The 56883-nt window shown below is 46.0% G+C and carries 54 protein-coding genes, 4 tRNA genes, 2 rRNA genes, 1 pseudogene and 1 riboswitch (1 of these 62 cut by a window edge); of the genes and pseudogenes, 30 read left to right on the top strand and 31 right to left on the bottom strand.

Annotated elements, in window-relative coordinates; all coding sequences use genetic code 11:
• Positions 1–477: 477 nt before the first annotated feature.
• Both ppnP and L9Q40_RS08375 read left to right on the top strand, forming a co-directional pair.
• Positions 478–762, top strand: coding sequence for a pyrimidine/purine nucleoside phosphorylase (gene ppnP, locus L9Q40_RS08380; protein WP_014233458.1), 285 nt, complete (start codon positions 478–480; stop codon positions 760–762).
• Positions 763–1132: 370 nt separating this feature from the next.
• Positions 1133–1417 (top strand): hypothetical protein, encoded by a 285-nt coding sequence (locus L9Q40_RS08375; protein ID WP_498793031.1) that lies wholly within the window; start codon positions 1133–1135, stop codon positions 1415–1417.
• Between the two features lie 9 nt (positions 1418–1426).
• Here the strand turns inward: L9Q40_RS08375 and L9Q40_RS08370 are convergent, their stop codons facing one another.
• Positions 1427–2584, bottom strand: coding sequence for a GGDEF domain-containing protein (locus tag L9Q40_RS08370; RefSeq protein WP_498793030.1), 1158 nt, complete (start codon positions 2582–2584; stop codon positions 1427–1429).
• Between the two features lie 407 nt (positions 2585–2991).
• On the opposite strand from L9Q40_RS08370, the gene L9Q40_RS08365 reads away from it, so the two are divergent.
• Complete coding sequence (locus L9Q40_RS08365) at positions 2992–4332, top strand: MATE family efflux transporter (protein ID WP_498793029.1); 1341 nt, start codon at positions 2992–2994, stop codon at positions 4330–4332.
• Positions 4333–4444: 112 nt separating this feature from the next.
• Here L9Q40_RS08365 and L9Q40_RS08360 read toward each other — a convergent pair whose 3' ends face one another.
• Positions 4445–6124 carry an RluA family pseudouridine synthase gene (locus tag L9Q40_RS08360; RefSeq protein ID WP_498793028.1) on the bottom strand — a complete coding sequence of 560 codons (1680 nt, stop codon included), beginning with the start codon at positions 6122–6124 and terminating at the stop codon, positions 4445–4447.
• A 149-nt stretch (positions 6125–6273) separates the two neighbouring features.
• Between L9Q40_RS08360 and L9Q40_RS08355 the strand changes: the two genes are divergently transcribed.
• Positions 6274–7077, top strand: coding sequence for an HAD family hydrolase (locus L9Q40_RS08355; RefSeq protein ID WP_498793027.1), 804 nt, complete (start codon positions 6274–6276; stop codon positions 7075–7077).
• Positions 7078–7161: 84 nt separating this feature from the next.
• Here the strand turns inward: L9Q40_RS08355 and L9Q40_RS08350 are convergent, their stop codons facing one another.
• The 6 genes from L9Q40_RS08350 to L9Q40_RS08325 all read right to left on the bottom strand — a co-directional run bounded on the left by L9Q40_RS08350 (position 7162) and on the right by L9Q40_RS08325 (position 12838).
• Positions 7162–8259 carry a GGDEF domain-containing protein gene (locus L9Q40_RS08350; protein WP_498793026.1) on the bottom strand — a complete coding sequence of 366 codons (1098 nt, stop codon included), beginning with the start codon at positions 8257–8259 and terminating at the stop codon, positions 7162–7164.
• Positions 8259–8723, bottom strand: a complete 465-nt coding sequence (locus tag L9Q40_RS08345) for a putative pterin-binding protein (RefSeq protein ID WP_014233467.1) — start codon at positions 8721–8723, stop codon at positions 8259–8261. Before L9Q40_RS08345 ends, L9Q40_RS08350 begins: the two co-directional genes overlap by 1 nt.
• Before the next feature lie 401 nt (positions 8724–9124).
• Positions 9125–9964 (bottom strand): S-formylglutathione hydrolase, encoded by an 840-nt coding sequence (gene fghA, locus L9Q40_RS08340; protein WP_020335085.1) that lies wholly within the window; start codon positions 9962–9964, stop codon positions 9125–9127.
• Between the two features lie 89 nt (positions 9965–10053).
• Complete coding sequence (locus L9Q40_RS08335; RefSeq protein ID WP_020335086.1) at positions 10054–11202, bottom strand: S-(hydroxymethyl)glutathione dehydrogenase/class III alcohol dehydrogenase; 1149 nt, start codon at positions 11200–11202, stop codon at positions 10054–10056.
• Between the two features lie 271 nt (positions 11203–11473).
• A complete protein-coding gene (locus L9Q40_RS08330) occupies positions 11474–12223 on the bottom strand; it encodes a class II aldolase/adducin family protein (RefSeq protein ID WP_065300640.1) in 750 nt (249 codons plus the stop codon).
• 12 nt (positions 12224–12235) lie between these two features.
• Positions 12236–12838 (bottom strand): HD domain-containing protein, encoded by a 603-nt coding sequence (locus L9Q40_RS08325; RefSeq protein WP_014233471.1) that lies wholly within the window; start codon positions 12836–12838, stop codon positions 12236–12238.
• Positions 12839–13015: 177 nt separating this feature from the next.
• On the opposite strand from L9Q40_RS08325, the gene L9Q40_RS08320 reads away from it, so the two are divergent.
• Positions 13016–13885 carry a LysR family transcriptional regulator gene (locus L9Q40_RS08320; protein ID WP_014233472.1) on the top strand — a complete coding sequence of 290 codons (870 nt, stop codon included), beginning with the start codon at positions 13016–13018 and terminating at the stop codon, positions 13883–13885.
• A gap of 108 nt (positions 13886–13993) precedes the next feature.
• Here L9Q40_RS08320 and kdgR read toward each other — a convergent pair whose 3' ends face one another.
• Entirely contained in the window at positions 13994–14776 is a 783-nt protein-coding gene (gene kdgR / locus L9Q40_RS08315) for a DNA-binding transcriptional regulator KdgR (protein WP_498793025.1), read from the bottom strand.
• A 254-nt stretch (positions 14777–15030) separates the two neighbouring features.
• On the opposite strand from kdgR, the gene kduD reads away from it, so the two are divergent.
• The 6 genes from kduD (at position 15031) to L9Q40_RS08285 (ending at position 18977) form a co-directional block, all read left to right on the top strand.
• A complete protein-coding gene (gene kduD, locus L9Q40_RS08310; RefSeq protein WP_498793024.1) occupies positions 15031–15792 on the top strand; it encodes a 2-dehydro-3-deoxy-D-gluconate 5-dehydrogenase KduD in 762 nt (253 codons plus the stop codon).
• A gap of 18 nt (positions 15793–15810) precedes the next feature.
• The gene (locus L9Q40_RS08305; protein WP_498793038.1) at positions 15811–16335 is read left to right on the top strand and encodes a YgjV family protein; all 525 of its coding nucleotides are present in this window, start codon (positions 15811–15813) and stop codon (positions 16333–16335) included.
• A gap of 3 nt (positions 16336–16338) precedes the next feature.
• Positions 16339–16659 carry a cupin domain-containing protein gene (locus L9Q40_RS08300; protein ID WP_498793023.1) on the top strand — a complete coding sequence of 107 codons (321 nt, stop codon included), beginning with the start codon at positions 16339–16341 and terminating at the stop codon, positions 16657–16659.
• 41 nt (positions 16660–16700) lie between these two features.
• Positions 16701–17336, top strand: coding sequence for an RpiB/LacA/LacB family sugar-phosphate isomerase (locus L9Q40_RS08295; RefSeq protein WP_014233476.1), 636 nt, complete (start codon positions 16701–16703; stop codon positions 17334–17336).
• A 76-nt stretch (positions 17337–17412) separates the two neighbouring features.
• Positions 17413–18342 carry a 2-dehydro-3-deoxygluconokinase gene (kdgK, locus tag L9Q40_RS08290; protein WP_118120785.1) on the top strand — a complete coding sequence of 310 codons (930 nt, stop codon included), beginning with the start codon at positions 17413–17415 and terminating at the stop codon, positions 18340–18342.
• 11 nt (positions 18343–18353) lie between these two features.
• Entirely contained in the window at positions 18354–18977 is a 624-nt protein-coding gene (locus tag L9Q40_RS08285) for a bifunctional 4-hydroxy-2-oxoglutarate aldolase/2-dehydro-3-deoxy-phosphogluconate aldolase (RefSeq protein WP_020335092.1), read from the top strand.
• A gap of 103 nt (positions 18978–19080) precedes the next feature.
• Here the strand turns inward: L9Q40_RS08285 and L9Q40_RS08280 are convergent, their stop codons facing one another.
• Both L9Q40_RS08280 and L9Q40_RS08275 read right to left on the bottom strand, forming a co-directional pair.
• Positions 19081–19854: a siderophore-interacting protein gene (locus L9Q40_RS08280; protein WP_420660017.1), complete on the bottom strand. Its 774-nt coding sequence runs from the start codon at positions 19852–19854 to the stop codon at positions 19081–19083.
• Between the two features lie 199 nt (positions 19855–20053).
• Complete coding sequence (locus tag L9Q40_RS08275; RefSeq protein ID WP_498793022.1) at positions 20054–20638, bottom strand: LysE family translocator; 585 nt, start codon at positions 20636–20638, stop codon at positions 20054–20056.
• A gap of 126 nt (positions 20639–20764) precedes the next feature.
• Here L9Q40_RS08275 and L9Q40_RS08270 point away from each other — a divergent pair, with 126 nt between their 5' ends.
• Complete coding sequence (locus L9Q40_RS08270) at positions 20765–21205, top strand: Lrp/AsnC family transcriptional regulator (RefSeq protein WP_014233481.1); 441 nt, start codon at positions 20765–20767, stop codon at positions 21203–21205.
• Between the two features lie 30 nt (positions 21206–21235).
• On the opposite strand, the gene L9Q40_RS08265 is transcribed toward L9Q40_RS08270, so the two are convergent.
• Together L9Q40_RS08265 and L9Q40_RS08260 are read right to left on the bottom strand one after the other, a co-directional pair.
• On the bottom strand, positions 21236–21853 hold the full coding sequence (locus L9Q40_RS08265) for an HAD family hydrolase (RefSeq protein WP_498793021.1): 618 nt from the start codon (positions 21851–21853) through the stop codon (positions 21236–21238).
• A 49-nt stretch (positions 21854–21902) separates the two neighbouring features.
• On the bottom strand, positions 21903–22214 hold the full coding sequence (locus L9Q40_RS08260; RefSeq protein WP_498793020.1) for a cupin domain-containing protein: 312 nt from the start codon (positions 22212–22214) through the stop codon (positions 21903–21905).
• A 361-nt stretch (positions 22215–22575) separates the two neighbouring features.
• Here L9Q40_RS08260 and ompW point away from each other — a divergent pair, with 361 nt between their 5' ends.
• Complete coding sequence (ompW, locus tag L9Q40_RS08255) at positions 22576–23220, top strand: outer membrane protein OmpW (protein ID WP_014233484.1); 645 nt, start codon at positions 22576–22578, stop codon at positions 23218–23220.
• 153 nt (positions 23221–23373) lie between these two features.
• Here ompW and L9Q40_RS08250 read toward each other — a convergent pair whose 3' ends face one another.
• On the bottom strand, positions 23374–23619 hold the full coding sequence (locus L9Q40_RS08250) for a Rho-binding antiterminator (RefSeq protein ID WP_020335096.1): 246 nt from the start codon (positions 23617–23619) through the stop codon (positions 23374–23376).
• A 190-nt stretch (positions 23620–23809) separates the two neighbouring features.
• Between L9Q40_RS08250 and L9Q40_RS08245 the strand changes: the two genes are divergently transcribed.
• On the top strand, positions 23810–24943 hold the full coding sequence (locus L9Q40_RS08245; protein WP_498793019.1) for an MBL fold metallo-hydrolase: 1134 nt from the start codon (positions 23810–23812) through the stop codon (positions 24941–24943).
• A gap of 85 nt (positions 24944–25028) precedes the next feature.
• On the opposite strand, the gene L9Q40_RS08240 is transcribed toward L9Q40_RS08245, so the two are convergent.
• Positions 25029–25544 carry a macro domain-containing protein gene (locus L9Q40_RS08240; protein WP_498793018.1) on the bottom strand — a complete coding sequence of 172 codons (516 nt, stop codon included), beginning with the start codon at positions 25542–25544 and terminating at the stop codon, positions 25029–25031.
• Between the two features lie 40 nt (positions 25545–25584).
• On the bottom strand, positions 25585–26010 hold the full coding sequence (locus tag L9Q40_RS08235; RefSeq protein ID WP_498793017.1) for a VOC family protein: 426 nt from the start codon (positions 26008–26010) through the stop codon (positions 25585–25587).
• A 196-nt stretch (positions 26011–26206) separates the two neighbouring features.
• On the opposite strand from L9Q40_RS08235, the gene L9Q40_RS08230 reads away from it, so the two are divergent.
• Positions 26207–27301: a methyl-accepting chemotaxis protein gene (locus L9Q40_RS08230; RefSeq protein ID WP_498793016.1), complete on the top strand. Its 1095-nt coding sequence runs from the start codon at positions 26207–26209 to the stop codon at positions 27299–27301.
• A gap of 170 nt (positions 27302–27471) precedes the next feature.
• Here the strand turns inward: L9Q40_RS08230 and L9Q40_RS08225 are convergent, their stop codons facing one another.
• The 3 genes from L9Q40_RS08225 to L9Q40_RS08215 form a co-directional block, all read right to left on the bottom strand.
• Positions 27472–27801 (bottom strand): DUF4144 family protein, encoded by a 330-nt coding sequence (locus L9Q40_RS08225; RefSeq protein ID WP_498793015.1) that lies wholly within the window; start codon positions 27799–27801, stop codon positions 27472–27474.
• Between the two features lie 25 nt (positions 27802–27826).
• Positions 27827–28363: a DUF924 family protein gene (locus L9Q40_RS08220; protein ID WP_498793014.1), complete on the bottom strand. Its 537-nt coding sequence runs from the start codon at positions 28361–28363 to the stop codon at positions 27827–27829.
• A gap of 68 nt (positions 28364–28431) precedes the next feature.
• Positions 28432–30279 carry a M3 family metallopeptidase gene (locus L9Q40_RS08215; protein WP_243977419.1) on the bottom strand — a complete coding sequence of 616 codons (1848 nt, stop codon included), beginning with the start codon at positions 30277–30279 and terminating at the stop codon, positions 28432–28434.
• A gap of 310 nt (positions 30280–30589) precedes the next feature.
• Between L9Q40_RS08215 and L9Q40_RS08210 the strand changes: the two genes are divergently transcribed.
• Positions 30590–30952, top strand: coding sequence for a hypothetical protein (locus tag L9Q40_RS08210; protein ID WP_498793013.1), 363 nt, complete (start codon positions 30590–30592; stop codon positions 30950–30952).
• Between the two features lie 70 nt (positions 30953–31022).
• Here the strand turns inward: L9Q40_RS08210 and L9Q40_RS08205 are convergent, their stop codons facing one another.
• Positions 31023–31196 (bottom strand): hypothetical protein, encoded by a 174-nt coding sequence (locus L9Q40_RS08205; protein WP_014233493.1) that lies wholly within the window; start codon positions 31194–31196, stop codon positions 31023–31025.
• Positions 31197–31434: 238 nt separating this feature from the next.
• Here L9Q40_RS08205 and L9Q40_RS08200 point away from each other — a divergent pair, with 238 nt between their 5' ends.
• The 3 genes from L9Q40_RS08200 (at position 31435) to L9Q40_RS08190 (ending at position 35236) form a co-directional block, all read left to right on the top strand.
• Entirely contained in the window at positions 31435–32577 is a 1143-nt protein-coding gene (locus L9Q40_RS08200) for a sugar diacid recognition domain-containing protein (RefSeq protein WP_420660024.1), read from the top strand.
• Between the two features lie 162 nt (positions 32578–32739).
• Complete coding sequence (locus tag L9Q40_RS08195; RefSeq protein WP_014233495.1) at positions 32740–34089, top strand: GntP family permease; 1350 nt, start codon at positions 32740–32742, stop codon at positions 34087–34089.
• 16 nt (positions 34090–34105) lie between these two features.
• On the top strand, positions 34106–35236 hold the full coding sequence (locus tag L9Q40_RS08190) for a glycerate kinase (protein ID WP_498793012.1): 1131 nt from the start codon (positions 34106–34108) through the stop codon (positions 35234–35236).
• A gap of 76 nt (positions 35237–35312) precedes the next feature.
• Here L9Q40_RS08190 and L9Q40_RS08185 read toward each other — a convergent pair whose 3' ends face one another.
• Entirely contained in the window at positions 35313–35783 is a 471-nt protein-coding gene (locus L9Q40_RS08185) for an HAD family hydrolase (RefSeq protein ID WP_118120775.1), read from the bottom strand.
• Between the two features lie 35 nt (positions 35784–35818).
• On the bottom strand, positions 35819–36334 hold the full coding sequence (locus tag L9Q40_RS08180) for a GNAT family N-acetyltransferase (protein WP_498793011.1): 516 nt from the start codon (positions 36332–36334) through the stop codon (positions 35819–35821).
• A gap of 269 nt (positions 36335–36603) precedes the next feature.
• On the opposite strand from L9Q40_RS08180, the gene L9Q40_RS08175 reads away from it, so the two are divergent.
• Together L9Q40_RS08175 and L9Q40_RS08170 are read left to right on the top strand one after the other, a co-directional pair.
• Positions 36604–37698, top strand: coding sequence for a NapC/NirT family cytochrome c (locus L9Q40_RS08175; RefSeq protein WP_024372614.1), 1095 nt, complete (start codon positions 36604–36606; stop codon positions 37696–37698).
• Between the two features lie 22 nt (positions 37699–37720).
• On the top strand, positions 37721–40168 hold the full coding sequence (locus L9Q40_RS08170; protein ID WP_498793010.1) for a molybdopterin guanine dinucleotide-containing S/N-oxide reductase: 2448 nt from the start codon (positions 37721–37723) through the stop codon (positions 40166–40168).
• 70 nt (positions 40169–40238) lie between these two features.
• On the opposite strand, the gene L9Q40_RS08165 is transcribed toward L9Q40_RS08170, so the two are convergent.
• From L9Q40_RS08165 to thiD, 8 genes and pseudogenes are all read right to left on the bottom strand, one after another.
• A complete protein-coding gene (locus L9Q40_RS08165) occupies positions 40239–40964 on the bottom strand; it encodes a phosphatase PAP2 family protein (RefSeq protein WP_498793009.1) in 726 nt (241 codons plus the stop codon).
• 138 nt (positions 40965–41102) lie between these two features.
• Entirely contained in the window at positions 41103–41717 is a 615-nt protein-coding gene (thiE, locus tag L9Q40_RS08160; protein ID WP_330470215.1) for a thiamine phosphate synthase, read from the bottom strand.
• Positions 41718–41776: 59 nt separating this feature from the next.
• The gene (gene thiM / locus L9Q40_RS08155; RefSeq protein ID WP_498793008.1) at positions 41777–42574 is read right to left on the bottom strand and encodes a hydroxyethylthiazole kinase; all 798 of its coding nucleotides are present in this window, start codon (positions 42572–42574) and stop codon (positions 41777–41779) included.
• 12 nt (positions 42575–42586) lie between these two features.
• Positions 42587–43255, bottom strand: a complete 669-nt coding sequence (tenA, locus tag L9Q40_RS08150; protein ID WP_498793007.1) for a thiaminase II — start codon at positions 43253–43255, stop codon at positions 42587–42589.
• Between the two features lie 18 nt (positions 43256–43273).
• Positions 43274–44224 (bottom strand): ABC transporter substrate-binding protein, encoded by a 951-nt coding sequence (locus tag L9Q40_RS08145; RefSeq protein WP_020335111.1) that lies wholly within the window; start codon positions 44222–44224, stop codon positions 43274–43276.
• Positions 44225–44261: 37 nt separating this feature from the next.
• Positions 44262–44996: pseudogene (locus L9Q40_RS08140) on the bottom strand (ABC transporter permease); the annotation flags it as partial.
• Between the two features lie 58 nt (positions 44997–45054).
• Positions 45055–45813 (bottom strand): ABC transporter ATP-binding protein, encoded by a 759-nt coding sequence (locus L9Q40_RS08135; RefSeq protein WP_498793006.1) that lies wholly within the window; start codon positions 45811–45813, stop codon positions 45055–45057.
• Positions 45803–46660 carry a bifunctional hydroxymethylpyrimidine kinase/phosphomethylpyrimidine kinase gene (gene thiD, locus L9Q40_RS08130; RefSeq protein ID WP_020335114.1) on the bottom strand — a complete coding sequence of 286 codons (858 nt, stop codon included), beginning with the start codon at positions 46658–46660 and terminating at the stop codon, positions 45803–45805. Before thiD ends, L9Q40_RS08135 begins: the two co-directional genes overlap by 11 nt.
• Positions 46661–46758: 98 nt before the next feature.
• Positions 46759–46866: riboswitch (TPP riboswitch) on the bottom strand.
• Positions 46867–47161: 295 nt separating this feature from the next.
• Here thiD and L9Q40_RS08125 point away from each other — a divergent pair.
• A complete protein-coding gene (locus L9Q40_RS08125; RefSeq protein ID WP_014233509.1) occupies positions 47162–48547 on the top strand; it encodes a TldD/PmbA family protein in 1386 nt (461 codons plus the stop codon).
• Positions 48547–49890 carry a TldD/PmbA family protein gene (locus L9Q40_RS08120; protein ID WP_498793005.1) on the top strand — a complete coding sequence of 448 codons (1344 nt, stop codon included), beginning with the start codon at positions 48547–48549 and terminating at the stop codon, positions 49888–49890. Before L9Q40_RS08125 ends, L9Q40_RS08120 begins: the two co-directional genes overlap by 1 nt.
• Before the next feature lie 95 nt (positions 49891–49985).
• Here the strand turns inward: L9Q40_RS08120 and trmY are convergent, their stop codons facing one another.
• Complete coding sequence (gene trmY, locus L9Q40_RS08115) at positions 49986–50585, bottom strand: tRNA (pseudouridine(54)-N(1))-methyltransferase TrmY (RefSeq protein ID WP_020335118.1); 600 nt, start codon at positions 50583–50585, stop codon at positions 49986–49988.
• A gap of 148 nt (positions 50586–50733) precedes the next feature.
• Here trmY and L9Q40_RS08110 point away from each other — a divergent pair, with 148 nt between their 5' ends.
• From L9Q40_RS08110 to L9Q40_RS08080, 7 genes are all read left to right on the top strand, one after another.
• On the top strand, positions 50734–51258 hold the full coding sequence (locus tag L9Q40_RS08110) for a DUF3087 domain-containing protein (protein ID WP_409389087.1): 525 nt from the start codon (positions 50734–50736) through the stop codon (positions 51256–51258).
• Between the two features lie 535 nt (positions 51259–51793).
• Positions 51794–53346 (top strand): 16S ribosomal RNA (locus L9Q40_RS08105).
• A 91-nt stretch (positions 53347–53437) separates the two neighbouring features.
• Positions 53438–53513: transfer RNA gene (locus tag L9Q40_RS08100), tRNA-Glu, on the top strand.
• Positions 53514–53515: 2 nt separating this feature from the next.
• Positions 53516–53591 (top strand) — tRNA-Lys (locus L9Q40_RS08095).
• Positions 53592–53605: 14 nt separating this feature from the next.
• Positions 53606–53681 (top strand) — tRNA-Ala (locus tag L9Q40_RS08090).
• A gap of 13 nt (positions 53682–53694) precedes the next feature.
• Positions 53695–53770 (top strand) — tRNA-Val (locus tag L9Q40_RS08085).
• A gap of 314 nt (positions 53771–54084) precedes the next feature.
• Positions 54085–56883 (top strand): 23S ribosomal RNA (locus tag L9Q40_RS08080); it runs 92 nt beyond the window's last position.
• Together the 16S and 23S rRNA genes with 4 tRNA genes alongside form the textbook arrangement of a ribosomal RNA operon.

The raw sequence follows: 56883 nt of genomic DNA, 5'->3' as shown, positions 1-56883 counted from the left end.
ACAATCTGCTCTTACGCCAAAGTCCGGCACCACCTGCAAAAGCATCACGTTTAGCATTTCAGAGGGTTTTTTTTCGTCAAAAAAAATCAAAGCGTTTTTCGAGTCACTTGAGAGAAGTTAAATAAAACTCGTACGCTGTTGCACGTGAAATACAATCTTGAGTCAATAATCTAAAAATATTCTGCAGAAGCAGTACTTATCGTTTACGCACTTAAAGAAAAAACAAAATGAAGCGTATTTATTTGTCTGAATATCTTGGGAATTATTCTATCTAAAGGCGTAAGAGAGTTAGGGTTCAGGTGCTACATTGTTAATTTGTTATGCCTAAATAATCACCGGTTTTGATGTGCTATGCATGATAAGAAAACCTAGTTATGAACCTATTTGTCACTAATGTTTAATTAGAAGGCTTTATGGGCTTGAGTCATAGAGAAAAACAGGGTAAAAAAGGTCAGATTTTTAATGAGGGAACTGATAATGAGTATCAAGGAAAACAGCTATTTTGCAGGCGGTGTGAAGTCACTAGGTTTTAGTCAACACGAGCAAGAAGTGAGTGTCGGAGTGATGCTTCCAGGAGAGTACACGTTTGGTACACAAGCTCCAGAACGCATGACAGTAGTGAAAGGTGCCCTTATTGTTAAACGTGTAGGTGAAACTGACTGGACAACATACAACAGCGGTGAGTCTTTTGACGTTGAAGGCAACTCATCGTTTGAACTACAAGTTAAAGATGCGACAGCGTACTTGTGTGAATATCTATAAAACACCGTCTTGCACCGTGAATTGAAGCCACCTTCGGGTGGTTTTTTTGTGTGTACTTAGGGTCTGTTGACCTTTCGAGCTGATTTTTGCAGCAGTTTGTGGGTTCTTTATACAAGGCAGAGGTTTTGAAATGTAGTTGACCTACCTGATAAGCCGATAACGCAGTAGAAAGGAGCTACAAACGCTGCCCAAAGGGTTCGGCTAAAAGCGCTATACTCTTTGTTGAGAGGTGCTTTACTTAGATTGACTAAGCTACAAACAACTAGCCGTCCGCCTCTCGTCGCGATTAAAGCGCTTTTATCTCGAACAAAAATTAACCACGAAAGATAAACAGACCCTAGAGAGTACTCATCAATCCAAGGAGGAAATGATGTCAGTACAACGCAAACACACTGATTTCCCTCCACGTTACGAGGCTAATGATTTTACTACAGAGCAAAGACGACGCTTCACTGCAGTGGCGAATGCTGCGCAAAAGCGGCGAGATTTGTATAAACGAGTATTAGATAAGGAGCTGGTGGGTAAATTGAGTCAACAAACCTGCAAACCTAACGAGGCTCCACATCAAGGAAAAACCAGACGCGCAAGCCAAGTCATCTGGTTAGTGGTTATCCTTCTTGTTGGTTTATGGGCGACGTATTGGTTCGCTTATTAGTATTCTGAACTAATAAACCTCTCCGATTTCTGGTTGGCGCAATTGATGGGTGCTCACTTCTTCCAACTGCACACAATCTTCATAATAGGCGTACTGATTTTTTCCGGTGTGTTTTGCTACATACATGGCTTTATCTGCACATCGAATCAGTTCCGATAAGTCGTTTGCATCTTGTTTATAAATCGCCGCCCCGACACTCATCGTGATTTCATTAATGAGGTCGTAATCTAGAGAGCGGTTTGAGAACACATTAACAATGCGTTTTAACACTTCGTCCAAACTTTCTTTGTTAGGCACATCGTGTAGTAGCAGGACAAATTCATCACCGGCAAACCGAGCGATAGAATAATCATTCTTCGGGGGAGTGTGGCCAGCTAAGCGAGTGCTCTCTTTCAATCGAGAAGCAAATGTCTTTAGAACGTGATCACCAACGTCATGGCCATAGTTGTCATTAATGAGTTTAAAGTTGTCGAGATCGAGGAAGATAACGGCGGTCAAACCTTTGGTTTGATAGCGATCGATTTCGCTCAGTTTTTGTCGTGCCCAAGTTTCAAAGCTCCAGCGATTGGCCAAACTGGTCAGTTGGTCAAAATAGGCCAGTTCTTCAATGCCTTCTCGATAGAGGACTTGAATGTAATTCAGAACCTTGGCGTAGTAATAAGAAAATGTATGACAAACAAAGCTAATCGCAATCAACGTCAACATAAACCGACGCTCAATCATAGGAGTGGCGGTTGGTAATCTATCCAGAAAAGCGATGCCGAAAAAAATAAAGAGTATATAGGTACAGCTAAAGAGAAGCCCAACTTTAAACTCGTTGATAAGAATGAGTGTCGCGACAATTGGATACAGCCACAAGATCTTCCCTGAAGGCGCGTCATTAAACAGTAGTAACAGCAAACCTTCTAGCATGAGTACTGCGCTTAAAAGTAGATCGGCATACTGGTGATGCTTTTGTACTTTTATCATGTAGCAAATCGCAAAGCAGGCAAGCGCAGATAAAGCATGGAGCAAACACAGCCCCCAGTGCTGCTCAAATGCTTGAACAATCGCACCATAGACTAGACAAGTGGCGGCGATGCTCGAACATATAAAAACAATCTTCTTTTTTCTCGTTGCGCGGATATCCGCCATCTCTTCTAAGCGTGCCCCTGCCAATGTCGACATCTTGTATCCCTAACTTTATAGTTTTAACTCTATTCTAGTTGTTAACTGAGCGATAGATAGAATAAAAGTTCGGCTAACTGTGAAGTAAATCATTTTGAATATGGCGATGAGTAATTGAATTAAAAGTAGATTTTCGAGGCGGCGATGATGTTTAACGTGGGTCATACGCTCTTCAGCTATTGTTTTTTGTATACGTCGAGAAAGTGCCTTTCATATCGTCAATGAGTGACCGTGAGATAAGAAAAATATTACTCATTTCGACGAAATTTTGTTGCTGTTGTGACCGGGATGCGAATAAAATTTGCGCATAGCAACTTTTCGCCCATTTCAAGTATGAATGGCTATTTTCTTAAACTGCTTCACAGTTTCCTGTGAAGCAGTTTTTCATTGTGTGAAGGTTTACAACTATGCCTAAGAGCCAGAACATCAACCAGCGCATGTCCATCGTGACACTCGCTTGGCCGATACTCGTGGAAATTTTGCTAAGGACGGCTTTAGGAACCAGTGATGTATTCATGCTGAGTGGTTACTCAGACAAAGCGGTATCAGCGGTTGGGGTTATTACCCAGTTGACGTTTTTTCTGATCATTGTTTCAACATTTGTGAGCAGTGGGACGGGCATCTTAATTGCACAATACAATGGCGCTGACCGTGAGAAAGACTCGGTTGATGTTGGTGTCGCGAGTGTTGTGCTGTCGGTGATTGTGGGTATTTTCCTCAGCGTGATAGCGGTACTTGGTGCGATATTCTTTTTGCCATATTACGGCCTTGAAGCCCAAGTGGAAGAATACGCGCGCAATTACTTGTTGATCAGTGGCTCGCTGACATTCAATGTCACCATTGGCATCGTGCTAACCACGATTCTGCGTAGTCACGGTTTTTCGCGCTCACCAATGGTGGTTAACCTGCTCAGTGGCGTGCTAAACATTGCAGGTAACTACATCGCGTTGTATCAGCCGTTTGGTTTACCCGTTTATGGCGTAGAGGGCGTTGCCGTTGCGACCGTCGTGAGCCAAGTCGTAGGTACATTGATGTTGTTGGTGGTTGTGGCGCGTTCGAGCATCCAGTTACCCATGTCGACCATGAAAAAAGTGCCGGCGGACATCTATAAAAAGATTTTGAAGATTGGCGGCATGAATGCGGGTGAGGTGTTGTCTTACAACATTGCGCAAATCTGTATTGTGTACTTTGTGGTACAGATGGGCACGGCTTCGTTGGCGGCATTTACCTATGCGCAGAATATTGCGCGTTTTTCTTTTGCTTTTGCACTGGCGATTGGTCAGGCAGCGCAGATTCAAACCGGTTATTACATTGCAAAGGGCTGGGTGACCAGCATCCTGAAGCGTATTCAGATTTATTTCTTGGTGGGCTTTGTTGCTTCTACCGTTGCCACGACCGTGATTTACGTATTCCGAGAAGACATTCTCCGCGTGTTCACTGATCAGCCTGAAATCCTTGCTCTTGCTGGCTCATTGGTTCTGGGGTCGATCCTGTTGGAAGCCGGACGTGTGTTTAACCTGATCTTCATTGCCGGTTTAAAAGGTGCAGGTGACATTAAATTCCCGGTGCAAATGGGTATCGTAAGTATGTGGGGCTTAGGCGTGTTGTTCTCTTACGTGCTTGGTATTCACATGGGCTACGGTGTAGTGGGAGCCTGGATGGCCATTGCTTTGGATGAATGGGTTCGAGGCATCATCATGGCAAGACGATGGCGTTCACAAGTGTGGACGAAATTTAAAGTCAGTTAAATACGTCATAGCCGATAGTGGCAAAGACTGAGTCGGAATATGCTTGGTCTGAATTTAAAAAAGGCACTGAGTTCAGTGCCTTTTTAGTTTCTTCAGATTAACCGTACCGGGGTTAAAACTCACAATCGGCATGGAAGCTCATGCGCTCTTTGCTGTATGGATGATCCAGTTCCAGCATTTCTGCATGCAGGTGTAAGCGATTCGCCTTCTCGCCATACAAGCCATCACCAACCATTGGCATATTTAAGCCCATGTGATGAGCGCTGTGGACACGAAGCTGGTGGGTACGGCCAGTTTTAGGGTACATATACACTTTGCTACGGCCATTTTTAACTTCAATCAACTGCCAGTGTGTCTCCGCTGGTTTTCCATGCTCAAAGCAAACCAATTGGCGCGGGCGATCTTCTGGGTCACCACGCATAGGTAATGAGATATCACCCTCGGCATCACTAAGTTCACCTTCCAGCAGAGCCATGTAGCGTTTTTGTACGCCACGAGCCATGAACTGCTTCTGTAAGCTTTTATTCGCGCGTTTGGTCAGTGCAAACACCAAAATGCCTGATGTCGCCATATCTAAGCGATGGATGACAAAAGGCCCTTCAACGTCAGGGAACATTGCCTGTAGCCTTGTGTACGCCGAGTCTTTGATGGTTTTGCCCGGAACAGACAGCAAACCTGACGGCTTGTTTACTACCACCATGGCTTCGTCCTGATAGAGAATTTCCAGCTCTTTGTCTTCTGCCCAGTTTTCAGCCAGCGGGTTGGGTTCGACGTTCATACCTTGCAGCATGTGGCCTAGTATCGGTTGGCACTTACTGTTGCATGATGGGTAAAATTTCTTGTGCTGGCGCACTTCGGACTTTGGTGATTCCCCCCACCAGAACTCGGCAAGCGCCAGCGGTTTAAAGCCATGTTTAAACGCGTACTGAAGTAGTTTCGGGGCAGCACATTCACCTGCGCCTGCTGGTGGCACCGGATTCGTCGTATTGGCAAAAATATCCACTAAATCGCGTTCTTGTCCCAGTCCGTTAAGAAACCGGTACTGTCTGTGTAGTTTGTGCTGTAACGCGTTAGAGAGTGTTTTTCGACGCTCTTTAAGTTCTGAAAGTTCATGTTTTAAAGTGACTAAACGCTGCTCTTTGACTGCCAGTTTTTCATCCCACGCCATCTTGAGGTATTTGAGCGCATTTTTCTCGGCCACACTTTGCTTACCCAAGTCGTCTAACAACGTCTTTAGTTCATCGGGACCTAGTGTTTGCTCACCCTGTTTTCGCTGTAGTTTTCGATTCGCACGGCCGTCTATCATTATTTGGCGTTGCGCCTGTTCTTCTTGCTGGTATGAAGCGCGATCGGCTTGAATCTCTGCTTTTAGCTCAATTAATTCGGGGTTATCTGCACACTGCTTGTATTCGGCATTGATTGCATTGATGGCGTCGGTTTCAGCGCGGAAAAAACCTTCATCAGTCAGCATGTCATACACTGGTGGTACAAACCCAGGCAACAAGTTTTGATCGGCGATCTTGCCGGAGAAAGCACTGAGATACCCTAGCTCACCTTGTTGATTTTGTACCAAAAGCACGCCGAACATTTTCCCTCGCCCCGCTTGCTCATCCTCTAACCCAAAGTCATGCTCAAAGTCATTTTGCGTGAGTAAGTGCTGTTGCAGTTGTTCAGCGGCTAATACGCATAGAGGATGCGGTGTGTAATAGAACGGAAACGTAAACTGCTCTGGTAACTCATAACCAGAAATATCAGCAGTAAAACGAGTAAAGCAATGTTCAGGCGAGTGCATGATGTGTATCCGCGCGAGTAAAAATTTGAGCGAGGATTGTACCTGTTTGAATCAGGATTACTATATTAACAACTATACTTGAGATTCACTCACGATCCTGTACCTTAAACGCTATCGCTGTTTTCCTTCCCTAATTAGAGTTTTAGTTCATGTCACAAGCTAGCATTAAATTTATCGCCTCCGATATGGATGGCACGCTACTCGATCAGTACGGTCGTTTAGACCCAGAATTCTTCGATGTCTTTTTACGATTAGAGGAACAAGGTATTTTGTTTTCGGCTGCCTCTGGCCGTCAATATTATAGCTTGCGTGACACTTTCGCTCCGATTCAGGATCGCATTCTGTACGTGGCAGAAAATGGCACCTTGGTGATACACAAAGATAAAGAACTCTATAGCTGTACCATTCCGAAACCTGAAGTAGCAGAGATAATCAAAGCGGCGCGCGGCATAGATGGGGCACACATTGTTCTGTGTGGTAAGCGTTCGGCTTATATCGAAATTCAGGATCAAAAAACGTTGGAAGAGTTTCAAAAGTACTACCATCGCTGTGAAAACGTCGACGATTTGCTTGAGGTTGATGATGAGTTCATTAAAGTTGCGATCTGCCATTTTGACGGTTCAGAAGAGTTAGTCTTCCCGACGATGAACGGCCAGTTTGGTGACTCACATAAAGTCGTCGTTAGTGCCAAAATCTGGTTAGACGTGATGAACGAAAAAGCTTCTAAAGGGGCGGCAATTCAGTATCTTCAACAAACCATGAATTTTACACCTGCAGAGACGATGACATTTGGTGATTACCTAAATGATTTGGAAATGCTGCAAGTGAGCGAGCACTCTTATGCTGTGGCCAATGCTCATGAAGAGATTAAGAAAATCGCCCGTTTTTCTGCGCCAAGCAATCAGGAATCTGGTGTGCTCACTGTGCTGAAAGAAAAATTTCTGAACAACTAGTCGCGCAGACTCACCCTCAGTTGTAATGAAAAGCCCCGCTTGTTGAAGAGCGGGGCTTTTGTATGTTTGAGATGTCACTCTGTTCTATCTTTGGAATTTCATCTTGTACATGCGTTTATCTGCGATATTGATAAGGAAGTCGATATTATCGCTATCCATCGGATACCGCGCGATACCAATACTGGTCGAAAGTTGATGATCGTTTTCTGTTTTTAGTACCGGGTCATCAAACACGGCATTAATATGATGCTGTATTTCTTCTTCGCTGATGGCTTTGTCCTGAACGACGATGGCAAACTCATCACCACCCATTCGGTAAGTGGTAAAATTATTGATCTCCATCGACTTTAGCCGGTTAGCAATAGCTCGTAAAACTTTGTCGCCAGCTTGGTGTCCGTGAGTATCATTAATATTTTTAAACCCGTTTAAGTCCAGGATACAGAGATAAAACGTGTTTTTTTGTTGCATGTTTTTTCTAAGCGTCACAAACAGCGCGCTTCTGTTGCCAAGCCTTGTCAGCGGGTCGCTGAGTGCTAGTTTTCGGTGGAAACTTGATTCGCGGTAAAAGAAATAAATAAGAGAAAGTGTCGACAACACAAAAGTCGCAAACAGCATATATTGCGCTTGTACCAGTCGCTGTGTTTCACCTTTTTGTGCTTCATATACTTTGCTGGTGAGTCGGAAGTTTTGATTCACAAAATCCACTAAGTCTAAGTACAAAGTCTGGGTTGAGCGATAAAACTGGGCTGCCGCCTGACGATCTCCGGTGTTCGCCTCGACAAGAAAAGGCTCAAGGTCTTTGAATTGTTCGAAGAGTTCTAAAAAATACTGCTGAATATTGTTGCGAGAAAAGAAAGTGTACGCATCATCGCTGTTGATGAGTAAGTCAAAGCGGCTCCAGGCGAGCTCATACTGTAGCTCTGCGCCATTTATGTCCTGTATGTCTTCATCAAGCCGACGTGCTTCCCCAACCAGTTCTGACAGCTCTTTAGACAGCTGAAACAAAAACCACGTGGCCTGTTTTTGCTCGTTAGTAAAGTTTTGCGCTAATGCACGCGTTTGTTGAAGTAGCACGACATTCGCGAGTAATAAAGAGGTAGCAAAGACGAACAGCAGCAGTTTGCTGAGTGTTGTGTATCGCCACTTTTGGGGCTTGAGTGGATAGGTATCTGATAATTTCATTATTTCTTTATCAATTTAATTTCATTCACCTGCCAGACCATTTGGGCATGATATGCGGATCGATTTAGCTCTGGGTAAAGGTTCAGCGGATATACAACCCAATATGGGCCTTTGTCCCTGATTTTTATGTAATGTTTATCTTTTTGATAGGCCAAAATCGGCTCATATCTAACGATATCTGGTCGCGTTACGGTCGCGTGGTAATTGTTTAAACCACTGATATCGATTTGCGCTGGAATATCACCATATACGTAAGTGAGTAAGTCACTCAGCTTTACTCCAGTAAACTCAGACTCCCCTTTGCTCCAAGGTAACTCGGTGGTGTAAGTGGTTTCTGGCAACGATTGAATGTCTTCTAATTCCAATGCCACACTGGACTTTTGCGGACCGTTACTAAATGAAACGGTATGTGCAGAAATAAAAGGGGCAAAACACAGCAAGCCTAATACGAGTATCTTTTTCATTCTATTCATTTTGGAGTTTTATGCTTTTACTGAGCTAGAGAAAGCGACGCTAGCCGTGATTTATTTAAGGTTTCGATGATTTGAATAAATGGATAAGGTTGCAAAAATATATCTTGTTTGAAAAGTAACCTTACGCTTACTTTACGTCAAGGCTATTACGTGACTTCTTAAATAAATGAACGATGAAATGCAGGGATTAGAGGAATATTAGGACTCTTAGCGTATTTTAAGTACTATTCAATAAAAATCGATATAATTATCAATTAATAATTATTAGAAGAAAATTAACATTTTCAATTCAATTTTAAAATTAATAATATTTCTGAATAACGAATATATATTCAAAAAAGAATAAAGCCACCTTTTTGAGGTGGCTTATTATTATGTTACTTATTAACAACTTACTCGAACAAATACTTAGCATGAAAGTTCAAATGGTCATCAATAAAGCTCGAGATGAAGTAATAACTGTGATCATAACCTGGCTGCATTCGAAGTGTTAGTTCTGAACCATGCTTATTCGCCGCCGCAACGAGAAGTTCAGGTTTAAGTTGTTCACTCAGGAACCCGTCTGCGTCGCCCTGGTCAACCAGAATAGCCAATGGTGATGGACCTTGTTTCAGCAACTCACTCGCATCATATTGTTTCCAGTTTTCGATATCGGTACCTAAATAAGCGGTAAACGCTTTTTGGCCCCAAGGACACTGAATAGGGTTACTGATAGGGCTAAATGCTGAAATTGAGCGATACTGATCGGCATTTTTTAAGCCGATAGTCAGTGCACCATGCCCGCCCATGCTGTGGCCAGAAATAGACTTCACATCAGAAACCGGGAAATTGTTTTCGATGATTGCTGGTAGTTCTTTCGTGATGTAGTCATACATGAAGTAGTGCTGTGACCAAGGTGCCTGAGTTGCATTAAGATAAAAACCAGCACCCTGACCGAGGTCGTAATTTTCATCATCTGCCACACCTTCGCCACGAGGGCTGGTGTCTGGGGCAACAATGGCGATGCCAAGTTCGGCAGCCATACGAAATGCACCAGCTTTCTGCATGAAGTTTTCATCGCTACAAGTGAGACCCGATAGCCAGTAAAGCACTGGTACTGGGTGGGACTTTGTCGCGTTTGGCGGCAGGAAAATAGCGAATCGCATTTGGCAATTCAGTGAACTAGATTCGTGAGTGTATTGTTTGTGCCAGCCACCAAAAACTTTGGCCTGACTTACGTTTTCTATCATCATGAATAAACTCTTAAGAAGCAGAAATTAGATTCAACGGCAGGACACCGTTAATACAATAAGGCTCTCCCTAGGGAGAGCCTGCAGAGACATTATTTGTCCATGTGAATCACGCTACGGATACTCTTACCTTCATGCATCAGGTCGAACGCCTCGTTGACGTCTTCAAGTCCCATAGTGTGAGTAATGAATTCTTGTAGACCGAATTCACCTGCCATGTATTTTTCTACAATTTCTGGAAGCTCAGAGCGGCCTTTCACGCCACCGAACGCACTGCCTCGCCATACGCGGCCAGTTACCAGTTGGAATGGACGGGTAGAGATCTCTTGACCTGCACCAGCTACACCGATGATGACGGATTCGCCCCAGCCTTTGTGACAGCATTCAAGAGCCTGACGCATCACGTTGACGTTACCGATACATTCAAACGAGAAATCAACGCCGCCATCTGTCATTTCAACAATGACTTCTTGAATTGGCTTGTCAAATTTCTGAGGGTTAATCACATCGGTTGCGCCCAGCTGTTTCGCAAGATCGAATTTACTCTCATTGATATCGATACCGATGATGCGGCTAGCGCCAGCCATACGTGCACCAATGATTGCAGACAGACCGATGCCGCCTAGGCCAAAGATGGCTACTGTGTCGCCTTCCTGAACTTTTGCTGTATTCAGTACTGCGCCCATACCTGTAGTCACACCACAGCCAAGTAGACATACTTCTTCCAGAGGTGCTTCTTTGTTTACTTTCGCTAGTGAAATTTCTGGTAGTACAGTGTACTCAGAGAACGTCGAACAGCCCATGTAATGGAAAATTGTTTCGCCATTGATTGAAAAGCGGCTTGTGCCATCTGGCATTAGGCCTTTACCTTGCGTCTCACGCACAGCCTGACAAAGGTTCGTTTTGCCTGATTTACAGAACTTACACTCGCCACATTCTGCTGTGTATAGAGGAATAACGTGATCACCAACTTCAACGCTGGTCACGCCTTCGCCTACCATTTCAACGATACCGCCACCTTCGTGACCAAGGATCGCAGGGAAGATGCCTTCTGGATCGTCACCAGATAGCGTGAATGCATCCGTATGACAAACGCCAGTTGCCACGATACGGACTAAAACTTCACCTTTTTTAGGCAGTTGTACATCCACTTCTTCCATTTTTAATGGCTCGCCTGCCGCCCATGCGACAGCCGCTTTAGATTTGATCGATGTTTGACCTGGTTTGATTTCAAGTGCCATTGGATTTCCCTTATCTAATCAATAGGTAGGCGTAGTAGTTAAGCGTAGCTGAGCTTTCGCTTTTCGCCTGTAGTTTTATTTATGCTCATTTTATCTATTTCATTAAAAATGATAATCCGTCGTTTATGAAAATGATTTTTACATATAAGTAATAATAAGAGTGTTAAACCGGATAGAAGACAAAAGGATTTTTGATGACGACAGGTGTGCTTTGGGGCAAACAAAAAAAGCGCTTATCGTGTTTATGATTCAGCGCCTTTTTCTTTATTAATCAGTCTTTGTAGCGTGGGTCGATTCGGTCCAGTTTGCGCAATAACGCTGGCCATACGATGGAACCATCCACGCCTTGTGTTTTCACCGCTTCAGTTATCGAGCTGACAATCTTAGGTTCAATGTGAATGAGCTCACTGCCTCCCGATTGTGCGGCTAATTGGATTTGGCAGGTGGTTTCCAAGGCATACATAGACAAAAATGCATCCGCGACGGTTTTGCCTACCGTTAATAGCCCGTGATTGCGCAGCACAAGGAAATTTGCCTCTCCCAGATCTTGCTGCAAACGAGGTTGTTCATCTTCTCTTACTGCGACGCCTTCATAGTCGTGATAAGCCAATGACGACAGCACATAAGTTGACTGTTGACTGATTGGCAAGATGCCATTTTTCTGCGCGCTGACCGCGACACCAGCTCGCGTATGTGTATGAATAATACAGCCGACATCATGACGCGCCTCATGAATACAGCTGTGGATGATAAATCCAGCGTGATTGACGGAGTGAGGTGTGTCTTGCAGCTTATTACCGTTTTGGTCGATCTTGATAAGGTCGGAGGCGGTAATTTCATCAAACATCATCCCGTAAGGATTGATCAGAAAATGATGCTCAGGGCCTGGAATTCGTACACTTATATGGGTAAAGATTAAGTCGTCCCAGCCGAATTCTGCGACCAGCCTGTAGCATGCGGCTAATTCCACACGTAACTGCCATTCTTGTTCGCTAACTTGATTTCTCATTGATGAGTTCATGATCGCCTCTCCCTATTCTGCTGCTATTTTGTCTTGAGCTTGTTTGTAAATCGAACGAACGGGACGCTCAAATACCTTGCGGATCATCGGCTCAAAGAATTCTAGCGGTAGGGTGTCTAATTCAGGATCAAAGGCTGGGGCGTCATATTTACGCACAAATTCCTGGGTGCGTTGGTAACAAGGATGATCGATGTACGCTTTGTGCATCTCTCTGTCCATATTCAAGTGATGGAAGAAGTAATATCCCTGAAAAATACCATGATGTTTGATCATCCAGTGATTCTCTTCACTGACGAAAGGTTCGAGGATAGTAGCTGCTATGTCTGGGTGGTTGTACGAACCCAACGTATCGCCAATATCATGCAGTAGCGCGCACACGACGTACTCGTCATCCTTACCATCTCGATAGGCGAGTGTTGCACATTGGAGGCTGTGTGTGAGCCGATCAACCTGAAAGCCACCAAAATCACCATCAAGCAATAAAAGGTGTTTGATGATTCTGTCTGGTAATTCTCCAGCATAATCAACAAATTGTTCCGCGATGATCTTCCAGTCTTGTGCTGTGCCATGTTCCATATGAGTAAAACCAGCTAATGGGGTATTGTGCTTGGTCATTCTTCTGTCCTACTTGTGGATTCAGACGCTATAAAAACACAGCCCATGTTTGTTCAATGTTAAATTATTTACAGTTAATTAACTTTTTGTGTTGGGGGGTATAGATAAAGGGAAGTTTCTCCCGGTCAGAGTTTGTGTGACAATGTTGTCGTTAAATGATTTGACGGGAACAAAGAAATGGCGAATTGGGAAGGTGTTACTGAGTTTGTAGCCGTTGCAGAGACAAACAGTTTCACTGGCGCTGCAAATAAACTTAAAACATCGGTTGCACAGATCAGTCGTCGAGTTTCCGCGCTAGAGCAACGTTTAGCAGTGAAATTGCTGCATCGCACCACGCGTAAAGTTTCTCTTTCTGAGGCAGGTCAGCTTTATTATCAGCAGTGTAAGCACCTGTTAGAAGGACTAGAGTTAGCCGAGCTTGCCGTGACTCAAATGCAGGCAGAGCCAAAAGGCATACTGCGGGTGACGGCTCCGGTTACCTATGGAGAAATGAACCTTGCGCCATTATTGCATCAGTTCTTAGAGAGGCATCCTCAGGTTAATCTCGACTTGATTCTGACCAACCAGCGACTCGACTTGATAGAGAAAGGGGTGGATGTAGCCATACGTCTGGGGCGATTACAAGACTCAAGTATGATTGCTAAGCGCCTTTCTTCACGCCAAATGTATGTCTGTGCGAGCCCTAATTATCTGGAACGATTTGGCGAACCCCATACACTATCAGAGTTAGGGCGTCATCAATGTTTGGTGGGTTCGGTTGATTACTGGCATTTCAAAGAGCAGAACCGAGAGAAGTCGTTGCGAGTGTCTGGACGGATCAAATGCAACAGTGGTTTCGCTTTAGTGGATGCGGCAAAGCGTGGGCTTGGTTTAGTGCAGTTACCTGATTATTACGTTCAAGAGGCGTTAGATTGCGGTGAGCTGGTCGAAGTGCTCAGTGATTACCGGGATGATCGTGAAGGTATTTGGGCGCTGTATCCACCAAGTCATAAACTATCGCCTAAAGTCAGATTACTCATCGACTTTTTAGCGAAAGAGTTGGCGTGATCAGCGCATCAGCTGTCGAAGCGTTACATAAGGTAAATCGCGAAATTTAATCGCCCTCTCAACATTTATAAAGTAGGCAATAAAGCAGCCGTCTAGCTGCTTTCCAGACTATGCGGGGTAGTTATGATATCCCAAGTGCTCGGAAATATTTTTGCCTGCTTGATGCAATAAGCCGACATACTCTTCCATTCGTTCTTCTTCAAAGCGAATAACAGGGAATGAGATAGACAGAGCAGCAATGATTTGACCAAAGCGGTTATAAACCGGCGCTGCGATACAGCGAAGGCCAGGTTCTTGCTCTTCGTTATCTTCTGCAAAGTGTTGAGCGCGCACTTTTGCCAATTCTTCTAGCACTTGTTCCGTGTTTTCTAGCGTTTTTTCAGTGTGTTTAATAAATTCTACACCGTTTAACACCTCACGGACGAAGCTTTCATCGCGCTCAGAAAGTAGAACTTTACCAATAGCAGTACTGTAAAGAGGGTTACGGCGACCAATGCGCGATTGCATGCGTAGGTTGTAGCCAGAATCGATTTTGTGGATGTAAATGATGGCATTGTCATCCAGAGCACCCAGGTGCAAGGCTTCATTGGTTTGTTCTGAAATATGACGCATTTCTTTGTCGGCCAGTTCAATCAGATCAACATACTCGAGCGATTTTGATCCCAACTCAAACAGCTTGAGTGTTAGTGAGTACTTATCGTCTTCACCTTCTTGCGATACGTAGCCTAGTGACTTCATTGTTTGTAGAAAACGATATGTTGTTGCTTTCGACATCATTAGTCGTTGGGAAAGATCGGATACACCGATGGATTTTTGCTCCCCTAGTGCTTGAAGAATGTGAAACACTTTCAGTACTGATGAAACTGCTTCAGGTTGATTTGAGGTTTTCATTGATGTCCTTGTGAATTTTTTGTTTGCTTCATTATATCTTATAAAATCTGTAGCACTAGTATTTATAAAATACCTTTTCAATAATTTGGAATTAAATTGGGGTTCGGTGCAGAAAAATTGGATCGTAATCTATTTTTTGAAACGTCTTTTCAAAAATAATTGAAACTAATTTCTTTTTTATTCAGTATATGTGTGTAGAAAGTGACATGGCCAGTCGCCAAATCACGAATTATCTAATTATTGAGGAAAAAGACATGATTCTTGATTCATTTAACCTTGAAGGCAAAGTAGCCATTGTTACGGGTTGTGACACTGGTCTTGGCCAAGGTATGGCGCTTGGTTTAGCAAAAGCCGGTTGTGATATCGTGGGCGTAAACATCATTGAGCCGACAGAAACTATTGAGAAAATTGAAGCCGAAGGCCGTAAATTTGTTGATGTTCGCGCTAACCTAATGACGCTGGATGACATCCCTTCAATCGTTGATCGTGCAGTCGCAGAGCTGGGCCGCATTGATATTCTGGTAAACAATGCAGGTATCATCCGTCGCGAAGATGCGATCGAGTTTTCTGAGCAAGATTGGGATGACGTAATGAACATTAACATCAAATCGGTGTTCTTTATGTCTCAAGCCGTTGCAAAGCAGTTCATCGCTCAAGGTGAAGGTGGCAAGATCATCAACGTCGCATCTATGCTGTCTTTCCAAGGTGGTATCCGCGTTCCTTCATACACTGCCTCTAAGAGCGGAGTTATGGGTGTTACGCGCCTAATGGCGAACGAATGGGCAAGTCATGACATTAACGTCAACGCAATTGCACCAGGTTACATGGCAACAAACAACACCGCTGCTTTACGTGCTGACGAAGAGCGTAACGCTGCAATCCTTGAACGTATCCCAGCTGAACGCTGGGGCTTGCCTGAAGATTTAGCTGGTCCTTGTGTATTTTTGGCATCAAAAGCGGCTGACTATATCAATGGTTACACGATCGCGGTTGATGGTGGCTGGTTAGCTCGCTAGTCGATTTGTGAGAAGTTGATTGTGGATACTGCAACATTAGCGCAAGTAGTAGGGTTTATCAGTTTTGGTTTGGGGTTCTCCGTCTTTTACCAGAAAAATGATAAGCGTTTAAAAATCTTAATGCTGATTTTCAACCTCAATCATCTTCTCCATTTTTTATTGCTCGGTTCAATGACCTCAGCGCTTGGCGCGTTCCTGTCGACAATCAGAACGACCACGGCAATTTTTGTCTCGTCGAAGCGAATCGCTGCAGCATTTATTGCTATCAGTTTAGTTAGTGGCTATTGGGCTGCTGAGCAGTGGCGCGATGTTTGGCCTATCTTGGGGACGGTGATTGGTACCTACTCGTTATTTTGCTTGTCGGGTATTCGGATGCGCGTAGGCTTTTTACTGGGTGCTTGTTGTTGGCTGACCAACAATATTCTGGTGGGTTCTATTGGGGGGACGCTACTAGAAATAACGGTAATCGTGATGAATTCTATGACGATCTATCGTTTATCTGGGCAGCCATCAGAATCAATAATCAATCAAGTTATTAGGTGAACCATGTTTGTATTGAACCAAGACATTCCAATGGAAAATCTCGGTGCAGGGATTTCACGCAAAATACTGGCTCACAGCGAAAACATGATGTCAGTAGAAGTGCACTTTGAAGAAGGCGCTATCGGCGCGATGCACTCACACCGACATGAGCAGCTAACATACGTGCTTTCAGGTGAGTTTGAATTCACCATTGGAGATGAGAAAAAAATCGTCACAGCAGGCGATACCATGTACAAAGAGCCAGACATTGAGCATGGCTGTGTTTGTCTGAAACCGGGGGTTCTTCTCGATACCTTCACCCCGATGCGTAAAGATTTTGTTTAAGAATTTATTTTTGAATGCGGTTTGTTCCGCAGGAGTAACAGATGAAAATTGCACTAATGATGGAAAACAGCCAAGCCGCGAAAAACGCAATGGTGGCTGGTGAATTAAACACTGTAGCGGGTGGTCTTGGCCACGAAGTATTTAACGTTGGTATGACGGATGAAAATGATCATCACCTAACGTACGTCCACTTAGGTATCATGGCGAATATCCTACTGAACTCAAAAGCAGTAGATTTCGTGGTAACGGGTTGTGGAACCGGCCAAGGTGCGCTGATGTCAAGCAACCTACATCCAGGCGTTGTATGTGGCTACTGCCTGGAGCCATCTGATGCATTCCTGTTCAACCAAATCAACAACGGCAACGCTATCTCTCTAGCTTTCGCTAAAGGTTTTGGTTGGGCTGGTGAACTGAACGTGCGTTACATCTTTGAAAAAGCGTTCACTGGAAATCGTGGTGAAGGTTACCCTATTGAGCGAGCAGCGCCTCAGCAAGCTAACGCTGCGATCTTGAACGACGTAAAAGCCGCAGTTTCTAAAGATGTGGTCGAAGGCTTACGTGCCATCGATCAAGAGCTAGTGAAAACGGCTGTTGGTAGCGCGCAATTCCAAGAGTGCTTCTTCGCACATTGCCAAGTGCCTGAGATCGCAGAATACGTGAAGTCTCTACTGGACTAATTACTTAATTTATCGGGAATTAAGTACAAGCCAGCCATTGTGCTGGCTTATTTTTTGTACCACTAAGGAGGCTCCCATGAACCCAATCAGTCGCGTCGCTATCATCGGTGAATGTATGGTGGAGCTTAGGAAACATCATGGCGTGCTACAGCAAGGTTTTGGTGGTGATACCCTCAATACTGCTGTTTACCTGTCTCGTTTAACCCAACAACATGGCGTCGAAACATCCTATGTGACTGGGCTGGGACTCGATCCGTTTAGCCGCGAAATGCTGACAGCTTGGCAAGACGAAGGCATCAACACCGACATGGTCTACTTCTCTGAAGATAAATTGCCGGGCATTTATGCGATTGAAACCGCGGACGATGGTGAACGAAGTTTCTTTTACTGGCGTGAAGACGCAGCCGCAAAATATTGGCTACGCGAGCAAAACTTTGAATCTTTGGTTAAAGATCTTTGCCAACATCAAATGATTTATCTGAGCGGTATCAGTTTAGCTATTATCGCTGAAGAACATCGTCAAACGCTGATCGACCTGCTGGCTGCCTGCCGTAACGAGGGCGTTACGATAGCGTTTGATAACAATTTCCGGCCAAAACTTTGGCCAAGTATAGAGTTGGCTCGTCGTTTCTACTCGCAAATTCTCAGTGTTACTGACATGGCATTTTTGACTTTTGATGATGAGGTCATGCTATGGGGTGACAAAGAGGAATCTGAAGCCATTAATCGTAGCAAAGGCTTTGGAGTGAAAGAGATCATTGTTAAGCGCGGCGCGGACGACTGTTTTGTTGTGACACAAGACCAACAGCACTCCGTTGCGGCATTGAAAGTAGACGCTGTGGTCGATACGACGGCAGCTGGCGACTCTTTCAGTGCAGGTTACCTTGCAAAACGCATTCTAGGCGGAGACGTTGCTGAGTCTGCGCTGGCTGGGCACAAAGTGGCTGGTTCTGTTATCCAACATCGCGGTGCAATCATTCCAAGCGAATCGATGCCGACTATTTAAGGAACGATGAAATGAAAGACCTAAATCAACAACTTTCTGAAATTAAAGTAGTCCCTGTTATTGCAATTAAAGATGCAAGCAAGGCTGTAAAATTGGCTCAGGTATTGGTTGAAAACGGCCTACCTTGTGCTGAAGTCACGTTTCGTACTGAAGATGCGGCACGCGCGATCAAGAATATGCGCGACGCGTACCCAGAGATGTTAATTGGCGCGGGCACTGTCCTAACCAGTGCTCAGGTGGATGAAGCGATTGAAGCTGGTGTCGATTTTATTGTTAGCCCGGGCTTTAACCCAACCACCGTTAAATACTGTCAGCAGAGAAATATCGCTATCGTACCTGGTGTAAATAATCCAAGCCTGGTTGAACAAGCGATGGAAATGGGCCTTCGTACCCTTAAGTTTTTCCCTGCGGAGCCATCGGGTGGCACCGCAATGCTTAAAGCACTTTCAGCGGTATACCCAGTTAAATTCATGCCAACAGGTGGGGTAAGTCCTAGTAACGTAAAAGATTACTTGGCTATTTCTTCTGTATTAGCGTGTGGTGGAACCTGGATGGTGCCTGGTGATTTGATTGACAACGAGCAATGGGACGAACTGGCGTTGTTGATTCGTGAAGTTGCAACAATTATTGAATGATTTATACCCTGCTAAGCCTGAAAACTATCGTTGATAGTCAAAAAAGCTATTAGGCATTTTGCCGACGCCCGGCTCCACCGGGCGTATTTTTTATCGTGAATTGCTATTGATTGGATTCGGCATCTTCACGCTTAATCACTTTATGCCCATCTTCTGCCACGCCTTGTTTCCAGTAGCTACTGATGTAGATATTTTCACGCTCGACTTCTTTCTCATTGCGGAAATACTGGCGTAATGCGCGCATAGAATCAAACTCACACGCACACCAAACAGCGGCATTCCCTTCCAACCATTCCAATTCGCGAACGGCGTCTGCCAGATTTTGCCCTTCAGTCAGCCAGATCAGTTCCATACCTGCTGGCGCGTGCACTGGTTGAATGTCTGCGGCGGAGATGACGCTAATTACCGCATAGCCCTTTGCTTCTTCAGACAACGTTCTGATTTTGGCGGACAGAGCCGGGAGGGCGGTCATATCGGCTGCCATGAAAAACCAATCTGCGTCGGTATTGAGGTTAGAAATACTACCCGGACCAACGATGTTGATGGTGTCCCCTTTCTGTGCTGACATCGCCCAGCGAGCGGCGAATCCACACTGCAGCTCTTGTGTGATATGACGAACAAAATCGACTTCAATGCTGCATTTCTCTGGATGGTAACGGCGAATGGTATAAGTACGCATCAACGGGCGATTATCTTCAGACATCGCTTCTAAAGTGGTACCACCATCTTGATTAAAAAGCAGCTTAATGTAGCTACCCTCACAGTCTGCCGGGAATTGACTGAGGGCGTCTCCTTGCAAAGTAAGGCGCTGCATGTTTGGGGTAATCGTTTCTGTGTGCGTAACGACAAGTTCTTTAGGTTCAGGTTTCTTTTTCATCTTTACTTTTCTCGATAATTATTCTCTTTCTCATTTAAGAATATCAATATCTCTCTTGAGAGAGTAGTGTCTTTAAACAAATTTACACTGTGAATTGAAACTGAAACTGAAACTGAAACCTAAGCGAGAATGTTCGCTTGTTCGATGATTATCCCTCAAACATACAAAAACCTCCGTAGAGGTTTTGATTGGGATTCAGTTATACCATTGGAATCGTCGATAAAAGCAGTAATGCCGCCATGCCGTAATTAAACCCTTTGACACGTTTAGATGTGGTTAACCAGCGCTGTAGCTGTATCCCGGCAGCGGTCCAAAAAGTGACTGAGGGTAGGTTAGCCAAGCAGAAGATACCTGCAATAAACGTCAGCTCTAGCCATGCAGCACCCGAGCTGTACACCGTGACAGCCGTGAGTGCCATTGACCAGCCTTTTGGATTCACCCACTGAAATGCCGCCGCACCGATAAAGGACATTGGCTTAAAATCATTTTTTGTTTCTGCTTTACCACTGGTGGCGATTTTATAAGTCAGATACAGCAAGTAACTTAAGCTGAGTGCTTTTAATATTGTATGGGTAACCGGATACGCGTGAAATAACCCCATTAAGCCAATACCAACCAGAATTAGCATTGCGCCAAAGCCAAAAGTAATACCTAACATGTGTGGAATGGTGCGTTTAAACCCGACATTCGCGCCTGATGTCATCAGCATGATATTGTTCGGGCCCGGAGTAAAAGTCGATACAAAAGCAAACAATGCCAGAGCGCCTAATTGATGGTATTCCATAGTTTTTTCCTTACATCAAAACTGTCCTGAGTGGACGTCATCTTTCAAACAACTATAAGTAGAAACGTCATCAATATTGTGCTTTTATTGACCTTGAATGGATTAATTAAGCAATAAAAAATCATTATGGATAAATTTGACGAAAGAATATTGCAAGAGCTTAAGTTAGACGGAAGAATCTCCAATGTTGAGCTGTCTGAGAGAGTTGGTTTGTCACCTTCTGCGACGTTGCGCCGTGTGCAAGAATTGGAGCGTCAAGGCGTAATCAAAGGCTATCGTGCGGTGCTCGACAGTCAGCAACTGGGTGTCGGTTTTGTCGCGTATGTTTCGATAGGGTTGGCTTCTCACTCTAAACAGGCGCAGCACGCGTTTGAGGATCACGTACGTTTTGTGAAAGAAGTCGTTGAGTGTCATAACATCACTGGCGCGAACGAATATTTATTGCGAGTAGAAACGCGGGACTTAGCCGCCTACAAAGCGTTTCATGCTGGTGTTCTTGGGGAGTGTGAGCACGTTCAGGGGATAACAACCATGGTGGTGATGGACACGCCTAAAGATGAGCGATGATAGCCTTACCACTGCTGTTTTTGGCGGTGTCTACGTGGTTTCCCACTTTTTCCAGTTCAGCATGGCGTGATCGGCAAGTTTGAGCATCGGGATATCTTCATGGGTATCACCGTAGGCATAGACGGAGGCAAAATCATTCAAGTTAAATGATTCGTGTACCCGTCTTACTTTTCTTTCCAAACTGCAATCGCCTTGCAGATATCGTCCGCTGATTGTGGGCGTGTTGGTCAGCAGTTCACTGCATAGTAGATGGTATCCGTTTGCTTCACACCACGGCCGCAAATACGCATTTAGGGAAGCTGATACCACGACAATGGTATCGCCATTTTGTTGATGCCAATCCAGTTTATCTGCGGCTTCTGGTCTGAGGTATTGGGGGATAATCTCGTTAGCGAATTGAGTACCGATGGCGTTAACGTGCTGTGTCTCTTTACCAGCAAAGGCAATAAAGCTCGCAATCGGACGCATAATGTGCGCAGGTAATATTCCAATTTTGTACAACAAGTAGAATGGCGTAATTACGAACTTGCCGACGCTCTTTCGCTTGCCCGATGCGGAATAGTGCAAGAACAGGCTGTACATATCCTGATTGGTGATGGTGCCATCAAAATCAAACAGTGCCAATGACGGCTTTTTCACATCGTTCACTATGAGTGCCTACTTGTTTTCGCTTTTATCAAGGTAACTTGATTTTGAATTATTGGTAAAATACCGCTAACCAAATTGTTTCCGTATCGGGGGTGGTCCAACTGACTTTGTGTTTAGTGTGTGCCGGGATATTAATGTAATCGCCTGCTTCTAGACGTTTGACTATTTCATTCTCAAAGGTGAGCTCTCCCGCTCCTTTTAATACCAGCACCCACTCATTTTCTTCTTGATCGTACCAACCAGTTTCGGGAGAAGTCTGCCCGTAAGAAACAATACGTTCAATACGCAACTTGTCGTAACACAGCAGATCTTCAAATATTTCTTCATTAACATCATGAGGTAAATCTTTAAACAGGTTCATCACGTTTCCTGAGTTTGAAAAGTGTCTCACTCATCTGATGATAAGTGATTTATCGTCGTTCAGCCTGCTTAAGCTAGTGCCTCTAAAGGGGCAATAGCTTCTCACACGCACATTTCGCATTACAAGATTGTGTATCATTTGCATAATTTGTTGATCAATTTGGCGTTTTCTAACACAGACTCGCTATATTTTTTACAAATTGATTTCCGTCAAAATAGTAAGGTTTTTATGTGCTAGATTGCGCGCAGTTAACAAATATAAATACCCGGGTTCGTTAACACTCTGACTTTCCATTGGATATTGCAGAGTTTCATGAACCAGTGACGGGTACAAAAACGAAGCCCTATAAAAGGAAATAAAAATGAAAAAAACAATCTGCAGTTTGGCAGTGGTTGCTGCGCTCGTGTCACCAAGTGTTTTCGCTCATAAACAAGGTGACTTCGTTCTTCGCGTGGGTGCGGCGTCTGTTGTTCCTAATGATAGCAGTGATAAGATTCTTGGCTCGTCAGAAGAGCTGAAAGTGGATTCTAACACTCAGCTTGGTTTGACATTTGGCTACATGTTTACGGACAACATCAGCTTTGAAGTGTTGGCAGCGACACCGTTTAGTCACGATATTTCTACAGATTTAGGCAATCTTGGCGATATCGCTGATACCAAACACCTGCCACCAACGTTTATGGTTCAGTACTACTTTGGCGAGCCACAAAGTAAGTTCCGTCCATACGTTGGTGCGGGTCTGAACTACACCATCTTCTTTGATGAAGGCTTTAATAACAAAGGTAAAGTTAATGGCCTGTCGGATCTGAAACTGGACGATTCATTTGGTTTAGCGGCAAACGTTGGTGTGGACTACATGATCAACGATCAATGGTTCCTAAACGCATCTGCTTGGTACGCTAACATTGAAACAGAAGCAACCTACAAAGCAGGTGGCGTGAAGCAAAAGACTGACGTAGAGATTAACCCTTGGGTATTTATGATCAGCGGTGGTTACAAGTTTTAAACAATAACCAGTAGTTTTCAGGTCTTTTGACCGCTAGCAATTTTTATAACGCGCAAGGCTAGTGGCCCAGCGTATGACAGGTTTGGCATGACTTTAGGGGCGGTATTCGGGCACTGCCCCTCTTTTTTGCTCTCATCTTTAAACCATAATGCACTAATCAAACGTTACTTCACTAAAATGTGGATTGGCTTTTAGCGCTCGCATCATGAGCAGTTGTTCGGTCGGAAAGGCCACATGTTCGCCGTCAACATCAAGAAACAAACATTCTTGTCGCTGCATATCAAAGCCGGTATCAAACGCTCTCCCCTGATGGCTTTCACCATTCTTCAGAGTAATTTCAACAGGTAACTGAAACATACAGGCTATTTCAATAAAATCGTATTGATTGCAGGTCACCATCGTTGTTCTCCCTTTGTACCAAATCTATTTGCTTTAAGTATACCCAGTACAAAATGTTTGGTTTGAGATTCCACTCGAGGGGATTCGTTTCCACTGAAACCTAATCTTCATTTTACGCCTCTGGTTGGTCATAAAACAGACATGAAAGCGGGCTTTACTAAACCTATCGTCGAGCAAACGAAGCTAAGAAATGTCTGAAACGACCCTGAAGAGCAATTTTTTGAGCCCTGAGCGTAAACTAGGCTCACCGATTAAGCCGCAAACTTATACCGCGCAACTCGCACATCGTATTCATCACTCTCCTCAGTTCGAAAGTGGCCGGGTCAAAAATGCCATGCCGAACGTGCCAAGTCATCAGTCGTTCTGGCAGGTTTGCTGGAGCTATTTGGGAGGCCGTGCGCCACTGTGTCCCAATGGACATTTACCTTATTCCCCAATCGTTCAAGATCAGTTTTTACACCGCAGTGATTCTATGCGAGTGACTTGGCTGGGGCACTCAACCATGTTGGTAGAAGTGGACGGTATTCGTATTATGACCGATCCGGTATTTGACTATGCTTCGCCATTAATCGCAAAGGCCTGGTTTGAGCGTAACATCCCTAATACACACGCTCGAGAGAGTTTGACTATCCCAGATGTTATCGTGATCTCGCACGATCATTATGATCACCTGGAGGCTTCGAGTATCTGTTTTTATGCAGATAAATCAGTCACCTTTTACGTGCCGCTTGGCGTTGGTAAACACCTGATCAAATGGGGAGTGTGTGCTGATGCTATTGTTGAGTTCGACTGGTGGGAGAGCATACAGTATGCCAATGTCGAGCTTATTTGTACGCCCGCTAACCATAACTCAGGGCGAACTTATCTCGATAAAAACACCACATTGTGGGCTTCATGGGTCATTAAAGGGCGAAGTGAGACACTGTACTTTAGTGGAGACAGTGCTTACGACCAGCATTTTGCCGACATCGCACAGCGGTGCGGACCTATCGACATTGCCTGTTTGGAAGTGGCGGCGGATGTAAAAAACAATCAGGGCTATCCGGTAGAAAACTGGGGCCACATGCAAGCACACCATACGGTTCAGGCATTCAAGGACTTACAGGCGAAAAAGCTATTGCCTGTCCACTGGGCAACTTATGAGTTGTTCACGCATAAATGGGATGAGCCAATTGAAGATTTGATTCGCCACTGCCAAAGCGAAAGCGTAACGTTACTCACGCCTATGCCGGGAGAGAGTTTTCTTGTTCAGAACGAATACAAAAACCGAACTTGGTGGCAGAAGGAATTCAGTGAAGAGCGCGTAAGAGGGGTTGAGGCGTAAGCTGTTTTTGCATCTTATGCTTATTGACGCCTCAGAGTGGTTAAGTCTTGAGACTATTCTTCTCTGGTTTTCTGGTCGATTGGGTTTATTGATAGGCCGCGAGAGCTTGTTGCCAAATTCTAAGCATCTCATCGCTAAACAGGTAAAAGTGCATCTGCAACGAGTGGTATTTAGGGCGCTGACAGACTGAGAGTGCCGCTTCGGCAGCTTCATGTGGTGGATAACCATAAACGCCGCATGAGATGGCGGGTAGCGCGACAGTCTTACAGCCGCTTTCCAACGCCAGATCGAGTGCGTTTTTATAGGCCGATTCTAACACCGCTCGAGGGCCGTGAAATTTATCGTAGATCGGCCCAACGGCATGAATAACGTAACGTGCGTTTAACTTTCCAGCGGAAGTAATGCGCGCGTAGCCAAAAGGGCAGCGAATACCATCGATTTCTTTCACTGCTAAGCAAGCAACATACAGCTCGCGACCAGCGACATGGTGAATCGCACCATCGACGCCTCCTCCACCGAGCATGCTTGGATTGGCGGCATTAACGATAGCATCGACTTTTGCTGTGGTGATGTCTCCCTTAATCAGTGAGATAGCGTTCATTCTGTTTGCCTTATCGAAATCATGTTGAGATAGCTGAAACTTACTCGATTATCACCTGAGGTTTGAGCTCGACAACATTCCCCTCGGGATCATTAATATAGAGCGAGCGTCCAAAACCTTGCGCGCCATAACGCTCGGCAAAATCCTCAGTCTGAATATCGTGGTTGTTCAGATATTGGATGAGTTCAGCTTCTTCAAACGGCGTAAGTTGCAAACAAAAGTGATCGACGTTCCTACCATTTTGTACAGGAGGTTTTCCGCCCAGTTTGCCCAGTTCACTCTCTACTGTGACGATATCAATCAATGCTGTACCGGCTCTGAGCTGAGTTAACCCCAATTCAGCGAGCTCCCTTTCGACCGGGCAACCTAGTATGTCTCGATAAAAGTACAACATGGCATTGAGATTAGTTGTTCGCAAAACAATGTGATCGAGTGCTTTTATCTCGATGGGGTTCTGACTAGGCATGTATTCCTCCTTTTAGCCGACGATGAGATTAGTATAGTCAGCGATAGAGACGTTCTAGTAGTTAAGTGTACTAAGTGGTCAGATTATACAAAGTTACGAATTCTATATATTAATTTTGTTACTATCAGCAGGGAATATTATGCAAGTTGTAAATACAATGGTCTGTAATTAGATGCTTGCTAATATGAGACGAAATATGCTTTGGCAGAATAAAATAAAAAAAGAAAATCAAGAGCTAAGAAGTGAGATTGCCGCTCTACAGGAAAAGTATGACCGCGATATGCAATCTATGCGGCAGCAGTTAGAGGTTTCTACACAAGAAATTGAGTCGTACAAACAAACGATAAAATTGAACAAGCAAGTGATGTCATCTAGCCTCGAAGGGAGCGTAATGCTGGAAGCGATCAGGACTCAAATGGCTGCAAGTGCTGAAAATCTGCTAGCTGAAAATGAGGCGCTGAAGTTACTTGATGACATGTTCGCACAAACACATCAAGCATTGGCGCGTTTAGAAAATCGCGCTGAGAAAATCAGCTACCACGCAAATAGCAGTATGACTGTGGCGCAAAACTTAGACAGCACTGCGAGTTCAATCAACCAGTTTGTATCAACCATTAAAGAAATCTCCGATCAAACCAATTTGTTGGCGCTAAATGCTGCTATAGAAGCTGCCAGAGCAGGAGAGTCGGGTCGAGGCTTTGCCGTGGTTGCGGATGAAGTGCGCGGCTTGGCTGGGAAAGCGCATGAGACAAGTGAGAAGATTGATCAGTTGGTTCATCAAATCGTTTCTCAAGTTCAAGCCATTAAAGAAGCCATTACAGAGAACCAGACCTGTGCAGAAGAGGTTTCAGCGTCTTCATCGCAAATTGGCTGTATTGTGAATGAAGTAGTTGTTAAATCAGAGCACATGCAAGAGGTTATTTTTCTGGCATCAACCCGCTCATTCTTGGATACGGTGAAACTTGATCATGCCGTATGGAAGCAAAACTTGTACAAGTTGGTTGAATCCGAAGCCTTTGAGGAGAAAGTTTCTGAGCATACTGGGTGTCGTTTAGGGAACTGGTATTACAGAGGGGCTGGTACTCAATATAAAGGGTTGCGTAGTTTTTCTCTGTTAGAGGAGCCCCATAAGCAGGTTCACGAATATGGTAAAAATGCGCTACTGTGCGGGAAAGCATCTGATTCTCTGGCAATGATCAACGCTATTCAAGCGATGGAAAAGGCAAGTTGCGAAGTGGTTTATCAGCTTGACAGTTTGTTGGATGACATTAACGCGACTAAGTTTGGCTAAATCAAGATAAGGTCAGGCTAGGCTTTTATTTACTGCGTTTATAAGCAGACCGTCTGTTTGAAGGTCATTTTGTGACAATGCATCAAGATGGCATTCTGAGTTTTAGGCAAACAGCTCGATCCCGAGATACTCATTGTTTAGAACTGTTTGTGGCGTTTCAATCTGTCAAATTAACTTGCCAATGCAGAAACGGCCTGCTGAACACTACTGAAATGGATTTTGATGATGCATCGTTGAGCCTGACTAAATTCATGAGATTGAATCAGCGTAGTGACTTCTTCGACAGACAGGGTTTTGTTATTTGGATTCAGGGTTATGTGATTGGCATCATCATGCTGCAAGCCGAAAGTTTGACCGTTTGAATCAATCACGTAATCTTCTTGTCCCCAAATGAGTGCCTGACACTCTGTTTGTAACTCTGCGTGGGATTGCAGATAGATGAGTTCGTCATCGCCCTCTAGTTTCAATAAACATGGCCACATTATGGTGTTTAGCGTCATTCTATTGCCTTGTTGTTTACTGACGTTAAAAGCCAGAATTTGGTGTTTTCAAAAACTCAACTTCCTCTGGTGTACTCGCTCTTCCTAATATCGCATTACGATGTGGATAACGCCCAAATTGGTCGATGATGGCTTTGTGTTTTAGCTCAAAATCGTAGTTGTTTTCAAGCCCCGGAGCTCTAAACAATTTTTCTGCTTCCACATGGATGACACGAGATTCACTGTGCATAAACGGCATGTACAAAAAACTACGTTGATCGCGATTCAGCGCTTTATGCAGACCAAGTCGAATGGCCTCTTGTGCTAACGAGAGCGCGAGTGGATCTTGTGCAAACGCTTTTGGCGTATTGCGGTACACATTACGCGAAAACTGGTCGAGTACAATGATTTCGGCTAATCGACCTTGTGCACTGTCGCGCCAAGTAAACAGTTCGCAGCGAGCCGCTTGCTCTAGCACTGAGGAAAACCGAAATTCAATGAGTTTATCCAGTTCAGGATTACTTTCGAACCAATTTTGTGGGGTCAGTTCTTCAAACCAGAACTTGATGATTGACTGATGCATAGCGCTTCCTTTTGTAACCATGTGTCAGTAGCAAAGAGCCAGAACGCAGATTCTGGCTCCTCTTTTTACTATCGACCGTACGTTTCTACGATGTAACGTTCAAAATCGTCACACATTTGCTCGTCGGACGTGGTGTTGCTTGCAAGTTCCTTGCTGCCGTCGACGACTTTAATTGTCGCGTTCAGCGATGCTACGGGAGCTCGTTCACGCGTGGCAAGTGAGTTGATTTTCTGCTGCTGAACTTCCCACGCTTGCTCTGCTGACAGGTTACATACGTCGGCAAGATACTTGGCGTTGAACCCTTCACCAGTCAGGCTAACAATCGTTTCGTTGTGCGACAAATTGTTGCCTGCATGCCAGTAATGCTGCGCTAGTAGTGGACCGATTTCTGGGTTGTCGGTTAGGTAGCCAAATTTATCCAGGAAGTAAGCTCGGGTCTGATACACCGCCATATGTGCGAGCAGATAACCTTGATAAGCACAAGCGGCTTCGTCAGATAGCAGGTGCGGAATGGCCATGAGTGGGCGAGGGCTGCATTCCAACCCAAGAATCTGCTTCTCACAATCACGTGCAAGCTTGGTGATGCGCTCTGGCGTTAACTCTTCATCGCTGAGTTGATACAGCGCGCGCTCAAAATATGGCACAACTAAGATACTGCGCTCTTCGTAGGCTTTGAATGGCTGACGGCTGTTGATCATCGCTTGAATGATCTCATCAGGAACGGGGTTACCTTCATCGTCCAGAGCGTACTGTTTTAGCCAATCCGCATCGGTCAGCAGGCTGTCACAGAACATCGATTGCGTTTCTGCATATGCCATAGAAGTCGGGGCGAACTCCTGTGAAAAACAAGGAGCATTCATTTTAACGTTAGCAAAGTGCGCAGCGTGGCCGCCTTCGTGGAAAAGCGTATTAATGCCATCGTAGCCGCTGCCTACTTGGTCTGGTTTGGCATTACTGGTGAAGTTGACCTGCGCAGCAACCCATTCACCTTGGTTGTAAAAAGAAGGAATAGGGCCGTGGCAGAATCCGTTCGGGTATTTACCCTTGCGATCCAGTAAATCCAGAGTCAGTGTTGCGCCTGAGTAATCAATGTTCAGACGGCCAAACGACTCTACCCAGCGTCGCAGAGATTTCGAGAACGGTACGTATGGGTCTAGGTCACGCATGACGTCACCTGCGAATGAATAGATAAAGTTGTGGCCTGTCAGCGCACTTTGACCTTTCTCTTTCGCCAGGTTTTCTAAACTATTCAGGTGCGCATCTCGAGTACGCTGTTCGAAATCTTCCAGAATCTCGAACAGCTGCTCAGACGTCATCTTCTCGGTTTTTTGTACTGAGTAATCAAAGAAAGTTGCATAGCCCAATGAACGAGCGAATTGATTACGCAGTTTGATCAACTCAATAAAGCCATTTTCCAGCAACCATTGCTCGAGGTTCAGCAGCGCCTGGTGCGCAGATTGGCGCACTTCTTCATGATTATTGGTTCGAATGGTCGAACTCAATACCGGAAGCGAACCTTCGGTTTGTTTGCCATTTTCATCGGTAAACGTTTGGACATGGTTCTGTTTTTTTTCAAAAAGCTCGGCTTCAAAGGCAATCAATTGATTTTTTAATTCTTGCGCTTTTTCACCTTCGATTGCATGTGATTCAAACATCGCCAGCCAGCCTGACAAACCCGTGATGGTTTGCTGCTTTTCTTGCGGGTCAGAAATGGAGTCAGCGGCTTCAAGCTGTTGTTTGATTGCGGTAATTTGTTCCGCGTTGCTCAAAAAGCTTGTCCATGCTGTTTGTGCTTGCGTCGAACCGTCATGGTCATCGCTGATCCCCATGTAAGTTTCCCAAAAGAAATCTTCCTTGGTGCGGTGAATCGCGAGGTAGCGCTGATTGAGGTCGTTGAGGTAATGCGTTGCGGTCATTTTGATCCTTCAAATGGTTGCGTTATGTAGACGGTTGATTATGGCACGCTTGGGAGCAAGAAAGGAGTGTGCACTTTATTTACTGTTTTTGCTGTTCGTAAACGTAGTTTTACTATTCGTTTACATTTTAATGGGTTAGTGGCTGATTTGTTTCTAATCGAGCCTGTAAGTTAAACCTGGTTGGTTAAAGCGTAGGCGATTGTGTGCCTCAGTCTCGTCGTTGATCACGGCATTTATCATCAAAGCCATACACAGATAGTTTTTGCATATATAGTTTATGCATTCTCTTTCAGCAACGATAAAAATTAAAATGACAAAGAAAACAATTACAACGTTACTGACACTAGGTTTGATGTTGACAGGGTGCTCGTCGATCACATCGCCACAAAAGGATTCCGTGAATAGTATCCAAGAGAAATGTGCACTTATTCTCAGTAGCCATATGTCAGAGGATCAGCGCTGGGTGGTCTACAATGACTTGCTGCAGGAGTACGCAATACATGCGTTACACAATCAGGCTGACGGTGACCGGTTCAATGCGTTTATCCAGTCTGTGCAATCGGATGAAACCAGACAATTAATGACGGAGTTGATTGAGGTGACCGATTGGGGATGCGCCAATGGTAACTATCTCGAAGAGATGACGATGTTTATCGAAGAAGTGACAAAATAAACCGAGCGTAGGCCGCTCGGTTTTGTGTCTGTTATTCAGCAGGAGTTATGAACCGCAATCGGCTGTGGGATTACTCTTCAGGGTATTCACCCATGCCTTGAGTTTTACCTTCTGCTTTCCAATGCTCACCTGGGTCAAACGCTTCATCACATAAGTCAACGGTATAGCCCATTTCGGTAATTTCTTTCAATGTTAGGTTGTCAGCGATTTTTGCAACTTCGCCGGCCTTATTGTGTAATTCCATGGTTGTTCTCCCTTACTTCCGTTTTTCGCCAAGTGACTTCAACGTGCTGCTCCAAGTACATCGAAGTGCCTTTGGTTTAAGTATATATGCCAGACGTGATAATGACGTATAAAACCCTATTTTTAATAAGTCTAATAAAGCGCTGGTAAGAGCTACTCGTCTAATTTGTATTAACGTCATGGTGATATTGGACAGTTTGTGATTTATTGGATTGTTCATTGTTTAGGAAGGAAACGTTATGGTGATTCTGGATCATGTGCTCGCACAGGAGATCGTCGACAGAACCATGTCTATTATTGGTCACAATGTTAATGTGATGAACTCATCTGGCATCATTATAGGCAGCGGTGACGCCAAGCGAATTGGGCAGGTGCATGACGGGGCGGTGCTTGCGATAAGTCACGGGGAATCCTTAGAATTAACTCAACAGCAATGTTCCACTTTGCAGGGCGTGAAACCGGGTATCAATATGCTGCTCAAACTTCATGGTGAAGTGGTAGGCACGGTAGGTGTTACTGGAGAGCCAGATACCATACGCGATTTTGCGAGTTTGGTTAAAATGACGGCTGAGCTCACCATTGAACAAGCCGCATTGGTCGAAAAGTTTCAGTGGGATAGGCGTCATCGAGAGGAGTTTATTCTGTCTTGGATCAAGGGCAGTTTAACCGACGAAGAGCTTAAAGATTGGGCAATGCGACTGTCGATTGATATTACTCAGCCCAGAGTCGCTACGGTAATTGAAGTTTCGACTTCATCAGCCTCGAAAAGCATGAAAAGTGTGCGAAATATTGTTGAGCTGTTGGAATATCCAGAACGAAATAACCTTGTCGCCATTGTCTCTGTAAACGAAATTGTCGTTCTTAAGCCGTGTCAAAGTATCAAACAGTGGAACAGCCAAATAGAAAGCGAACGGATTGATAAACTGATGTCTCGCTTAAGTGACCATGACTCACATACCTTTCATATTGCTCTTGGTCAGGTATTTAGCGAGCCCAAAGATGTGGCGTTATCGTATCAAAGTGCTAAGCAAGTATTAGCCGTTGGGAAGCAGTTTTACCCAGAGCGACGTAAATACTTATTTGATGATTTACGCTTGCCGGTGTTGTTGGCTCCTTTGGCGGATATTTGGCAGGGTGAACAAATTATTGATAGTGTGAACCTGTTGAAGGGCAAAGATAAATCTGGTCAGTTACTGAAAACACTGGATGTATTATTCGAATGCGACGGGAACGTGAAAGAGTGCGCTAATACTATGTTTATTCATAGAAATACACTTAGGTATCGTTTGGATAAGATCACGGAAATTACCGGTTTATCCACTACAGATTTTGTGGGTTTAGCTGAGCTATATATTGCGACCCGGCTCTCAAAAATGACCTAATATTGTGCATTGGCCCAATAACGGCCAATTTTCTATTCCGATCATTTGTTACTCGGCCTAAAGGAATTTGATCGCAATCAATTGATAATTCTAACGTCCCTACATATTGAGTGAGCGAGTCGTTTGACTCAGCTCGATACAATAAAAATAAATGGAGTTATCATGAACCTTATATTAATCCTGCTCGGGGTGATCGCGTTTATCGTGCTTACCACCACCAAATTTAAGTTACATCCCTTCCTGGCTTTAATAATCGCGGCGTTTCTTGCTGCGTTTGCATATGGCTTACCTGCCGATAGCATCGCTAAAACCATCGCTTCTGGCTTTGGCGGTATCCTTGGATACATCGGTTTAGTTATCGTCCTAGGTACCATCATCGGTGTTATCCTGGAAAAAAGTGGCGCAGCGATAACCATGGCGGATACTGTGATTAAAGTGCTGGGTGAGCGTTTTCCAACCCTCACGATGAGTATTATCGGTTACATCGTTTCTGTGCCAGTATTCTGTGATTCTGGCTTCGTTATTCTTAACTCTTTGAAAGAGTCACTGGCCAAGCGACTCAAAACGTCAAGTGTGGCGATGAGTGTGGCACTGGCGACGGGTTTATACGCGACACACACCTTTGTACCGCCAACTCCGGGTCCTATTGCAGCAGCAGGTAACCTTGGTTTGGAATCTAACCTTGGTTTGGTTATTGGCGTGGGTATCTTTGTAGCGGCGGTCGCAGCGTTAGCAGGTATGTTATGGGCAAACCGATTCAAACATGTTGAGCCTGATGGCCTTGAAGCAGAAGAAATTCAACATGACTGGAAAGCTCTGAAAGCCTCTTACGGCAAACTTCCGACCGCAAGCCAGGCATTTGCTCCAATTTTTGTTCCAATCTTACTGATCTGTTTTGGCTCTATTGCAAAATTCCCAAGCTTGCCGTTAGGTGAGGGTATACTGTTTGATGTACTGACTTTCCTAGGTCAACCTTTGACGGCATTGGTCATTGGCTTGTTCCTTTCAGTTCGCCTATTAAAATCAGACCGTAAGATTGAAGAGTTTGGTGAGCGCATTAGCCAAGGCATCACGGCGGCAGCGCCTATTCTATTGATTACTGGTGCTGGTGGTGCATTTGGTGCGGTGCTAAAAGCGACGCCGCTTGGTGATTACCTTGGTACGACATTATCAGCGTTAGGTGTTGGTATCTTTATGCCGTTTATTGTTGCCGCAGCTTTAAAGTCAGCGCAAGGTTCTTCAACCGTTGCTTTGGTGACTACCTCTGCTTTGGTAGCGCCAATGCTTACGCAGCTTGGTTTGGATTCAGAAATGGGCCGCGTGCTGACTGTAATGGCAATTGGTGCGGGTGCGATGACGGTTTCACATGCAAACGATAGCTTCTTCTGGGTTGTTTCTCAGTTTAGCCGAATGTCAGTCGGTTTGGCGTATCGAGCGCAAACCATGGCAACTCTAATTCAAGGTGTTACTGCAATGGCGTTGGTATACATTTTGAGTCTCGTTCTCTTATAAGTCTCAGGAAATAGATATGAAAGTGGTAATTGCACCTGATTCATTTAAAGAAAGCTTAACCGCCAAGCAAGTTAGCGAAGCGATAAAGGCAGGTCTTGCTCGTGTTTGGCATAATGCTGAGTTTGTTACGGTCCCCGTTGCCGATGGTGGCGAAGGTACTGTCCAGTCCTTGATTGATGCAACTCAAGGTGAGCAAGTATTCACTACTGTTTTTGACCCTTTAAATAAAGAGGTTCAGGCGTTTTACGGCATTCTCGGCGATGGTGAAACTGCCGTGATTGAGATGGCAGAAGCCAGTGGCTTGCATCTTGTTCCTGCGGAAGATCGTGATCCTAAACTGACCAGCAGTTTTGGTACTGGTCAGTTGATTAAACATGCTTTAGATCGTGGTATGCAACGTTTAATCATTGGTTTGGGCGGGAGTGCAACCAATGACGGTGGTGTCGGTATGTTGGCTGCGTTGGGCGTTAAGTTTCTTGATGAATCGGGGAATGCAATTGCCACAAACGGTGGTGGCTTAATTAATCTCGCTTCCATCGATACGTCAGGCCTCGACGTCCGTTTAGCACAATGTGAAATACTCGTAGCGTGTGACGTGGATAACCCTCTTTGTGGTGAAAAAGGTGCTTCGGCAACTTTTGGGCCACAGAAAGGAGCGACAACCACTGATATCTCTGTGCTGGATAATGCATTGCGTAAATTTGGTGAGTTGACAGAACAAGTCACAGGTAAGCATGTACTCACCCGAGAAGGTGCAGGTGCTGCAGGTGGCATGGGGGCTGCACTGCTAGGTTATACGTCTGCCCGTTTACGACCGGGCATTGAAATTGTATTAGAGACGGTCAAATTAGCGGATCATGTTGCCGATGCTGATATTGTTTTTACCGGAGAAGGAAGAATTGACCATCAAACGGCTCACGGGAAAACTCCGATGGGGGTCGCGAAAGTGGCGAAGCAATTTAACCTACCAGTAATAGCGTTGGCTGGCTGTGTGGGCGACAACTATCAAGCCGTTTATCAATGCGGTATTGATGCGGTATTTCCTTGTGTGCCAAGAGCCATGAGTTTAGCGGATGCGATGACAGAAGCGGAAACTAACGTGGCTAATTTGGCCGAGAACGTCGCACGGTTATGGACAAAGAAATGATTTAGATCTGTCTGAGAAAAAAAGATAAAACTCCACGTCATGTGGAGTTTTTTGTTGATATGGTGAACGATGGTACTTAGTCTGAAACCAGCTCCGACAAACAGCGGATTTGCTGCTCAATGGGTTGACCTGGAGCGGGATCACCAGCAGCGTTAAACCATATAGCATTTAATCCCGCTTCGATCGCTGGGTAGATATCTTTGGTCGGTATGTCACCAATCATGGTCAACTCTTTTTCTTTAGCACCCAGGATTTTCGCCACCGCTTGGTAAAATTCGGCACGATTCTTTTTAATGCCGACATTGGCAAAGCAAAAATAACCGTTGATGTACTGGTCTAAATCAACTCGCTGGAACGCCCGCTGGACATCTTCCATTACTGAATCTGACGCACTGGTCGCGATGTAAATCTGATGATTTTGTGAGAGCGCTGCCAAAACCTCTTTGGCCTGAGGGATCGCTTCGACAGTGTTCCAGTCACACATTTTCCCCTTTGCGTGAGGGAAGTCGACCATTAATGTGTTGCCCCAATCGAATAGATAAATCATGTTTGAATTTTCCCTCTTTCACTCTGTTAACGTTCTTATATTTCCAGAGCGTAGATTTTGTCTGCGAAACGAATACCGCCTATTTCATAAGCCTCTGGGATGACTTTCACTAGGCCAAAGCCGCATTTTTCCAACACACGTTCAGAGGCGATATTCCCCTCAGTCACCGTGGCAGAAAATACATTGATCTGATGTTGCGTATGTGCCCAGCTTATTACGGTTTCGAGAGTTTCGGTACCTAATTGCTTGCCATGAAACTCTGGCAGAAGTAAATAGCCGACTTCTGCAGCTCCGTTATGAACAACAAACCCGGTGATACCTATCGGTTGTTCGGTTACGGAATCTTTTATCACCAAGCAAAGCCAGTGTTTGCTCTTCGGTGTCCAGGTTGATAAGCGCGATGCGAACTTTTCTCTTAACTGTTCCTCGTTGGGTGCATCGAAACAGAGAGAGATGATATCCCTTTCAGTATGAAGACGATGAAATAATGCCCAGTCGTTTTCTCCGATAGGTGTCATTGTTGTTCTGGGAGTGGATAGTTGAATCGACATACGCTTCCTATCTGCATGGGGCTCAACAGACAGTTTCTCACCTTTTTTATACATTGTTCAATTGGTTGCATTTATAAAAGGCATTTATTTTGTGAGTGACGAATTATTCAAATTATTAATGCTGAAACTTTATTAATGGGATCAATGTGGCGATATTTCATTCTTGAGATACAGAAATCAGTAGCGTATGACGTGGATCATGTGCCACCTACCCACAAAGTATTAGTTTACAACCTACAATTACAATTTGTGAGCAAGTGTTGCGAGTTATTACAATGAAAAAACGAACTATTATTTTGTTATTAGCGGTTGGGATAGGGGTTGGTTGGTTAACCCTCGGGGGATCGGCTGCGGTGATGCATTACACTTCATCTACGGAGTTTTGTGTCTCGTGCCATACCATGGAAACACCTTATAAAGAGTATCAAGGGTCTGTTCACTTTAGTAACGCAAAAGGCATTCGCGCAGAATGTTCTGACTGTCACATCCCTCATGAACCTGTCGACTATTTGATTACGAAAATTCGTGCATCGAAGGATATTTACCACGAGTTCATCACAGGCAAAATAGATACGCCTGAAAAATACGAAGCGCACCGGAAAGAATTGGCTGAAATGGTTTGGGAGCAGTTCCGCGAAAATGATTCTGCAACCTGTCGTTCGTGTCACGACTTTGATGCGATGGAACCGTTTGAGCAATCACGTGATGCTGTAAAAATGCACGAGTACGGAATTGCAAACAATCAAACTTGCATTGATTGTCACAAAGGTGTGGCTCACTTCGCACCAGAGGCCGAACTCGACAGTAAAGCGTTTGAAACACTCATGAGCTTTACCACTCAAACCTCTCCTGGAGCAGAAGTGGTTTACCCAGTCACAGCTATCGATATGGGTGAGTTGGGTACTATTAATCCAACAACGAAGTTAGATGTTGTCAGTACGGAAGGTGATGCTCGCACGGTTAAACTGAACGCTTACCAAATGAAAGGGGCTGAACAAGTGCTCTACATGGGTGAAGGTCAACGTGCAATTGTCGCCACACTGACAGAGCAAGGTCAGCAAGCGCTTGAAGGTGGCGAGTTTGCTGCTGATGTATACGGTAACGAATGGCGCTCTGTTTCTTTAACTGGCACGATTGATTCTCCAGTCGTAGATACGCTAGAGCCAGTATGGTCATACGCAGAAGAGTTGGACAATGTTTACTGTGCAACTTGTCATGCGAAGATTCCTTCAAATCACTTCACGGTGAACGCATGGGGACCAGTCGCGAAGAGTATGGGTGATCGCACGGATATTACCGCCGAAAACCTAGAAATTCTGACTAAGTTCTTCCAGCACCACGCGAAAGATGTGGTTGGTCACTAACGATAAATAGAAGGAAACGATTATGACTAATATGACCCGCCGCGGATTTCTGAAAGGCACTGGTATGGCGGCCGGTGCGATGGCATTCACTTCATTTTCACCGTTGTCCGTTGCCTCTTCGGATGCGCGTGGTAAAGGCATCTTAACGGCTGGTCGCATGGGCCCGATGCTGTGTGAAGTGCAAGATGGCAAACTGATTTCTACAACGAATGCGCTGCCTCAGACGGTACCAAACAGCCTGCAAAGCACTGGGCCAGACCAAGTGCATACTAAGGCTCGTGTTAAATACCCAATGGTGCGAAAAGGCTACCTGGCAAACCCATCCTCACCCGAAGGCATTCGAGGCAGTGATGAATTTGAACGCGTGTCCTGGGATGAGGCTTACAAGCTGATTCATGAGCAACACATGCGTATTCGTAAAACCTATGGTCCAGCTTCTGTTTTCGCCGGCTCGTATGGTTGGCGTTCTAGCGGCGTGCTGCACAAAGCGCAGACCCTGCTGCAACGCTACATGAGTATGGCGGGCGGTTATTCTGGTCACCTAGGCGATTACTCTACGGGGGCCGCACAGATCATCATGCCGCACGTTGTCGGTTCGATTGAAGTCTATGAGCAACAAACCACTTACCCTGTTGTTCTTGAGCACAGTGACGTGGTGGTACTTTGGGGTTTAAACCCAATCAACACCCTAAAGATTGCGTGGAGCTCAACTGATTGCGCGGGTCTTGAGTTTTTCCATCAACTGAAAAAATCGGGCAAGACGGTGATTGCGATTGACCCGATTCGTTCTGAAACCATCGAATTCTTTGGTGATAATGCCGAGTGGATCGCGCCGCATCCAATGACTGACGTAGCGATGATGATGGGTATTGCGCACACTTTAGTCAAACAAGGTAAGCATGACAAAGTTTTCCTCGAGAAGTACTCCACGGGTTACGATAAATTCGAAGCGTACTTATTTGGCGAAGAAGACGGGGTAGAGAAATCAGCCGAATGGGCGTCAAGTATCTGTGGTGTGTCTGTTAAGCAACTAGAGCTGTTGGCAGATATCTTCAGTAAAAACCGCACCATGTTAATGTCTGGCTGGGGCATGCAGCGTCAACAGTACGGTGAGCAACGTCACTGGATGCTGGTTACGCTTGCATCTATGCTGGGTCAGATTGGCTTGCCGGGCGGCGGTTTCGGTCTCTCATACCACTACTCTAATGGTGGCAATCCTGCCCGAGATGCGGGTGTACTTCCTGCAATTTCAGCATCGTTAGGTGGCGGTTCATCTGCGGGTAATGACTGGGCGGTGTCGGGGGCTGTACAAAGTTTCCCTGTGGCGCGAATTGTGGAAGCGCTGGAAAACCCAGGCAAAGCTTATCATCACAATGGTCACGAGCTGACGTTCCCTGATATCAAAATGATTTGGTGGGCTGGTGGCGCAAACTTTACTCATCACCAAGATACCAATCGTCTTATCAGAGCATGGCAAAAACCTGAACTGATCGTGATTTCAGAACCTTACTGGACGGCTGCTGCGAAGCATGCCGATATCGTTCTGCCAATTACCACGTCGTTTGAACGCAACGATATGACCATGACGGGTGACTACAGTAACCAGCACTTGGTTCCAATGAAGCAGGTGGTTGAGCCTCAGGGAGAAGCGCGTAACGACTTCGATGTTTTTGCCGATATGGCGGAGATGATCGCTCCGGGTGGACGAGATGTTTACACCGAAGGCAAAACGGAAATGGAATGGCTGTACGGGTTTTACAAAGTGGCGCAACAAGGTGGTCGTGGCTCTCGCGTAGCAATGCCGAACTTCAGTAAATTCTGGGAAGACAACCAGCTGATCGAGATGAAATGGAACGAGAAAAACGCTCAGTTTGTCCGTTATGCTGACTTCCGTGAAGATCCTGTTTTGAACCCTCTTGGTACGCCTAGTGGCAAAATTGAAATCTACTCGAAGACGATTGAAGGCTATCAGCTAGATGACTGTTTGCCGCACCCTGCTTGGTTCGAACCAACAGAATATACGGGTAATGCGCAAGATGGAGAGTTGCAGCTCATGACGGCACACGCAGCCCATCGTCTTCACAGTCAGTTTAACTACGCGAAAATCCGCGAAGAGTACGCGATTGCGAACCGTGAACCGATTTGGATTCACCCTGAAGATGCGAAATCCCGCGGCATAAAAACGGGTGATCTTGTTCGAGCTTTTAATGGCCGGGGGCAGGTGTTAGTCGGCGCAGAAGTGACGGATCGCATCAAGCAAGGTTCGGTTTGTATTCACGAAGGTGGCTGGCCAGATCTGGATCCAAATACCGGGATATGTAAGAACGGTGGCTGTAATGTGCTGACACTGGATATTCCGACCTCCAGACTCGGCAATGGCTGCGCGGCAAACTCGGCACTGGTTCGTATCGAAAAATATACCGGCCCTGAGTTAGAACTCACCGCGTTTGAGCCACCTAAAAATGGGTAGCAACAAGTAGCATTTGAAAGCAAGAAGCCAGCAATTCGCTGGCTTCTTTTTTATTTCAAATTCGTTCGTATTAGCGCGGCGCCAAAGCAACAAACGGCATCTTTTTAGTGACCTGAAATGTGGGCAGAAGTGTAAACATCACGGCGACAAATACCACTGAACCTATCAAATCTTCAGGGCGATGCATGCCCAACCACAAACGGCTGTACGCGACACTGACTCCCCAAAACCAAAGTGAAAAAGCGGAAAAGTAACATTGCTGTTGCAGCATTAAGCCTCCAAAGAATGCCAGACAAATTGCGACGAAAATCGTGTGTCCAGAAGGAAAAGAGTAGTCTTTTTCTCCTTGCCAATGGCGGGTTCTCCAATCGCTGACTTGGTTTGAGACGTGTTCAATCGCGCTCGATTGTTGTTCTGTTGTTAGCTGATAAAAAGACTCTGGTGTGTCTATAAGCTGCTCGGCAGCCAAAAGTTCGGTATATGGGCGTGGGCTTTCTGTCATCAGTTTTAAGCCTGCTTTACAGACAAAACCAATCACTAACAGTAAGCCAAGCATAGACAGCTTCTGCATCCACTCTTTATAGCTGGGTCTAAATCGATAGAGAGACAGAATCAACAAGATCAGAGTGATAAGAAACCCCTTATTGCCAGCGGAGTCTGTCAATAAAGTGAAGGTGATACCGAGTCCGTCCGATACTGGAGAGGAGAGATTCTGATATGAAGAGGAGAGTGACAATGGGATGATGCCAAGAACAAACAAGGCGAGCATCATCAATCCGTATTTTTTTGTTTTCATTAAGAACTTTTACAACCGGGAATATAGACAGTTATCTTACGCCACTGGGCGTGAAAAACTTATCAAAGATGTGTCAAATCGCAAAAGTAGAGTGAAAATGGTTTGAAGAAACTCATTACCTCATTTGTTCTTGGTATATCAGGCCATTAGGCTAAGTAAGTACTCGCAAGCCAGTTTAGGGTCGTCGGCATGACAGATAGCCGATACCAGAGCCAAACCGTGTACACCCGTTGCACTTAGTGCTGGGATAGTGGATTCGTTAATCCCGCCAATCGCGACGATCGGCAGAGATGTAGTATTGAGTGCCATTTTTAAACCATCTATACCCCAGTGTTTTTGGGTGTTGGTTTTGGTCGGTGTCGCATAGATGGCACTTAAGCCTATGTAATCGATGGGTAGGGCGTCGACTTCCGCGAGTTGTTGCTCATCCTCAATGGATAAACCGAGGATTTTATTTGGACCAATCAGTTCGCGTGCGATATGAGCAGGCATGTCCGATTGACCGAGGTGCACGCCGTCAGCATCGACTGCAAGTGCAACATCAACTCGGTCATTGATTATCAAAGGTACGTTAGTATTTTTGAGGATATCTTTTACCGCTTGAGCCCGTTCGATGAAAGCACGTACGTCACCATGTTTCTCACGAACTTGCACCATGGTCACGCCACCTTCCACTGCTTTACTGACCACATGCTTGAGCGTGGCAAGATCTTGTTGGTCATCGGTGACCAAATACAAACGATAGGCGTTCATTTTGTTTCCTTTATGCCTCCAACTCTTCGTTATGAGCCGGAGGCATCGATGTTAAGTTGTTAGTCTTGAATGACGGTAAGCTTGAGTCGTTTTGCCAGTGTTTGTTCATCAAGCTGATACAACTCGTCAAGCAAGGTTAATTGTAAGCTGCCCGGACCGCGCGCTTGTTCGGCGGCTATTTCACCCGCTACGCCAAGTACGGCAGCGGCGGCCAAACCGGTTTCATCACCCACCGCGGCAAATGCGCCAGTGAGTGCAGATAACGTACAACCCATTCCCGTTACGTATGGCATCATTTCGTGGCCATTGCCGAGTGTTACGGTCTGCGATTTCGTCACGATGTAATCTGTCTCGCCAGAGATCACAACGTTTGCACCATATTCTGCAACCAAAAACTCAGCCGCACCTAAAGCAGCATCGCTGCTATCCAGAGAATCGACACCTTTGCTCTGAGCTTGTTCACCAGCCAGAGCAATGATTTCTGACGCGTTACCACGAATGATAAGTTTGTCCGCAAGGCGCGCTATCTGGCGAGATGTTTCTGTTCGCAGACTGCTTGCGCCGCAGCCTACAGGATCGAGGACGACAACTTTACCATTGGCATTGGCTTGCTCTACCGCAAAGATCATACGAGGTGTCCACTCGCTGTCGAGCGTGCCAATGTTGATCACCAGCGCGCCAGCAAATGACATCATTTCTGCCATCTCTTGTTTGGAGTGCGCCATGATTGGAGAGGCACCAATTGCCAGCAGAGCGTTCGCCGTGTTGTTCATTACAACGTAGTTAGTGATGTTCACAACCAACGGTTTTTGTTGACGTACAGCGGTTAATGCTTGAGTGATATTTTCAATTAACATGGGCGTCTCCAATTAATCTTGCTGAGCATTTAAGCCTTGTTGCCAGAAAGCGACTTCCATACGCGTTGCCGTTTTGAATACCTGAATCAGGTTCTGGCCGCGCTGGCTATTGATATCGATTTCAGCCAATAGCTCGTTAAAGTGCGCTGCGCCCTCCGCAACACCTGACTGGAATTCTTCACCGCCATAGAGGGTGATCCAGCTAGCGTATGGGTTACCTTCAATGATGGTGTTTTCATTTTCCATCAACATTTTGCCAATAACCGCATAGCCGATAGAGCAAGGCGCTAATGCCGCATACAGGTCAACCAAATCACCCGTCATACCTGCATCTAGCACATAGCGTGTGTAGGCTACGGTGCCGAAATCTTCCGGTTCGTTTTCCAGATCGGATTCAGTCAAGCCCCATTGACCACAGTAAGTAACATGGTGAGCGATTTCTGAATCCAACAACGCATGAACGCTTGGCAGTGCGCGACGCATGTCATACAAAGTACGTGCTTTATAAATCGCTAATGCGTAAGCGCGCGCGTATTGCTTGAGAAATAAAAAGTCCTGTTTCAAATAATGCAGAAAACAAGGTTGAGCAAGCGTGCCTTGCGCTAATTGCTGAACGAATAGGTGCTCGGTGTATTCCTGCCAGTCTTGACGGCAAGCGTCGATCAAATCTTGGTATTTCATAATGGGATAACCTCAGAATTAGTCAAAGCTAGGCACGTAATCTTTTGCTTTTGGTAGCGTTTCGATGATTTTTTGTGAGTACATGAACTCGGCGTAATCGTCGTAGCGTTTTAGATCAACTGCGGATGGGCGAAGCGCGAAACGAGTCAAAGTGTCATTCCAGGCGCGTTGGTTCAGTTCATTGTTCAGCGTGTCTGGGGAGTAAGCAACAAACTCTTTCCAAGATTGTTTTGGATGGTTCACGATGTAAGTAGTGGCTTGCTCAAGCGCTTTGTTGAAGGCTTTGATGGCCTCTTTGTCGTATGTATTTGCATTCGCGACAAACACAAGTTCGTCATATGCTGGCACGCCGTGTTCTTCCGGGAAGAAGGCTTTAGCTTGGTAACCCTCTAACGCAAGCTGGTTAGTTTCGAAGTTACGTAGTCCACCCCAAATTGCATCCACTTTACCTGATGCCAGAGAGGAAGATAGCGCCCAGCCAACGTTGATGATTTGTACGTCAGAAAACTTCACATTCTCTTGTGCCAACATTGTGCCGATGGTTGCTTCTTCATTACCCGCGATAGCAATACCGATCTTCTTGCCTTTTAGATCGGCAAGGCTGTCGTTTTTACCATTGTCCAGCACCATCATGGTATTCAGTGGTGTTGCGATTAACGTTGCAGAGCGGATAAGCGGCAGGCCTGCGGCAACATCAATCGTCAGACTTGGTTGGTATGAAATCGCCATATCCACTTTGCCAGCGGCAACCAGTTTAGGTGGTGTGCTTGGGTCGGCAGGTTCTTGAATGTTGATCTTCAAGCCTTGCTCTTTAAAGTAACCACGCTCTTTCGCAATAACGATAGGGCCGTGGTTCGGATTCACGAACCAATCCAACATCAAAGTCAGCTCTTTTTCGGCCGCCAGTGCGTTAGTTGAAACAATTGAAGCAAGCAGAGCTGCAGCGCTAATAAGTTTGTTTTTATTCACGGGTAATCTTCCTTTTGGTGATCTCTATTTGTTTTATCTATTTGCTTTCCCAAGGGATGGCTTTTTTCAATAATTTGTCAGTGATGAAGTAGAGTGCGATGGACAGCACGGCGAGGATAAACAGTGCGGCAAACATCTCGTCGATGATCATGCGTGCGTTGGCTTGTAACATGAGATAACCCAAGCCTTCACTTGAACCGACCCACTCGCCGACGACCGCTCCAATTGGGGCGATAACGACTGCGACACGAATGCCTGAAGCCAATGTTGGCAGTGCCGCGGGCAACTGAATGTGACGCAGAAGTAGCCATTTCGAAGCGCCCATCGTTTTCGCCAAATCCAGGTATCCGGTTGGGGTATTGCGTAAACCGTCGTAACAACAAGTCGTAACAGGGAAAAAGATGATGATCGCTGCCATCACGACTTTTGAAGCGATGCCGTAGCCAAGCCAAAGCATCAGAACGGGTGCAATGGCAAATACCGGAATCGCCTGGCTAGCAATCAGAATCGGTAGCAGCCAGCGTTTTAGTGGTTCGAACAGCAACATTTGCAGCGCAAACAGCAATCCCATCGACAAGCCGAGTCCAAGACCAAGCAGGATTTCCTGTGCGGTGACCCAGGTGTGTGCGAGTAACACGTCATAGCGGGAGATCAATCTATTCAGCACATCAACAGGCGCAGGCAAAATGAAGCTGGGCATATTGAACGCCACGACAATCAGTTGCCACAGGCCTAAAATGACCGCAGTGCTGATCACCAAGCGCAGAGCTGGGTGGGTGACTCGTTCTTTTTTGCTGATACGTTCTGAGACGGAGTTGTATTGAGTCATATCACTCATAATCTTTCTCCAGCTGATCCAAGATCGCTTGTTGCAAGGCGGCACATTCGCCATCAAGCACGCGAGGAGGCATCGTATCTGGCACCAGCAGATGTTTAGCTTGTGCAGGCGTGCCTTGCAGTACATACAATTGATTGGCAAGACGAACGGCCTCTTGCGGATCGTGAGTAATCAGCACGACCGTTTTTCCTTTGAGCAGCGTGGCCGATAAGGTTTGCAGCTTATGACGAGTAACGGCATCGAGTGCAGAGAAAGGCTCGTCCATCAAGACCACAGGTTTGTCCTGCATCAGTGTACGAGCAAGGGCAACACGCTGGCGCATACCTCCGGAAAGTTGCGTTGGCTTAGCGTAGGCGTAGTCAGCTAATCCAACTTGTTCGAGCAATTGAATAGCGCGCTGCTTCTCATCGGTTGAATTTGAGTTGGCGTGAGAAAAGCGAGAACTCAAACAAACGTTGTCCAGCACGTTGAGCCACGGCAGTAACAAATCCTGTTGAGCCATGTAAGCGATACGCTCGTGCAAAGCTATTCCGTCAGAGGTCGTCAGTTCACCTTGCCATTTCACCTGTTCATCAAGTAAACCGGCGAGATAGCGCAAAATGGTGGTTTTACCGCAGCCGCTTCGCCCCAGTAAAACCGTCCACTGACCTGCAGGAATGGTTATGTTCACTCCTGCCAGAGTGGGTGCCTGGCTGTCATTGTATTGGAGGTTTACTTGACTAAACTGAATACCAATCGCGTTAGCGCACATACGTGTGGCCTGCGAAGAAGTGGTGAACCGGGCCGTGACCTTTACCGACTTCCAGTTCATCGGCATGGGCGATCGCTTGAGAGATGTACTGTTTACCTAAGTGCACGGCTTTGTGCAGGTTATTGCCTTGTCCAAGGTAAGACGCAATAGCAGAAGAAAGCGTACATCCCGTACCGTGCGTGTTCTTGGTTGGGAAGCGCTTCGCGCTAATGAGTTCTGAAGAGTCTTGCATGATCAGTAGGTCGCTGCTGTTTTCACCTTTCTCCAAGTGACCGCCTTTCAACAAAACTGCTTTTGCGCCGAGTTCACGGAGATCCGCAATCATCTCATTCATTTCAGCTTCGGATTGCGGTGCTGCTTTTCCGGTTAACGCTGCGCCCTCAGGAAGATTTGGGGTGATGATGTCTGCGAGAGGGATGAGTTCTTCTTTTAACGTGCTTATCGCAGAGTGCTCCAGCAATAAATCACCGCTGGTGGCGACCATTACCGGGTCAATGACCAGATGTTTCGGTTGGTATTGTTTAATTTTGTTAGCCACCACTTTGATGATGTTGGCATCGGCCAGCATGCCGACTTTAACGGCCACGATATTAAGGTCAGTAAATACCGCATCGAGTTGGCTTTCAACGTGCTCAAGTGGAATAGGAAAAATGGCTGAGACGCCTTGAGTATTTTGCGAGGTAATTGCAGTAATGACAGAGCATGCAAAACTGCCCGTTGCAGACATGGCTTTAATGTCTGCCTGAATACCAGCGCCGCCACCGCTATCTGATCCAGCGATCGTCAAAACGATTGGGGTTGTTGCAGATGGCGTCTTGTGGGAATTAGGCTGTGATTGCTGCGTCATGGTCGCTCCTATTACAAGACGTATAGGAACTGACTTTGACCACGGTAGGCAGATCGATTTTCGTATCCGCTGCAGCGTGCCTAGTATGTTAGGCGAAAGGCAAAGTGCTCATAGTTCCCTACGTCAGTGCTAACTGAATCAGGTTCAACGGGTCTCGAATTTCGATCTCAGCCAACGCGTAATACGTGGCCCCCCGACTATTTCGTTTTGATGATAGCAGGACACTTACTTAAGGGATACGTTTTTTAAGTGTTCATTTGTGTGTTGTGAGTGATAGAGTAGCCTTTATATGTTTTGTAGCGCGGAATTGACCAGTGCAACTCTCTGGTTTATGTGCAGAAACTGGAATATTTAATAAACAATCGTGGTCTCACTTAGCAAGGATTAGCACAAAACAAGGTTAATAAACTGTTAAAATTTAACGTGTTGCCAATTTAACTTTACTGAATTAACAGTAAGTTATTTAGGAAGGCTAAGACGATCATCAAGCAAGGAGACTTCATGCTTAATTCTGTAACAGCGAAGTCAGTGATCGATCACGCTCTTTTTCTAGGAGCTGATTTCGCTGAGCTATTCGTTGAACATCATCAAACCAACACCGTCCAGATAGCATCTGGTGAGGTGGATAAGGTCAATTCCGGTATTGATTTTGGTATCGGTATTCGCCTCTTCTTCGGTCACAAAGTGCTTTATGGGTACACCAACAGCACAGACGAAGCAGAACTCAAACGCGTCACCTCGTTGCTGGCTGCGAAAGACAAACGTGAGCAAATCGCATCTGCGGGTTCTCTTAATTTGAATCGCTACCCAGTTCAGCACGGATGCCGTTTGCCTCTGAGTAAAGACGCCAATCTGGATTCTAAAATCGCGTTTCTTTTAAAAGTTGATCAAGCGGCACGAGCGGAAAGTGAATACATCAGCCAGTTTATTGGTAGTGTGTTACAGCGAGAGCAGCAGGTATCTATCTTCAACTCGGAAGGTTTACACGTTGATGATACGCGTCATTACATTCGCGTCGCAGGTAACACCGTTGCTCAAAAAGGCAATGAGCAATCTTCTGGCATGGAAGGTCCTGGTGCACTGGCTGGCTGGGAGTTCAGTGAGCAGTTAGATGCCAAGGAACTGGGTCAGACTATCGCTCAGCAAGCTTTGGTTAAGCTTGGAGCGGATGCCTGTCCATCAGGTGAAATGCCAGTGGTTATCGGCAATGGTTTTGGTGGTGTTATCTTCCACGAAGCTTGTGGTCACTTGCTTGAAACAACATCGGTCGCGAAGAAAGCATCCGTATTCCATGACAAGATGGGCGAAATGATTGCTCACACGGCCGTGAACGCAGTCGATGATGGCACCATGACCAACGAGTGGGGCTCAATTCATGTCGATGACGAAGGGTTGCCTACTCAGCGCACTCAACTTATCAAAGACGGTAAGTTAACCAGCTTTATGGTCGACAAAATGGGCGGCATGAAAACGGGTTATGAGCCAACCGGTTCAGGCCGTCGCCAAAACTACAAGTTCGCTCCGACTTCGCGTATGCGTAACACCTTTATTGAAGAAGGTGAGCATTCACTGGACGATATGCTGGCAGGTGTTGAGCGCGGTATTTACGCCAAGAAAATGGGCGGCGGTTCTGTTCAACCAGGTACTGGCGAGTTCAACTTTGCAGTACGTGAAGCTTATCTGATCGAAAACGGCAAAATCACCAAACCACTCAAAGCGGCAACGCTGATCAGTACTGGCCCTAAAGTTCTGAAAGAAATCAGCATGGTGGGTAAGGACATGGCACTTGCTCCGGGTATGTGTGGTTCTGTGAGTGGTGCTGTACCAACAACCGTCGGTCAGCCTTCGCTGAAAGTCGACAATATTCTGGTAGGAGGTGGTAACTAATGAGCCAAGAACAACAACTTCTTAATGCCGTTGATTACGTCCTGTCAGAAGCTAAACGCCAAGGCGCAGAAGCGGATGTGATTGTTAACCGCAACAGCAGCTTCTCTTTGAAAGCGAACCAAGGCAAGCTGGATGAATACAAAGTAAGCTCGAGCCAGGTACTCGGTGTTCGAGTGGTAAAAGACGCACGAGTAGCGACCAGTTATTCTGAGTCATTAGAACAGCCAAGCCTAGATTTGATGCTGACTAATGCGTTGCAGAGTGCTCGCTTCTCCAAGCAAGATGAACATCAAACAATCAGCTGTGTAGACAGCCAGATCACGACGGATGTTGCGGAAATTGCGCAGGAAGACACCACGTCTGTTGATGAAAAAATCGAGCTTTCTCTTGCGCTTGAGCAAGGTGTGGTCAGCTTACCTCATGCTTCAAGCTCGCCATACAACGGCTATAGCGATGGTGAAACTCAACTGATCATTGCTAATACGCGAGGTACTCTGTGTCAGCACTTCGAGCGCTCTTTCAACTGTTACGCCTACACGCTTTTTGAAAAAGGCGGTAAGCAGTCGATGGCGGGTAAGATGTCAGTCGGCCGCCGTTTCGACGAGTTGAACTCGGCTTTCTGTATTGAAGAGGGTTACAACTTAGCCCGTGACTTGCTTGATGGCGGTCCGGTTAAAACTGGCAACTATCCAGCTATCTTCCATATCGATGCGCTGAGCAGTTTGTTCGGTGCATTCGGCAGTGCTTTCTCTGGTGTAAGCGCAGTGAAAGGGATTACACCATTGGGTAACAAGCTTGGTCAAAGCGTTGCAAGTGAATTGATCACCCTGACTGACACCGCATACATGGCAAATGGTATGGCGATTTGTGGTTTCGATAGTGAAGGCTTTGCAACGCAGGACAACGTGTTAATTGAGAATGGTCAGCTCAATACGTTATTGCACAACAGTCACACTGCAAGCTACTTAGGAGCCGTTTCAACCGCGAGTGCTGCTCGAGGAGCGAAATCAAGCCTAGATGTTGCTGCTAACCACAAAGTGATTGCTACGGGCAAGAGCAGTGTTGCTGAAGTTAAAGCGGGTGAGTACCTTGAACTAGTAGAACTTCAGGGTGTTCATTCTGGCGCCGATGCTGTCAGCGGTGATTTCTCGTTTGGTGCTAGCGGGTTCTTATGCCGAGATGGTCAACGAGTTCAGCCTGTACGTGGTATTACTGTTGCGGGTAACTTCTACAAAATGCTGCAAGAAGTGGACGCGGTTGGAGATACTCAGCTAATCAATGACAGCCGAACTTTCTTTGCACCAGATGTGCGTTTTGCACGTTTGAGCATTGGTGGTAAATAAGGCTACCACCAGAAATTGAGAAACAAAAAGAGGACTCCATGGAGTCCTCTTTCGTTTTTTACCATCTGTCAGTGACACTATTCGTAAGCGAAGCACTAGAATTCGCGAATGTCCAATTCATTGTGAATCAGTACTACACACTGAGAAGCAAACAACATCTTAGGACCAAGGCTGATCTTTTCTGTCCCAAGGCGTTTCAAACTGTTGAATGACTTCTTCGGCATTGGAATGTGATCAGTTAGCAAGAAACAAGGGTTTGCCCCAATTTCTGCATCACGAACGAAATCGCCTTTCTTATCCAACATATATAGCTGATGGTCCTCAGCCAGTTCTTGAACCAAACGCTCGAAACTAATGGTACGAACCGTAATACCTGGCTCAACGTCACGCAGCTGCTCTTTGCCCATACCAACCGATGCATCCAAAGCGCGAGCTACAGCAGCGATCAACGTCGACTCGTGGAATCCACCAATATTAGTAATATCATTCGATCGAATCGTAATCGTGCGGGAGTAATCTTTGGTGCTCTCAAGAACCAGGTACACAACGACGTCTTCACGATGTGACTGTGCAACAAACATAGTGTTCATCATAGTGTGAGCAAGGATCTCAGTGTGTGCTTCCTGACCGACACCTTCGAGTAGTGCTTTGCTGGTGGTTGGTGCAGCACGAGCTCGTAAAACAAAAGAGCGCATGAATTTAGCCTCTATATATGAAGAGTGAATGCGCGGAGTATATACCCAGACGACGCTTTGATGCGAGAATTATGAACTTACTTACAAAGCTACGATTGTGGTGCCGATTCTCGCCGCTACAATAGGGGTAACCCTTTAGGAGTGGTATATGGAAATTAAAAAAATCAATAAAGAAGTCTATAAAAAGAAAGTAAACCTGGTGATTGGCGGCTTTGTTGTATTGCTTGCTGTCTCTTCATTAGCCTTCAGTACGCTACTCATTAGTCTTTTTGGCAATACCAATATTCAACCGGAACAATCTACAGGTAACTTTCATTGGAATTTGATTGGCGTACTTCTGTCTCTCGCGACGTCCCTCTCTTTGTTAAACCAATTTAAAACTCACCCTTACATGCGAGAAGTTCTGTACGTTTGGAAGCTTAAGCAAATACACAACAAGATTTACCGTAAGCTAAAAAATATCAAAGCTGCTGCAAGTTCGGATGATTTGAAAGCGCTGACCATTCTCAAGTTCTACTACACCACACAAAGACAAGTATTCGAGTTAGACAACAACACGCTCACCATGAGTAGCGTAACTAAAGAATTAGAAACCATAGAAGAGATCGAAGTGAGCAAATCGCTTTCACTTGATATTACAAGCTTTGAAGAGTCTTGGTTGGATACATTCTGATTGCCTATTTGCTACTTGGTATTAACAAATGAGTGCTAAAAATAAGCGTTTGAGTGAGATTTCATCACTCAGCGCTTTTTTTTGAATTTTTTCTTCAAAAAGGGTTGCCAAGAAAAATCATCTCCCTATAATGCGCCTCCGTTGTCAGGGCAAAGCGGAAACGCAAAAGCAGTTGGCAACAAGGCGAATTAAAAGCTTCTAAAAATTAATTTAAAAAGTGTTTGACACCAAGAATTAGTTCATTAGAATACGCCTCCGCTTTGAGAGAAAAACTTCTCGCAAAGTAAGCTCTTTAACAATATAGACCTATCAATCTGTGTGGGCACTCGTTGATGATAATCCAATTAGGTATTTCTTTTCTTAACGGAAAGCGGTATCAAATTAGGTTTCAATGATACGAAGTGACCATTCGAATTGGGAAGCAGCCTTGAGCTGTTTTGTTTTACTTTTTCAAAAGTGAAAACCAATAAGAGCACAGTCAATTCAAACATTACTTTATGTAATGTTCAGTATTCATTGAGCAGAACAAAATCTTAAATTGAAGAGTTTGATCATGGCTCAGATTGAACGCTGGCGGCAGGCCTAACACATGCAAGTCGAGCGGAAACGAGTTAACTGAACCTTCGGGGAACGTTAACGGCGTCGAGCGGCGGACGGGTGAGTAATGCCTAGGAAATTGCCCTGATGTGGGGGATAACCATTGGAAACGATGGCTAATACCGCATGATGCCTACGGGCCAAAGAGGGGGACCTTCGGGCCTCTCGCGTCAGGATATGCCTAGGTGGGATTAGCTAGTTGGTGAGGTAAGGGCTCACCAAGGCGACGATCCCTAGCTGGTCTGAGAGGATGATCAGCCACACTGGAACTGAGACACGGTCCAGACTCCTACGGGAGGCAGCAGTGGGGAATATTGCACAATGGGCGCAAGCCTGATGCAGCCATGCCGCGTGTGTGAAGAAGGCCTTCGGGTTGTAAAGCACTTTCAGTCGTGAGGAAGGTTTATGCGTTAATAGCGTATAGATTTGACGTTAGCGACAGAAGAAGCACCGGCTAACTCCGTGCCAGCAGCCGCGGTAATACGGAGGGTGCGAGCGTTAATCGGAATTACTGGGCGTAAAGCGCATGCAGGTGGTTTGTTAAGTCAGATGTGAAAGCCCGGGGCTCAACCTCGGAATAGCATTTGAAACTGGCAGACTAGAGTACTGTAGAGGGGGGTAGAATTTCAGGTGTAGCGGTGAAATGCGTAGAGATTTGAAGGAATACCGGTGGCGAAGGCGGCCCCCTGGACAGATACTGACACTCAGATGCGAAAGCGTGGGGAGCAAACAGGATTAGATACCCTGGTAGTCCACGCCGTAAACGATGTCTACTTGGAGGTTGTGGCCTTGAGCCGTGGCTTTCGGAGCTAACGCGTTAAGTAGACCGCCTGGGGAGTACGGTCGCAAGATTAAAACTCAAATGAATTGACGGGGGCCCGCACAAGCGGTGGAGCATGTGGTTTAATTCGATGCAACGCGAAGAACCTTACCTACTCTTGACATCCAGAGAACTTTTCAGAGATGAATTGGTGCCTTCGGGAACTCTGAGACAGGTGCTGCATGGCTGTCGTCAGCTCGTGTTGTGAAATGTTGGGTTAAGTCCCGCAACGAGCGCAACCCTTATCCTTGTTTGCCAGCGAGTAATGTCGGGAACTCCAGGGAGACTGCCGGTGATAAACCGGAGGAAGGTGGGGACGACGTCAAGTCATCATGGCCCTTACGAGTAGGGCTACACACGTGCTACAATGGCGCATACAGAGGGCGGCCAACTTGCGAAAGTGAGCGAATCCCAAAAAGTGCGTCGTAGTCCGGATTGAAGTCTGCAACTCGACTCCATGAAGTCGGAATCGCTAGTAATCGTGGATCAGAATGCCACGGTGAATACGTTCCCGGGCCTTGTACACACCGCCCGTCACACCATGGGAGTGGGCTGCAAAAGAAGTAGGTAGTTTAACCTTCGGGGGGACGCTTACCACTTTGTGGTTCATGACTGGGGTGAAGTCGTAACAAGGTAGCGCTAGGGGAACCTGGCGCTGGATCACCTCCTTATACGATGATTATTCACGATGAGTGTCCACACAGATTGATACGGTTTATGAAGTTTAAGAGATAGAACATCCCCCAAGATGTTCAACTTAGTGTCCCGTTCGTCTAGAGGCCTAGGACACCGCCCTTTCACGGCGGTAACAGGGGTTCGACTCCCCTACGGGATACCATTGGGTCGTTAGCTCAGTTGGTAGAGCAGTTGACTTTTAATCAATTGGTCGCAGGTTCGAATCCTGCACGACCCACCATTATCTCAAGATATGGGGCTATAGCTCAGCTGGGAGAGCGCCTGCCTTGCACGCAGGAGGTCAGCAGTTCGATCCTGCTTAGCTCCACCATTCTTGATTCGATGGGCGATTAGCTCAGTTGGGAGAGCACCTGCCTTACAAGCAGGGGGTCACTGGTTCGAGCCCGGTATCGCCCACCATCTTTAAGCGCATTTCTTTTGAAACAGAAAGTCTTAAGTGTTCTTAAAAATGGTTCTTAAATGAATCTAGCTCTTTAACAATTTGGAAAGCTGACAAATCAAACTTTTTAAGTTTGATTGTAAAGTTCTCAAAGTATTCATGAATTTGAATACAACTAAAAACACATTCAAGTGTTCTTGGAATTTGAGTCCGGCAAAATCGTAGTTTGGCTCTGCTTTTTAAAGCGGAAACAAACTAATGTCTCTCGCTCATTCAAATAATGAGAGACAACTTTGGTTGTTTAACATCAATTCGAAACTCCTTCGGGTTGTATGGTTAAGTGACTAAGCGTACACGGTGGATGCCTTGGCAGTCAGAGGCGATGAAGGACGTATTAACTTGCGATAAGCCCAGATTAGGCAGTAAAAGCCACTTGAGTCTGGGATTTCCGAATGGGGAAACCCACTTACATAAGTAAGTATCCTGTTGTGAATACATAGCAACAGGAGGCGAACCGGGGGAACTGAAACATCTAAGTACCCCGAGGAAAAGAAATCAACCGAGATTCCGAAAGTAGCGGCGAGCGAAATTGGACTAGCCCTTAAGCTTTACACGCGTTAGACGAACGGTCTGGAAAGGCCGACGATACAGGGTGATAGTCCCGTAGTTGACGATGTGTGTTCAGTGAAATCGAGTAGGGCGGGACACGTGATATCCTGTCTGAATATGGGGGGACCATCCTCCAAGGCTAAATACTACTGACTGACCGATAGTGAACCAGTACCGTGAGGGAAAGGCGAAAAGAACCCCTGTGAGGGGAGTGAAATAGAACCTGAAACCGTGTACGTACAAGCAGTAGGAGCAGGCTTTGTCCTGTGACTGCGTACCTTTTGTATAATGGGTCAGCGACTTATATTCAGTGGCAAGGTTAACCATCTAGGGGAGCCGTAGGGAAACCGAGTCTTAACTGGGCGTTCAGTCTCTGGATATAGACCCGAAACCAGGTGATCTAGCCATGGGCAGGTTGAAGGTTGAGTAACATCAACTGGAGGACCGAACCGACTAATGTTGAAAAATTAGCGGATGACTTGTGGCTAGGGGTGAAAGGCCAATCAAACCTGGAGATAGCTGGTTCTCCCCGAAAGCTATTTAGGTAGCGCCTCGGACGAATACTACTGGGGGTAGAGCACTGTTAAGGCTAGGGGGTCATCCCGACTTACCAACCCTTTGCAAACTCCGAATACCAGTAAGTACTATCCGGGAGACACACGGCGGGTGCTAACGTCCGTCGTGGAGAGGGAAACAACCCAGACCGCCAGCTAAGGTCCCAAATTACTACTAAGTGGGAAACGATGTGGGAAGGCTCAGACAGCCAGGATGTTGGCTTAGAAGCAGCCATCATTTAAAGAAAGCGTAATAGCTCACTGGTCGAGTCGGCCTGCGCGGAAGATGTAACGGGGCTAAGTAGTAAACCGAAGCTGCGGCAATATACTTTTGTATATTGGGTAGGGGAGCGTTCTGTAAGCGGTTGAAGGTGTGTGGTAACGCATGCTGGACGTATCAGAAGTGCGAATGCTGACATGAGTAACGATAAAGGGGGTGAAAAACCTCCTCGCCGGAAGACCAAGGGTTCCTGTCCAACGTTAATCGGGGCAGGGTAAGTCGACCCCTAAGGCGAGGCCGAAAGGCGTAGTCGATGGGAAACGGGTTAATATTCCCGTACTTCTTACAATTGCGATGGGGGGACGGAGAAGGCTAGGTGGGCCTGGCGACGGTTGTCCAGGTTCAAGTGCGTAGGCTTGAGAGTTAGGTAAATCCGGCTCTCTTTAAGGCTGAGACACGACGTCGAGCACCTACGGGTGTGAAGTCATTGATGCCATGCTTCCAGGAAAAGCCTCTAAGCTTCAGATTGTAAGGAATCGTACCCCAAACCGACACAGGTGGTCGGGTAGAGAATACCAAGGCGCTTGAGAGAACTCGGGTGAAGGAACTAGGCAAAATGGTACCGTAACTTCGGGAGAAGGTACGCTCTCGACGGTGAAGTCCCTTGCGGATGGAGCTATTGAGAGTCGCAGATACCAGGTGGCTGCAACTGTTTATTAAAAACACAGCACTGTGCAAAATCGTAAGATGACGTATACGGTGTGACGCCTGCCCGGTGCCGGAAGGTTAATTGATGGGGTTAGACTTCGGTCGAAGCTCTTGATCGAAGCCCCGGTAAACGGCGGCCGTAACTATAACGGTCCTAAGGTAGCGAAATTCCTTGTCGGGTAAGTTCCGACCTGCACGAATGGCGTAATGATGGCCACGCTGTCTCCACCCGAGACTCAGTGAAATTGAAATCGCTGTGAAGATGCAGTGTACCCGCGGCTAGACGGAAAGACCCCGTGAACCTTTACTACAGCTTGGCACTGAACATTGACCCTACATGTGTAGGATAGGTGGGAGGCTTTGAAACGAGTACGCCAGTATTCGTGGAGCCGTCCTTGAAATACCACCCTTGTAGTGTTGATGTTCTAACGTCGACCCCTTATCGGGGTTGCGGACAGTGCCTGGTGGGTAGTTTGACTGGGGCGGTCTCCTCCCAAAGCGTAACGGAGGAGCACGAAGGTGGGCTAATCACGGTTGGACATCGTGAGGTTAGTGCAATGGCATAAGCCCGCTTGACTGCGAGAATGACAATTCGAGCAGGTGCGAAAGCAGGTCATAGTGATCCGGTGGTTCTGAATGGAAGGGCCATCGCTCAACGGATAAAAGGTACTCCGGGGATAACAGGCTGATACCGCCCAAGAGTTCATATCGACGGCGGTGTTTGGCACCTCGATGTCGGCTCATCACATCCTGGGGCTGAAGTCGGTCCCAAGGGTATGGCTGTTCGCCATTTAAAGTGGTACGCGAGCTGGGTTTAGAACGTCGTGAGACAGTTCGGTCCCTATCTGCCGTGGGCGTTGGAGAATTGAAAGGGGCTGCTCCTAGTACGAGAGGACCGGAGTGGACGAACCTCTGGTGTTCGGGTTGTGTCGCCAGACGCATTGCCCGGTAGCTAAGTTCGGGATCGATAACCGCTGAAAGCATCTAAGCGGGAAGCGAGCCTTGAGATGAGTTCTCCCTGATACTTTAAGTATCCTAAAGG

The organism is Allocatenococcus thiocycli (genome assembly GCF_921292965.1).
In the GTDB taxonomy this organism is placed as follows: domain Bacteria; phylum Pseudomonadota; class Gammaproteobacteria; order Enterobacterales; family Vibrionaceae; genus Vibrio; species Vibrio natriegens.
Note: the sequence above shows the minus strand (reverse complement) of the source record. Positions and strands in the feature narration are given on the sequence as shown.

Coding starts and splice junctions, on each gene's coding strand:
- ppnP (WP_014233458.1), top strand. CDS start 478: ATGAGTATCAAGGAAAACAGCTATTTTGCAGGCGGTGTGAAGTCACTA.
- L9Q40_RS08375 (WP_498793031.1), top strand. CDS start 1,133: ATGTCAGTACAACGCAAACACACTGATTTCCCTCCACGTTACGAGGCT.
- L9Q40_RS08370 (WP_498793030.1), bottom strand. CDS start 2,584: ATGTCGACATTGGCAGGGGCACGCTTAGAAGAGATGGCGGATATCCGC.
- L9Q40_RS08365 (WP_498793029.1), top strand. CDS start 2,992: ATGCCTAAGAGCCAGAACATCAACCAGCGCATGTCCATCGTGACACTC.
- L9Q40_RS08360 (WP_498793028.1), bottom strand. CDS start 6,124: ATGCACTCGCCTGAACATTGCTTTACTCGTTTTACTGCTGATATTTCT.
- L9Q40_RS08355 (WP_498793027.1), top strand. CDS start 6,274: ATGTCACAAGCTAGCATTAAATTTATCGCCTCCGATATGGATGGCACG.
- L9Q40_RS08350 (WP_498793026.1), bottom strand. CDS start 8,259: ATGAAATTATCAGATACCTATCCACTCAAGCCCCAAAAGTGGCGATAC.
- L9Q40_RS08345 (WP_014233467.1), bottom strand. CDS start 8,723: ATGAAAAAGATACTCGTATTAGGCTTGCTGTGTTTTGCCCCTTTTATT.
- fghA (WP_020335085.1), bottom strand. CDS start 9,964: ATGATGATAGAAAACGTAAGTCAGGCCAAAGTTTTTGGTGGCTGGCAC.
- L9Q40_RS08335 (WP_020335086.1), bottom strand. CDS start 11,202: ATGGCACTTGAAATCAAACCAGGTCAAACATCGATCAAATCTAAAGCG.
- L9Q40_RS08330 (WP_065300640.1), bottom strand. CDS start 12,223: ATGAACTCATCAATGAGAAATCAAGTTAGCGAACAAGAATGGCAGTTA.
- L9Q40_RS08325 (WP_014233471.1), bottom strand. CDS start 12,838: ATGACCAAGCACAATACCCCATTAGCTGGTTTTACTCATATGGAACAT.
- L9Q40_RS08320 (WP_014233472.1), top strand. CDS start 13,016: ATGGCGAATTGGGAAGGTGTTACTGAGTTTGTAGCCGTTGCAGAGACA.
- kdgR (WP_498793025.1), bottom strand. CDS start 14,776: ATGAAAACCTCAAATCAACCTGAAGCAGTTTCATCAGTACTGAAAGTG.
- kduD (WP_498793024.1), top strand. CDS start 15,031: ATGATTCTTGATTCATTTAACCTTGAAGGCAAAGTAGCCATTGTTACG.
- L9Q40_RS08300 (WP_498793023.1), top strand. CDS start 16,339: ATGTTTGTATTGAACCAAGACATTCCAATGGAAAATCTCGGTGCAGGG.
- L9Q40_RS08295 (WP_014233476.1), top strand. CDS start 16,701: ATGAAAATTGCACTAATGATGGAAAACAGCCAAGCCGCGAAAAACGCA.
- kdgK (WP_118120785.1), top strand. CDS start 17,413: ATGAACCCAATCAGTCGCGTCGCTATCATCGGTGAATGTATGGTGGAG.
- L9Q40_RS08285 (WP_020335092.1), top strand. CDS start 18,354: ATGAAAGACCTAAATCAACAACTTTCTGAAATTAAAGTAGTCCCTGTT.
- L9Q40_RS08280 (WP_420660017.1), bottom strand. CDS start 19,854: ATGAAAAAGAAACCTGAACCTAAAGAACTTGTCGTTACGCACACAGAA.
- L9Q40_RS08275 (WP_498793022.1), bottom strand. CDS start 20,638: ATGGAATACCATCAATTAGGCGCTCTGGCATTGTTTGCTTTTGTATCG.
- L9Q40_RS08270 (WP_014233481.1), top strand. CDS start 20,765: ATGGATAAATTTGACGAAAGAATATTGCAAGAGCTTAAGTTAGACGGA.
- L9Q40_RS08260 (WP_498793020.1), bottom strand. CDS start 22,214: ATGAACCTGTTTAAAGATTTACCTCATGATGTTAATGAAGAAATATTT.
- ompW (WP_014233484.1), top strand. CDS start 22,576: ATGAAAAAAACAATCTGCAGTTTGGCAGTGGTTGCTGCGCTCGTGTCA.
- L9Q40_RS08250 (WP_020335096.1), bottom strand. CDS start 23,619: ATGGTGACCTGCAATCAATACGATTTTATTGAAATAGCCTGTATGTTT.
- L9Q40_RS08245 (WP_498793019.1), top strand. CDS start 23,810: ATGTCTGAAACGACCCTGAAGAGCAATTTTTTGAGCCCTGAGCGTAAA.
- L9Q40_RS08240 (WP_498793018.1), bottom strand. CDS start 25,544: ATGAACGCTATCTCACTGATTAAGGGAGACATCACCACAGCAAAAGTC.
- L9Q40_RS08235 (WP_498793017.1), bottom strand. CDS start 26,010: ATGCCTAGTCAGAACCCCATCGAGATAAAAGCACTCGATCACATTGTT.
- L9Q40_RS08230 (WP_498793016.1), top strand. CDS start 26,207: ATGCTTTGGCAGAATAAAATAAAAAAAGAAAATCAAGAGCTAAGAAGT.
- L9Q40_RS08225 (WP_498793015.1), bottom strand. CDS start 27,801: ATGACGCTAAACACCATAATGTGGCCATGTTTATTGAAACTAGAGGGC.
- L9Q40_RS08220 (WP_498793014.1), bottom strand. CDS start 28,363: ATGCATCAGTCAATCATCAAGTTCTGGTTTGAAGAACTGACCCCACAA.
- L9Q40_RS08215 (WP_243977419.1), bottom strand. CDS start 30,279: ATGACCGCAACGCATTACCTCAACGACCTCAATCAGCGCTACCTCGCG.
- L9Q40_RS08210 (WP_498793013.1), top strand. CDS start 30,590: ATGACAAAGAAAACAATTACAACGTTACTGACACTAGGTTTGATGTTG.
- L9Q40_RS08205 (WP_014233493.1), bottom strand. CDS start 31,196: ATGGAATTACACAATAAGGCCGGCGAAGTTGCAAAAATCGCTGACAAC.
- L9Q40_RS08200 (WP_420660024.1), top strand. CDS start 31,435: ATGGTGATTCTGGATCATGTGCTCGCACAGGAGATCGTCGACAGAACC.
- L9Q40_RS08195 (WP_014233495.1), top strand. CDS start 32,740: ATGAACCTTATATTAATCCTGCTCGGGGTGATCGCGTTTATCGTGCTT.
- L9Q40_RS08190 (WP_498793012.1), top strand. CDS start 34,106: ATGAAAGTGGTAATTGCACCTGATTCATTTAAAGAAAGCTTAACCGCC.
- L9Q40_RS08185 (WP_118120775.1), bottom strand. CDS start 35,783: ATGATTTATCTATTCGATTGGGGCAACACATTAATGGTCGACTTCCCT.
- L9Q40_RS08180 (WP_498793011.1), bottom strand. CDS start 36,334: ATGTCGATTCAACTATCCACTCCCAGAACAACAATGACACCTATCGGA.
- L9Q40_RS08170 (WP_498793010.1), top strand. CDS start 37,721: ATGACTAATATGACCCGCCGCGGATTTCTGAAAGGCACTGGTATGGCG.
- L9Q40_RS08165 (WP_498793009.1), bottom strand. CDS start 40,964: ATGAAAACAAAAAAATACGGATTGATGATGCTCGCCTTGTTTGTTCTT.
- thiE (WP_330470215.1), bottom strand. CDS start 41,717: ATGAACGCCTATCGTTTGTATTTGGTCACCGATGACCAACAAGATCTT.
- thiM (WP_498793008.1), bottom strand. CDS start 42,574: ATGTTAATTGAAAATATCACTCAAGCATTAACCGCTGTACGTCAACAA.
- tenA (WP_498793007.1), bottom strand. CDS start 43,255: ATGAAATACCAAGATTTGATCGACGCTTGCCGTCAAGACTGGCAGGAA.
- L9Q40_RS08135 (WP_498793006.1), bottom strand. CDS start 45,813: ATGTGCGCTAACGCGATTGGTATTCAGTTTAGTCAAGTAAACCTCCAA.
- thiD (WP_020335114.1), bottom strand. CDS start 46,660: ATGACGCAGCAATCACAGCCTAATTCCCACAAGACGCCATCTGCAACA.
- L9Q40_RS08125 (WP_014233509.1), top strand. CDS start 47,162: ATGCTTAATTCTGTAACAGCGAAGTCAGTGATCGATCACGCTCTTTTT.
- L9Q40_RS08120 (WP_498793005.1), top strand. CDS start 48,547: ATGAGCCAAGAACAACAACTTCTTAATGCCGTTGATTACGTCCTGTCA.
- trmY (WP_020335118.1), bottom strand. CDS start 50,585: ATGCGCTCTTTTGTTTTACGAGCTCGTGCTGCACCAACCACCAGCAAA.
- L9Q40_RS08110 (WP_409389087.1), top strand. CDS start 50,734: ATGGAAATTAAAAAAATCAATAAAGAAGTCTATAAAAAGAAAGTAAAC.